Genomic DNA, 57501 nt, shown 5'->3' with positions numbered 1-57501 from the left:
GGGACGGTGAGAGGGAGGTCTCCAACCGTTACGGTTTTCCGGAAACCCGCTTAAACGGCGTGCGCAAAGCACCCCGGCCTGGGAGGAGAACTGCTTTTGGCATCGATGAATATCGTCAATGTCGGCAAGGCCTATGGTAGCCTGACGGTTATCCATGGCGTTTCCGTCGAGATCCCTGATGGTGAATTCGTGGTTCTTGTTGGCCCGTCGGGATGCGGCAAGTCCACTTTGCTGCGCATGGTTGCCGGGCTGGAGCCGATCACCTTTGGCGATGTCGTCATCGACGGAAAGGTCGTTAACGATCTGCCGCCAAAGGATCGCGATATCGCCATGGTGTTCCAAAGCTATGCGCTTTATCCGCATAAGACCGTAGCGGAGAATATGGGTTTTGCGCTGAAGATGCGCGGTGAAACCAAGACATTCATTGATGAGCGCGTTCGCAAGGCAGCGGAAATTCTCGATCTGGTCCCTTATCTGGCTCGCTATCCCCGGCAGCTGTCCGGCGGGCAGCGGCAGCGTGTGGCGATGGGCCGGGCGATTGTGCGCGACCCGAAGGTTTTCCTCTTCGATGAGCCTCTGTCCAATCTCGACGCCAAATTGCGGGTCCAGATGCGGGCAGAAATCAAGGAATTGCAACGCCGTCTGGCGACGACGATGATTTATGTGACCCATGATCAGGTCGAAGCCATGACCATGGCGGACCGTATCGTCGTGTTGCGGGATGGTCGTGTCGAGCAGATCGGCTCGCCGCTGGCGCTTTACGATGCGCCAGCCAACATGTTCGTGGCTGGTTTCATCGGTTCGCCGTCGATGAACCTGATCAAGGGCCATATCCGGGCCTCAACAACACCGCTTTTCGAGACCGAAGAGGGCATCCGTTTGCCCTTGAATTCAGCTCCTGCGGGGTCGGACGGACGAGTGGCTTTCTACGGCATTCGGCCTGAGCATTTTTTGCTTGGCGGCGATGTTACCGCCAACGTCACCGTGCTGGAATCGACCGGAACGGAAACTCAGGTCTTTGCCCGGCTTGGTCAGCAGAAGGTCATCGGTGTGTTCCGCGAGCGTTTGGCAGAGCCGCCCGGACAGCTGATTGCCATGACGCCGAACCCGGCCATGGTCCATCTGTTCGACGGCGAAACGGGGTTGCGGTTGGAATAGAGTTTGTCAGGGAAAAGCGAGGGTCTGCTTTCGCCCGTCCGCGGGAGGGGACATGTGAAAGCAGTTATTTGACAGAGGCGAACAAGGGAGGAGACAGACATGAAAGTCAGCGAATACGAGAGGATGATGGCGATTGGCCTGAGCCGTCGCGCCATCCTGAAGACCGGTGCAAGCCTTGGCGCTGTGGCGGCGGCCGGTGGGTTGCTGGGCAATGCCGCAACGGCACTTGCCGATGAGGCGTCCCTGCGCACCCAGATCCTGCAAATACCCGGCGTTGGAAAGGGCTCTCCCACCGATGCCGACTGGCAGAAGGTTGGCGAGATGTGCCTGGAGGCCACAAAGAAGACCGTCAAGAAGGGAGAATTCGCTGGCGTCGAACTGTCCTTCATGGGCCTGAACAATCAGAACCTGCACAATGTGCTGTTTCGCGGCTTCCTGAAGCCCTGGGAGGATTATACTGGCGCCAAGATCACCTGGATCGACCTGGCCCAGGCGGATTACAATCCCCGGCTTCAGCAGGCGATTGCCACCGGCACCGTGGATTTTGACCTTCTGGAAATGGGCGCACCGTTTGAGGGTGATGTCTGCGGCAAGGGCCTTGCCTCGGAAATGCCGGACTGGGTGAAGGCCCAGATCGACATGGATGATTACGTCGATTACCTGAAGGCCCCGGTCGGCACCTGGAATGGTAAAGTCTACCGCGTCTCGGTGGATGGCGATTGCCACAACTTCAACTACCGCAAAGATTATTTCACCGACGCCGATCTTGCCAAAGCCTGGAAAGCCGAAGGCCATGCGGGCGAATGGGGCGTGCCGAAAACCTGGCAGCAGGTGCAGGAGGCTACCAAGTTCCTCAAGGGCAAGAAAATCGGCGGTACCGATGCCATCGGCTATCTCGACGCGCCGAAAGCCTGGGGCGGCTTTGGGTTTTACTTCCTCGGCAGCCGCGCGACGGCCTATGCCAAGCACCCGGCTGACAAGGCCTGGCTGTTCGACATCGATACGATGAAGCCACGCATTAACAATCCTGCCTGGGTTCGCGCCATACAAGACGTCGTCGACGCCCTGCCGTCCGAAGCCGGTGACCAGCTGAACGCCGATCCGGGAACGACGGCATTCCAGCAGTTTCTGGCCGGAACCGGCTCCATGGTTTCCTGGTGGGGCGATGTCGGGCAGAGTGCCCAGACCAGCGACAGTTCGGTGGTCGGCGACACCATCGCCTTCGATATTCTTCCCGGCTCTGACGATGTCTATAATGCCAAGACCGGGAAATGGGAGACGCTGGCCAGCGGGCCGAACTATGCGCCCAACATGGCCTATCTAGGGTGGGGCGTTTACGTTATGGCCCGTGTCGATAAGGACGAGAAGAAAAAGAAGGCGGCCTGGAGTGCGGCGGCCCATCTCGGCGGCAAGGATCTCGCCTTGTGGACGGCAGCCTACCCCTCCGGCTTCCAGTGCTATCGCAAGAGCCAATTCGATATCAAGGAATGGGTGGCAGCGGGCTATGAGGAAGCGTTCATCAGCAATTATCTCGCCTCGCAGTCGAAGTCCTACAACCACCCGAACGCTGCCATCGAGCCGCGAATTCCCGGTATCTTCCAATATTACAGCGTGGCGGAAGACGAATTGGCGAAGGTGTTTGCGGGAAGGGTGAAGCCCCAGGAAGGCGCTGACGCCATTGCGGCGGCCTGGGAAAAACTCACCGATCAGCTTGGCCGCGACAAGCAGATATCACTCTACAAGGCCTCGCTCGGCGTTTGAGCCATGCCAGCGGCGGGAAACTGCCGCTGGTGTTCCCACACGTCCATTCATCAGCCTAAAGCCACTCTTGGCCTTCGGTTTCTGCTCGGGCGTTATGCCCAAGGGTTTGCTATGTCCGACACGACCATGCCTGTCATTCGCCCGACCGAAAGGGTATCGCTGCGGCAAACCGGCGCCCGGCGTGGCCGCCTGCTGCTGACGGTGGCCACTGTCCTATTGCTCTGCGTGCTCGTTCTGCAAATCCTCGATGCAGCCGGGGTGACCTCACTTGGTCTCGTCAGCTGGCGTCCCTTGCTCTATGCCTATATCGTCTGGGCTGTGGCTCTGTGTGCCGCACAAATCATGATCCGTGGTGAAGGCGGCCAGCGTGCCGTGTTCGTTTTACCGGCGGTGCTGTTTACGGTCGCCATGGTGGTGTTTCCCACGGTGTTCGGGCTCTACATTGCCTTCACCGACTGGAACCTCAGCGCTGCCGCAGGGCGGCGGTTCAACGGCATCGATAACCTGCACACGCTGTTTGCCGATTTTTATTTCTGGAATGCGCTGTTGAACATGGTCTATTATGTTCTGGCGGTTCTGGTGCAATATGCCATTGCCTTTGGCCTGGCGCTGCTTTTGAACGCCGAGATCAAGGCCCGGAAATTCTTTCGGGTTGCCTTCCTTCTGCCATTGATGCTGAGCCCGGTTGCCGTCAGCTGGATGATCGGCAAATCGCTGATGGAATATCGCTTCGGCCCGGCGGCAACCCTTGCCCGGCATCTGGGATGGGACAACCCCGCCTTTTTCTCGACCCCATGGCTCGCGCGCCTCTCGCTGATGGCCATGGATGCCTGGGTGTCGATCCCCTTCATGATGATCCTGCTTCTGGCCGGGCTTCAGGCCTTGCCAACGGAGATCAAGGAGGCCGCCAAAGTCGATGGCGCTTCCGGCTGGCAAAGTTTCAAGGAAATCACCTTTCCGCTGATGCTGCCGGTCAGCGTCACCGTGATTATCCTGCGGATCATTTTCCAATTGAAGCTTGCTGATATCGTCATCAATGTCACCGCAGGCGGACCGGGCGGCGCAACAGATACCGTCTCCAGCTTCATCTTCCGGGAATATCGAGACCGGTCGAATGTCGGCTACGGCACCATGCTGGCCGAGTTTTATCTCGTCATCATCATTATCTTCGTCTCGCTCATCCTCAAGGTGACGAGCCGCTGGCTTCAACGTTCCAACTGAGGGTTAGACCATGGCACGCAACCCCACTCGCCATAGCGGTCCCGAAACCAGGTTTCGCCGCCCTCGCTTCATGACAGGCAGCCTGCTGATCTACGCGGCGCTGGTGTTCTGGGCCTTCATCTCCCTATTCCCGATCTACTGGACCATGACCACCTCGTTCAAGACCGCCGTCAACGTCACCCAGGGCCACCTCATTCCCTTCGTGGATTTTACGCCGGATTGGAAGGGCTGGCGCTCGCTCGGCCTTTCGCCGGATACGATATTCGTGGCCTCCACAGTGCGCGACGAATTTATGCGGCGGTTCTTCAACAGCGTCGTCGCCTCGGCTGGAGCCTCTTTTCTGGCGGTGGTGATCGGATCGCTGGCAGCCTATGGCCTCAGTCGGTTTTCCTACAAATTCCTTTGGTTGCGCAATAAGGATATCTCGTTCTTCTTCCTATCCCAGTTGATCCTGCCGCCTGTCGTGCTCGCCATGCCGTTTCTGGTGCTCTATAAACACCTGATGCTGTTGGATTCGCTAACCGGTCTCGTCCTGGTCTACACGCTGATGGTGCTGCCCATCGTCATCTGGATCATGCGCGACCAGTTCGACACGATCCCCGTCGAACTCGAGCAGGCAGCCCTGGTTGACGGCTGCTCGATCTGGGGCGCGTTTATGCGGATCGTGTTGCCCATCGCCCTGCCGGGAATGGTGGCAGCCTTCATTCTTTCGGTCATTCTCTGCTGGAACGAATATTTCTTCGCAGCGCTGCTGACCAGTTCGAACGCCAAGACGCTGCCTGTCATGGTGGCCAGCCAGACCGGCTCGCAAGGCATCAATTGGTGGTCCATGGCCGCTATCGCCACCGCCGCTATCATGCCGCTCGTTCTGGTCGGTGTTTTCCTGGAGCGCTATATCGTCAAGGGCCTGACCGCCGGTGCGGTCAAATAGTCCAGTCATTGCAGTGTGCTAAGTTAAACAAGGAGTGTCCCATGCTGAAAAATCTTCATCCTGCCCTGAATGCCGACGTGCTGCATGCGCTGCGATCCATGGGGCATGGCGATACGCTTGTGATTTCCGACACCAATTTCCCCAGCGATAGTGTGGCACGTCAGACCGTGCTGGGCCGCCCGCTGTCGATGGCCAATCTGTCAGCCGCAGAAGCCGTGCGCGTCCTGCTGTCGGTTTTGCCCCTCGACACGCCCCTGCAAAATTCGGCGGGCCGTATGGAAGTCATGGGTGCGCCGGACGACATCCAACCGGTGCAACACGAGGTGCAAGCGGAAATCGACCACGCCGAGGGCAAGCCGTCGCCGATGTACGGCATTGAGCGGTTTGCGTTCTACGATCTTGCGAAGAAGGCCTATTGTGTGATTTCGACCGGGGAAACCCGTTTCTACGGCTGCTTCCTGTTCACCAAGGGCGTCATCCCACCCGCTGCGGTATAAGGAGACCAGCATGGGCAAGGGCATTTCGATACTCGGAATCTTCGTCGCCGATACCGCCTATCTTGCGGCACGGCTGCCGGTCGTGGGCGAGACGATCACCGGCAGCGGTTTTTCCGTCGGTCCGGGCGGCAAGGGCTCCAACCAGGCCGTGGCGGCAGCAAGAAGCTGGAGCAAGGACTGGGGAGGGCGCCAGCGTCTCCTTCATCTCGAAGATTGGCCTAGACACGTTCGGTGATCTGGCATTGAAGACCTATGCGGATGCGGGTGTCCTGCCGAAGCTGACCATTATGGACGATCAGCCCACCGGTGCCGCGTTCATCTATGTCAACGACAAGACGGGCGACAATGCCATCATCGTCTATCCCGGCGCTGCCGGAACCATTACCATCGAGGATGTTGAGGCGGCACGGCAAACCATCGAGACCAGCGCGATTTTCGTGACCCAACTGGAGCAGCCCGCCGAGGCAGCCCACCACGGGCTGATGATCGCCCGTGAGGCTGGCGTTACCACCATCTTCAACCCCGCCCCCGCCGAGCCGTTTCCAGAGGCGATCTATCCGCTGTGCGACTATATCATTCCCAACGAAACCGAAGCCGCTGCATTGGTTGGTTTTCCGCTCGATACGCTCGAAGATGCGAAGCGGGCGGGGGATGTGCTTCTGGAGCGCGGTGTCGGAACTGTTATCATCACGCTGGGTAGCAGAGGCGTATTGTTTCATAGCCACAATGCCTCGGTGGCGGTTCCGGCCATTGCCGCCGGGCCTGTCATTGATACGACAGGGGCAGGGGACGCCTTTGTCGGCGGTTTTGCGGCAGCCCTTGCCGAAGGACTTGCCCCGCTTGAGGCGGTCCGGTTCGGATGTGCGACGGCGGGCATCGCCGTGACCCGCCGGGGAACGGCGCCCGCCATGCCGGAGCGCAGCGACATCGAGGCACTGCTGCGTCGTTGAGGTCGGCTCCAGGCAATTCACTGGGGTTTGCGGCATTTTTTACTTTACAAATTATAATTATTTTGTGAAGTATGAAGTGTAGCGATCAAAGTGAGCCCGAGCCGTGACCCAGCTGAAATTTGCAACCCGCCTGAATTCCTTTGCCTCCTGCCCAAAGGCTGAATGGCCGGACCTGTCCGGCAAGCCGACCATGCTGCAAATGGCAAAGCGCGCCGCAAAAGTCGATGGGCTCACGGATCTCGACCTCAATTATCCCGATCATGTTGGCGAAGATCCTGCTGTTCTGGCCCGCCAGATCGGCGATATGGGGCTGGCGATCAATGGGTTCGCCATGCGCTATTATACCAATCCCGCCTTCAAGATCGGCGCATTCACCAATCCCGATCCGGCAGTCCGGCGGGAAGCCATCGATCTCACCAAGGCCGGGATTGATGCGGCCCGCGCCGCAGGAAGCCAATTGATGACGCTCTGGCTCGGCCAGGATGGGTTCGACTATGCCTTTCAGGCCGATTATCACACACTGTGGCAACACGAAATTGACGGAATTCGTGAAGTTTGCGCCCATGACCCGGATTGCCAGATCAGCATTGAGTACAAGCCGAACGAGCCTCGCTCCTACAGTCTGATGCCGGATGCAGCAACGACATTGCTAGCCATCAGGGATGTCGATATGCCCAATCTTGGCGTAACGCTGGACTTTGCCCACGTGCTCTACGCCGATGAACAGCCAGCCTTTGCCGCCGCCTTGATTGCCCGCCACAGCCGCGTTCTCGGTGTCCATCTCAACGATGGCTATGCAAAGCGCGACGATGGCCTGATGGTGGGCGCGGTCCACACCCAGCAGACCATCGAGCTTCTGCGCCAGATCCGCAAGGACGGCTATGACGGCGCTATCTACTTCGACACGTTCCCGGACATGACGGGTCTCGATCCCGTCCATGAATGTGAGGTCAATATCCAGACCGTCAAGCGCATGTTGCGGATTGTCGATCGCCTCGATCAGGATAATCGTCTTTCGGGCGCCATCGACCGTCAGGATGCCGTGTCCGCGCAGGCCATCGTTCAGGAACTGATGCTGGGTTAAGACCCGCCACTCCAAATACTCGAAGATTTCAAACCTTTGTAACCAAAGGCATGCCGGAGGCGTGCCTGATGATACCACCTGGGAGGAACCGATGAAGACCATGATGAAAATGACGCTTGCCACTGGCCTTGCTGCCAGCTTCCTGTTCAGCGCAGCCTTTGCGCAGCAGCTTGCCCCGCTCAATTCCGACACTGAAAAAGACCGTATGGACTGGTCGCAGCTGGAAGCAAAGTTCGGCCCCTTTCCGAAGCTTCCCGACGGCACCAAGGCGGGCGCAGTCTCAAAGACACTGACCAACGAATATTGGCGGTCGCTCGGTGAAGGCTATGCGGCGTTCGGCAAGGCGAAGAATATTCCGGTCGCCTATCAGGCGGCGCAAAGCGAAGGCGACCAACTCGGTCAGTTGACGATTGCCGAGGGGATGATCACCCAAGGCTATAACGTCCTGTTGGTGTCGCCACAGACGGATTCCAATCTTCAGCCGGTGATCGAACAGGCCAAGGCCGCCAATATTCCGGTCGTTGACGTCAATGATGCCGTGATCCCGCAGGCCGAGCACTATGTCGGCAATGTTCAGCGCGACAATGGCGTGCGCGTCGCCAAATGGTTCATCGCCAACCGTCCGCAGGGCGGCAAGGTGGCGATCATCGAGGGCCAGGCTGGCGTCTATGCCGCCGTGCAGCGCACCGACGGCTTCAAATCCACCATTGGTGAGAACAGCAAGTTCAGGGTCGTCGCCAGCGTTCCCGGCAATTGGGATCGCCAGACCTCCTACGATGCCGCGACCAATATCCTCAACCAACACCCCGATCTTATCGGCTTCTATGCCAACAATGACGGCATGGCGCTGGGCGTGGTCGAAGCCGTCAAGGCGGCAGGGCTTGCTGGCAAGGTCGCTGTTTTCGGCACCGATGGCATTTCGGATGCCTATGCCTCGATCAAGGCTGGTGAACTGACCGGCACCGTCGATAGCTTTCCGGTTCTAACAGGTGAAGTGGCCATGGAAACAGCCCTTCGGCTCGTTGCCGGCCAGAAACTGCCGCGCGTCGTCGCCACGCCCCAGGCGCTGATCACCGCCGACAACCTCGCCCGCTACCAGGGCAAGGGCGTCGATGTGCGCGCTGTGCTGATGGAAGACGCCAAGGCTGCCAAGTAATCGAGGTCAGAGCATCGGACCGAAAGTTAAGAACCGGTTCTCGGATAAATCCGATGCAAAACAAAAACTTAAAAGCGATGCCAGCTGTCATGGCCGGCATCGTGCGTCTTGCAGGAGGAGGGTGAGAGATGGTGCCAAGACTGGGATTTGAAACAATCTCCAAGAGCTTTCCCGGCGTCAACGCGCTGACGGAGGTCAGCTTTGACGTAGCGCCCGGAGAAATTCACGGACTGCTGGGTGAAAACGGCGCCGGAAAATCAACGCTTCTGCGCATTCTATCCGGCGTCTTCCGGCCAACCTCCGGCAGTGTTCTCGTCGATGGCAAAACTGTCGCATTTCGCAAGCCGCTTGATGCAAGACAGGCCGGCATTGCGATGATCCATCAGGAGCTTCAACAGGTGCCGCATCTGAGTGTTGCCCAGAACATGTTTCTCGGCCATTCGCTGCCCCATATGGGCGGGCTTTTCGTTGCGCGCCGGGAGCAGGAACAGCGGGCCGCCGAAGCACTGTCGATGATCGACAGCAGCATTGACGTCTCCGCGCCTATCTCCAGCCTGAAAGTCGCGCAGCGGCAGATTGTCGAGATCGGCCGCGCCCTGCTTGATAAGGCCAAGGTCATCGCCATGGACGAGCCGACCTCCAGCTTGACGCCGAGCGAGTTCGACCGGCTGGCTGAGGTGATTGCCGGTCTTTCGGCCCATGGCGTGTCGATCATCTATGTTTCCCATAAGATGGACGAGGTTTTCCGTATCTGCCAACGCGCCAGCGTCATGCGGGATGGCAAGCTCGTCGGCATCGTCGACATGAAAGCCACGTCGGAAAAACAGGTCATTGCCATGATGGTCGGGCGTGAACTGATGCAGGAAACCCATCATTCCTTCGTGACCGATCAGGTCAGGCTGCAAGCCAACAATCTGTCTTCAGCCACCAAGATCAAAAATGTCTCCTTCACCCTGAAAAGGGGGGAAGTGCTGGGCATTGCCGGGCTGGTCGGTTCGGGACGCACGGAATTGCTGCGGTTGATCGCCGGTGTCGATCGTTTGAGCGAGGGGTCGATGGCCATCGATGGCAAGGATCTGCGCCTGCGCAATCCTCGTGACGCGATTGCCGCAGGTATCGGCCTTGTGCCGGAAGAGCGCAAGCGCGAAGGCATCATCCCGTTGCGTCCGGTCAGTTTGAACATGGCACTCGCCTCACTTCCCAGCTTTTCATCTGCCGGTCTGATCCGCACCGGAAAACTGCGCGCCAGCGCGCAGGATTTGCTGAAGCGGGTCAACCTGCGGCCATTTCAGCTTGATCGCCCTATCCGCCTGTTCAGCGGCGGCAACCAGCAAAAGGCCATCATTGCCCGCTGGCTGGCGGCCAAATCACAGATCCTGCTGTTTGATGAACCGACACGCGGTATCGATGTCGGGGCAAAATCCGAGATCTACCAATTGATCGAAGCCCTGGCCCGCGAAGGCCATTCGATCATCGTCGTCTCCTCCGAGCTTCCCGAAGTCATCCGGCTCTCCGACCGGGTGCTGGTGATGCGAGAAGGCCAGATCGCCGCTGAGATCGCGCGCGACCAACTGACGGAAAGCGCCATTCTCGCCCACGCCATTCCAGGAGCGAGTGCCGGTGCTGCCGCCATCGCACATCCTGCATAAACAGAGAGGATCTTTCTCCATGACCGCCTCTTCATCCGCCGTCAGCCAATCCGTCCCGGCCACCCCGGCGTTTCGCCGCTTTTCCGTCTCGCTTCGTGATGCCGGAACGCTGATAGGCCTCATCGTCATTATGGCGGTATTTGCGACGCTCGTTCCCGGCTTCCTGTCGGAGCGCAACCTCACCAATATCCTCCAGCAATCCAGCATCAACGCCTGCCTGGCGCTGGGCATGACGCTGGTGATCATTTCAGGCGGCATCGATCTGTCGGTCGGGCCAACCGCCGCCATCGCCGCCGTGATGACCGCAACGCTGCTGCTGGGCGGCACGCCCATCCCTTTGGCGATCCTCGCCGGGCTTGGGGTCGGCGCGGTGTGCGGCTTCATCAATGGTGTGCTCGTCGCCTATATCGGCCTGCAACCCTTCATCGTTACGCTGGGAACACTTAGCACTTACCGCGCCATCGCGCTGATCTTCACCGGCGGCAATCCGGTGCTGGGCATTCCGCCCGGCTTTCGAGCGCTGTTCAATGGAACCCTGATGGGCCTGCCAATCCCGGTATTGATCGTTGCCGGCGTGTCGATCGCCGCCTGGGTGCTGCTCAAGAAGACGCCTGTTGGTGAATACCTGATGGCGGTTGGCGGCAATGAGGAAGCGGCTTACGTGGCAGGCGTTCCAATCGCCCGCACCAAGATTACCGCCTATGTGATTTCCGGCGGGCTCGCCGCACTCGCCTCTCTCATCCTGATTGGCCGCCTTGGGGCCGCCGAGCCCATTCTCGGCAATCTCTGGGAGCTGGATGCAATTGCGGCAGCGGCGATTGGCGGTGCATCGCTGATGGGCGGCAAGGGCAGTATTGTCGGCACCATTCTCGGCGCCATCATCCTCGGCGCCATGCGCAATGGTTTGACGCTGATGAATGTCCAGGCCTTCTATCAACTGCTCGCCACCGGCCTTATAATCCTCGTCGCAATGATGATTGATCGCGCGACAAGGGGACGGGAATGAACGCTGATGGCTTTGACATGAAGGCGGTGGGGCCGCGCATTCGCATGATGATGCCGATGCTGACGCCGCTGGAAGCAAAGGTCGTGGATACGGTCTTCGGCATGCGTGATTTCAGCGAAGAGACCTCGCTGAAGCAGATCGCCGAAAATGCCGGGGTTTCGGAAGCCATGGTGGTGAAGATCACCAAGAAGCTCGGCTTTTCAGGCTTTCGGGATTTCCGCTCTGCCGTCAGCCAGTATAACCGCCAGCCGACCACCGAAATGCATCAGGAATTATCGGTTGACGACACCTCGCTTGAAATCGTCCAGAAAGTCTTTCGCACCTCGATCCACGCCCTTGAGGAAACGCTTGCCATTCTGGACATGACAGCCTTCGACCAGGCGGCGGACATGCTCCATAAGGCTCGAAACCGGGATTTCTACGGCGTCGGCGGCTCGGCGCAGATCGCCCGGGACGTGGCCCACAAGTTTTTGAGAATTGGCGTGCGCGCCAGCGTCTTCGATGATTCACACATGATGCTGATGTCGGCGGCCCTTCTTGCCGATACCGATGTCGCCATTGGCTTTTCGCATTCGGGCAATACGATTGCCGTGATCGAGGCCTTGCAACTTGCCCGCAAGAACGGCGCCCGCACCATTGCCGTTACCAATTACGGTTCCTCCGCGCTCGCCCAGTCCGCCGAAGTGGTCTTGTGTTCCACCGCACAAGGCTCGCCTTTGATGGGGGAAAATGCCGCGGCGCGCATCGCGCAGCTCAATATTCTCGACGCCATTTTTGTCGCCGTCGCCCAGCGCGACTATCAGGCCGCCGAGCGCAATCTCGACCGCACCATGTCCGCCGTTACCTCCAAACGTAGAGATCGCCTTCCATGACATCCTCGCCTATCGTCACCGTTTTCGGCAGCCTGCATTATGATATCGCGGTCTTCGGTCCAGACCGGCCACGTCAGGGAGAAACGGTTGCGGGCACGTCCTGGCACCCCAAAAGCGGCGGCAAGGGTGGCAATCAGGCCGTCTCGGCAGCGCAGACCGGCGTCTCGACATTCATGATCGGCGCGGTTGCCGACGACGAATTTGGGCGGTTTCTGCTGGAAAATCTCAAACGCCGACAGGTTGATGATCGCTTCGTGCGGCGCGACGCAGCAGCGTCTACCGGCCACGCCACCGGCATGAGCGTGGCGATTTTCGATGCGCAGGGCGATTACGGTGCCGTTATTGTGTCCGGCGCCAACCTGACGCTTGGCGATCAGGATGTTGCCGCAGCAGCCGAACTGCTGGACCGGACAACGGTTCTGGTCTTGCAGAACGAGATCCCCGACGCAGCTAATGTCGCCGCAGCAAGGGCCGTCCGGCAGGCTGGGGGCCGCGTCCTGATCAATGCCGCACCAGCGCGAACCTTGTCAGCCGACCTTCAAAACCTGATCGACATCATCGTCGTCAACGCCATCGAGGCTGAAATGCTGGCGGGTGTCCCGGTTGTCGAAACGCTCGATGGCGCATTGGAAGCGGCAAGAAAACTATTAGTGAACTTCCCATCCGTTGTCGTCACCGCAGGCGGCGCGGGTGTCGCCTATGCAAGTCGAGGCGGAGACGAAATCGTCCTGCCTGCCGTGAAGGTGAAAGTGGAAAGCACGCATGGAGCCGGCGACATGTTCATCGGCGTGATGGCCGCAGCCCTCGCCACCGAAAAATCGATGCGCGACGCACTTTTACTGGCAAATATCGAGGCCGCAAAACTGGTTGCAACACCCGAGGTTGAGCGCCTTTAGGCTAAAGGTTTCACGCCCATAAACTGGGTTGGGGTCATGCTCGTGGCAAGATCGTCCATCGTCTCTCACCAAACCATGATGCTCTGGGCGGAGGGGCCGTCATCGATGCACAGGTCTTCTACCAATCAAAGCTGAAACCAGGCAGTTTTCAGGTCAACGTATTTATCCAGCGCATGCAATGACTTATCATGGCCATTGCCGGATTGTTTGACGCCTCCCAGCGGCACTGTGTTGTCGGCCCCGCCATAGGTGTTGACATGGACGACGCCAGCCTTGATGCCGCGCACCATTTTATGGGCGCGCGAGAGGTTGGATGTCCACACGGCAGAGGCAAGGCCGTAATCTGTTGCATTGGCGATGTGCAGCGCCTCTGCTTCGGTCTCAAACGGGATGATGGCCAGAAGCGGACCAAAAACCTCTTCTCGCGCAAGGGTCATGTCCGGCGTCACATCCAGCACGGTTGGCTGCATGTAAAAGCCGCCAGTTTCTTCCATAATCCGTGCGCCACCCGCTCTCAGTCGAGCGCCTTCGGCGAGGGCCTGTTTTGCAAAGCCGAGATCCTTCTCAAGCTGGATTTCGCTGGAGATCGCTCCAGATTCTGTGCTCAACAACAGGGGATCGCCCACTTTGATCGATGTGGCAATCCGGGCGAGTTTTTCCGCAAATTCCTCGTGAATGGATTTTTCCACCAAAAGGCGCGAACCCGCCACGCAGACCTGTCCCGAATTTCTGAAAATACCAAACGCAGATGTTTTGGCGGCCTTGTCGAGGTCCGGCGCATCGGCAAACACGATGTTGGGAGACTTGCCGCCAAGCTCAAGATAAACCCGTTTCAGGTTGGAGCGGGCCGAATATTCCAGAAGACGACGGCCCACACCGCCTGATCCGGTGAACACCAGCACGTCGATATCATGATGCATCCCGATGGCTTCACCGGTGATTGCTCCGCGTCCGGTCACGACATTCAGCACACCCTCCGGCAAGCCTGCTTCCGCGCAGAGGCTGGCGAGTTTCAGCAGGCTAAGCGATGCACCCTCCGCCGGTTTCAGCACCACGGAATTGCCCGCTGCCAAGGCAGGCGCGATCTTCCACGCACCGATCATCATCGGGAAATTCCACGGTACGATGGCGGCCACAACGCCAACAGGTTCGCGGTGAATCAGACCGAGCACACCCTCGGCTGTCGGGGCAATTTCACCGTATATTTTATCAATTGCTTCGGCATAGTAGCGGAAAGTGGCGCTGGCGCTGCCCGGTTCAGCTTTTAGCGCCATGCTGATTTCCGTGCCGTTGTCGCGCACGCCCAGCACCGCCAGTTCCAGCGCATCACGCTCGATCAGCTCGGCAATCCGCAGCAGCACTTTTTTGCGTTCCGCAGGTGCAGCTTTTGACCAATGGCCCTTGTCAAAGGCGGCGCGGGCTGCCTTGACTGCGCGATCAACGTCTTGTGCGCCCGCATCGGCAATGGTGGTCAGCCTGCTGCCGTCGATGGGTGAGATCACGTCCATCGAGGCATCACTCAGGGGAGCGTGCCAAGCACCATTGATAAACAGCGACTGAGGTGGAATTTGAAGCGTTCGAAGCTTATTGATTTTGTCCTGCATGTTCATTCCTCGCAAATCACTGTTTTGCAAACCCCAATGGCAGGCGTGGTGCCTGCCATTGGGTGCGTTTTAATCCGCTACACATCCTGTCCTGCACCCAAGCGCGCAAATCGGGCCGGGTCAGCCGATTTCAACCGTGCAGCGCAGATCAACCCAATGATGGCAGCGATCAGCACAAGGCCCGGCAGAAACACCGCCAGCACGCCGCTTGCACCGGCAATGCTGCCGAAATTGGCGGAAATGTAGAAGACCAGCCATGCCAGAATGACGCCGGTAACAATGGGCAGAACCTTGGTGACCAGCAGATTGTTTTCAAGCCCGGGATTGCGGCTGAAAAAGACGACAATCGAAAAAGCGGTGAAGGCCATCAGCAGAATAATGGCCAGCGTGCCAACATTGGTAAGCCATGAGAACATCGCCAGCACCGGGTCTTGCCCGGTGAGGGCAAACACGGCGACGACCAGCACGGTAATCACCGTCTGAATCACCGAGCCAACATGCGGGCTTTGGAAAATGGGGTGCGTGGTGCCGACGGATTTGGGCAACAGGCCTTCACGCCCGGCAACATACATGTAACGGGCAACGCCATTGTGGAATGCCAGAACGCCGGCAAACAGGCTGGTAACAAACAGGATTTGCATGACCAACGTGATCCATGTGCCAACATAGCGCTCGGCGAGAGCAAACAGGAAAGTGGTGGGATCGGCGAGGCCCTGTAGCTCCGGCACCAGCTTGTCTACGCCCGCACCATTGACCATCAACCATGAGGTCAGCATGTAGAAAAGGCCGATGATCAGCACCGAAATATAGGTTGCACGCGGAACGGTCTTGTGGGGTTCGCGCGCTTCTTCGCTGTAGATTGTGGTGGCCTCAAAACCGATGAAGGAGGCAAAACAAAACAGGATGCCGATGGCTGGCGAGCCGCTCATCAGGGCAGTGGGGGTAAACGGAACGGCAGACAGGCCACTGTCTCCACCCTTAATGAAAATCGCAGCATCAATGACCAGCACCACGAGATATTCAAGAATGACGAGAACCGTCAGCACTTTCGCCGAAAAATCCACCCGGCGATAGCCAAAAATCGCAACGATGGCCACGCCGAGATAGGTCCAGACCCACCATGGCAAGGTGAGGCCGAAACCTGCAAACAGGCCGGAGGTTGCGGCACCAAACATGCCGAAGATGCCGATTTGCATGGCATTGTAAGCCAGAATGGCGATGAGCGCCGCAGCTCCGCCCATCATGCCGCCAAGACCTTGCGCCGTATAGGCATAAAAGGCCCCGGCATTGCGGATGTGGCGTGCCATGGCAACATAGCCGACGGCAAACAGCACCAGAATGGCTGTGACCAGCAGAAATGTCAGCGGAATGCCAGCGCCATTGCCAAGCAACATGGACAGCGGAACACCGCCTGCCACCGCCGTCAGAGGTGCCGCTGCCGACACCACCAGAAAGGTCACGGCTCCGACGCCAAGACTGTTCTTGCGCAGCTGATTTTCCTCTGCACTTTTAGAGAGTTGATGATCCATTGTTTTAACGTTCCCCTTTTGGATTATCCGATTTTGCTCCGGACATTTTTGTCGCGGCGAGCAGCTTCCCAATGCGAATCCGGATCGAAGGGCGGGTGATTTTTATCTTGTTCTGCGCCAATCGGAGTATTGGTTCAAATAATGAACCGTAACTTCAAATATAGACTTGCAAATAACATCCATACCTGTCAACTTAATTCGCATGTTAAGTAGATTTGGCCCGCGAGGAGATTCCATCCGGGCCGCCATCGAAAGAATCTGCGGACGGAACGAGGGAGACAAACGCGTGAGCACCGTCGGAAAAGCCTTGTCACTGCTGGAGAGCCTGTCGCTGCTGAACAATGACGCGGGGCTTACGGATATTGCCCGCCTTTGCGAACTCGATAAGGCAACCACACGGCGTTTGCTTGTGGAGCTGGAAAAACACGGCTTTGTCGAGCAGGATCAGGAGAGCCGGAAATACCGGATTGGATCGGCACCCGTGCGGTTGGCCCGCATTCGCGAGGCGCGTTATCCATTTCTGCGCACGGCTATTCCCATTGTCAAAGAGCTTGCTGAAGCGTCGCAAGAGACAGTGCACCTGTCGGAATTCACGGGTGGTCGTGTGGCGACAATTCACGTTGAAGATTCGCCCCGTGCTCATCGCGTCATTGTCGAAATTGGCAGCTATCTGCCCTTTCATGCCACGGCTTCGGGCTTGGCCTATCTCGCCTTTTCCGGCCCGGAGCAGATTGATGCGGCTTTATCAAACCCGTTGGAATCCTTCACCGAGCATACGGTCACGGATGCGTCCGAGATTCGAAAAATGCTTGCCGAAACGGTTGAGCGCGGATTTTCGATCAGCAAACAGGGGCTTGAAAGCGGTGTGGTCAGCACCGGCGCGCCCATTCGTGCACCAAGCGGCCAGCCGGTTGGTACCATTGCCATCGCCGCACCCCTGGTGCGTGCCAATATCAACACGCTCAATGGTTTTGGAGCATCGGTGGCGGAAGCCGCCAAACGTATTTCAGAAAAATACTACGGGTCTTAACGACCTTGGGGAACAGCAAAATCAACAAAGGGAACAGCTTGAATGAGTCTTCGAGCACCATCAGCGATTGGGAAAAATCCAAACAGTCTCGTGCCAAACATTCTCGTGATTGGCACGGGTGATACCAAATCCGCCGAGCTTCAGTTTATGGCAGACATTATTCGCACTGCGGGCGGCGTACCTGTCATGGTCGATGTCAGTGTACTAATGGACCCGCCTTATCAGCCAGACTATTCCAGACACGACATCGCCGCAGCCGCAGGCGTGACTATTGAGGACATTATTGACAGCGGCGATGAACATTCGGCGATGGCATTGATGTCGGAAGGTGCTGTTGCGCTGACCCGCAACCTCTGCGCAACCGGCAAGGTGGACGGCATGATCGTTCTGGGTGGCTCCATGGGCACCGACCTTGCGCTTGATGTTGCGCTGGCAATGCCTCTGGGCCTGCCAAAATTTGTGGTGTCAACCATTGCCTATTCTCATCTTTTGCCGCCAGAGCGCATTGCGCCGGATTTGATGATGATTCTATGGGCCGGTGGTCTCTATGGATTGAACGGCATTTGCCGCGCTGTGTTGTCACAGGCTTGTGGTGCGGTTGTGGGGGCCGCGCGTGCAAGCGTGAAGCCTGCGGCAGACAAGCCGCTGATTGGCATCACCTCGCTTGGCTCGTCCTGCCTCAAATATATGAAGCATCTGCGCCCCGAGCTTGAAAAACGCGGCTATGACGTGGCTATCTTCCATGCAACCGGCATGGGTGGCCGTGCGTTTGAGGCGATTGCGGCGCAAAACGGCTTCTCTGCCGTTTTTGATTTCTGTGTTCAGGAGGTCGTCAATCACCAGAACGGCACGGTCGTCACGTCAGGCGCGGATCGCCTGGAAAACGCGGGCCGTTGCGGTATTCCGCAGCTGGTGGCTCCCGGCGCCATGGATATGGTTGATCTTCCGGCCTGGCAACCCGTGCCCGCCGCTTTGGCAGACCGCCCCTACCATGCGCACAACCGGTTGATCGGCTCTGTGACCACATCGCATCATGGGCGGCGGGAAACCGCGGCGTTGATCGGCGAAAAGCTTTCCCGCGCCAATGCGCCTGTTGCGTTTCTGCTGCCCTTGCACGGTGTGCAAGCCTGGGATGAACCGGGCGAGCCATTGCATGATCCGGGAGGACTTGAGGCCTTCACGCAGGCAATGCGCCGCGCCATCCCCGATTCTGTGACGCTTCACGAGGTTGAAGCCCACATCAATTCCCCCGCATTTTCCGCTCGCGCCCTTGCCGTCTTTGACGACTGGGTCGCGCAAGGCATTATTCCGGAAGGCAAACCATGACAGGCAATCGTGCACTGATCCTTGATTTCGGCGGGGTTGTGACCCGCACATTGTTCGAAACCCACGACATTACCGAGCGGGCTCTGGGGCTTGAACCCGGCACACTCACATGGCGCGGCCCGTTCGATGCCGACAATGATGCCCTTTGGACATCGATGCAAAAGCGCGAAATCACCGAGCGCGATTACTGGATGCAGCGGACCCGCGAAGTCGGCAAGCTTGTTGGCGAAGACTGGACCGACATGCAAACCTTCGTGCAGCGGGCGCGCGGAGCAGAAGCCGAATTGGTGCTGCGCCCGGAAGCGCGCGACGCCATCACCCGCGCCAAAGCGGCGGGACTGAAACTTGCCATTCTGTCAAACGAGCTTGATCTGTTTTACGGTGTCGAATTTCGCAAACGCTTCCCGCTGATTGATCTCTTCGATGTGATCGTGGATGCGACTTATACGAAGATCCTGAAGCCGGATTCGCGTGCCTATGAACAGGTGATCAGCGAGATCGGCCTGCCGCGCGAGTCCTGCGTCTTCGTTGACGATCAGTTGAAGAACATTGGGGGCGCGCAAGCGGTGAACCTGCCGAGCATTCATTTCGACGTCACACGCCCTGCGGACGGTTATGCCCGCGCCCTTTCCATGCTTGGACTTTGAGAAAAGAGGACATCGCCATGCGCGAGACAAATTTCCTGACTGAAAACAACGCCCGCCATGTCTGGCATCCGATGGCGCATCCGGCAGAAATGCTGGCAAACCCGCCGCGCATCATTGCATCGGCGTCCGGTGTTGAAATCACCGATATTGATGGCAAAACGGTGCTGGATGGGGTTGGCGGACTTTGGAATGTCAATCTTGGTTATTCCTGCGATCCGATCAAAAAGGCCATCAGCGAACAGCTGGATGTGCTGCCCTATTATTCCGCCTTTCGCGGCACGACCAATCCGCCATTGATCGAACTGTCCTTCGAGCTTGCAGAATGGTTCAAGGAAGATGGTCTCAGCCGGTCCTTCTTCACATCAGGCGGTTCGGATTCGGTGGAAACCTGCCTGCGGCTTGCCCGCCAATATCACAAGGTCAATGGCCAGCCGGAACGCACCAAGTTTTTCGCGCTGAAAAAAGGCTATCACGGCACCCATTTTGGCGGCGCTTCGGTGAACGGCAATAGCAATTTCCGCCGCAATTATGAACCGCTTCTGCCCGGTGTTTTCCATCTGGCGGCACCCTATGCCTATCGCAATCCGTTTGGGCTGAATGATCCGGCAGACATCGCCGCCGCCATTGCCCGTCAATTCGAAGATGAGATTGCCTTTCAGGGAGCCGACACCATCGCAGCCTTGATCATGGAGCCGGTGCTGGGGGCTGGCGGCATCATTGTGCCGCATGAAACCTTCATGCCGATGATGCGCGCCATCTGCGACAAGCATGGTATTTTGTTGATTGCCGATGAGGTGATTACCGCGTTTGGCCGAACCGGAGCATGGACCGGATCACGTTTGTGGGGCGTCAAACCGGATATGATGTCCACCGCCAAGGCCATTACCAATGGTTATTTCCCCTTCGGGGCGGTGATGATGTCCGACAAGATCGCGGAAGTGTTTGAATCCAACAAGAACAGCTTTGGCTCGATTGGCCACGGCTATACCTATTCCGGCCATCCCGTTGGCGCTGCCGCCGCATTGGCGACGCTGAAGGAAACCAGACGTCTGGACGTTGCAGCAAATGCCAGCGCGCGGGGCGATGAGCTTCTGGCTGGCCTCAAGGAATTGCAGACACGCCACGCATTGATTGGCGATGTGCGCGGCAAGGGATTGATGTGCGCGCTGGAACTGGTGAGCGACCGTGAGCTGAAAACCGGAGCGCCGAAGGATACCGTGCAAAAGGTGCAGGATGTCGCCTATGACGCAGGCGTGATGGTGCGCACCTCAGGCTCCAATGTCATCCTGTCTCCCTCGCTGGTGATCACCGCTGAAGATGTCAATCGCATCCTGACAGCGCTTGATGCGGGATTAAGTGCAGCGGGAGGGAAATGAGGTGACAGATACACTTGCATTGGCCCGTGACGCAGAGACCCTTTTGCCGTCATGACAAAAACGCAGAGCGTTTCCGTTTTGAACGGAAACGCTCTGCGATAGAATGTTTAGTAACCGACAGTAAATCTCTGCTTGATGTGCTTCGGCGTTTCAATTTCATCGACAAGCGCGATGGCATAGTCCTCGAAGGAAATCCGGCTGCCTTCGTCGTTGGCCAGCAATGTATCCTTGCCGAGACGGAAGGTGCCGGTGCGCTCGCCCGGCTCGAACATTGCCGATGGAGACAGGAAGGTCCAATCAAGATCGTCAATGGTCTTCAGCGTGTCGAGAAACTCGCCGCCCTTGGTTGCTTCTGGCTTGTAGGCCTCGGGGAATTGCGGCGTGCTCAACAGTGTCACGCCGGGAGCAACCTCCAGGCTGCCAGCGCCGCCGACCACCAGATACCGGCGAACGCCCGATGCCCGTACCGTCTCGATCAGCAGATCCGGGTCGCTGGCGGTGAAGTGTACGGAGCTGATGACGGCATCATGTCCCTTGAGGATGAGCGCAAGCCCGTCCTTGTCATAAACATCGCCCTTAACTGCCGTAACCGATGGCAAGGATGCAATCTTTTCAAGATTGCGGGCAATCGCTGTCACCGTGTGACCGCGATCAGCGAGTTCTTTCAAAATACGCGCTCCGGCATTGCCGGAGGCACCGATAAGAGCAATTTTCGCCATTAAATGATCCTCTTAATAGTTGGTATGCAACGCTTGCATCGTGCTTGGTGGAGACGTGGGTATCAACCCCACTTCATTTCACCTTTTGCCACCTTGGCACCCAGTTCAAGCGATGATGCGTCTGCCAGATTCGGATACCGCTTTGTCATGGTCGCGATCAGCTCGGCGCTGTCCTTGGTGCGCCCCATTTCTTCTTCGAAAGCAATCAGATAGTCGCGCGTAAACTTGACGGCGTCGAGACCTTGCGGCGCACCTTCAACCTGATGTCCGGGCACGACGATTTTGGGTGCGCGGGCAATGATGCCGTCAAGCGCCTTGATCCACGCCGCGCGCAGTGCAACGGTTGCCGTATCGGCAACCCAGACGTGGTTGCCGGAATCGACCAGAACACCACCGAATACGGCTTCAAGCGACGGCACATAGAGGTAGCGACGGTCATGCATATCCGGCACTTCAATGATGTCGATTGCATTGCCTTCGAGATCAAGCGAGGTGGCGTCGGATGCTTGCGGGATCACCACATCGGCCAGCGTTTGCGGGCCGTTCTCCCTGAGCTGCGGTCCCCACACCTTCAATTTTGCCTCGACATTGGCCTTGATGGCTTCAACAGTGGCCGGTTTGGCAATGACCTTCGCATCGGGAAAGGCTGTAACAATCGGACGCAGGCTGAAATAATAATCCGGATCATTGCAGCTGATATAGATCGTGGTCAGACGCTTGCCGGTTGCCTTGATGGCATCCGCAACCGTTTTGCCATCGGCAAGGGTAAAGCCGCCATCGACAAGGATTGCATCTTTCTTGCCCGTGAGCAGCACAGGTGTGCGGCGAAAGCCTGCTTCATTGGCCTGAAAGAATGTCCATGCCAGCGGGCTGCCAGCCGCACGGGCCATGGTCAGGGGCAGGGCTGCGGCAAGGCCAGCAGCGGCGGCAAGTTTGAAGGTTTCGCGGCGCGTGATCATTGGAAAGTCCCTCGATGGTGAATTACTTTGCATCACTATCTCAGGTCTTGAATCGTCAATAAATATCATTCAATCATACAGACTGTATGATTGAATGAGACAATGATGAGCGACCTGCTGAATCTTAATCGACTGATCTTCTTCACGGCTGTTGTTGAAGCCGGGTCTTTTACGGCGGCGGCGGATCGCATGGGCGTGGCCAAGGCCGTTGTCAGCCACCAGATCGCAAGGCTTGAAGAGGAACTGGGCGTGACGCTGCTGATGCGCACGACCCGCAGACTGCATGCCACAGAGGATGGCAAACTGTTCTATCAGCGCTGCGTGCTGATTTTGCGCGAGGCCGAAGCCGCCTATGGAGAAATGTCGCTACGCAGTGCAGAGCCATCGGGAACGCTGACGCTGACCGCGCCGCTCGACTATGGCGCAGCCGTTGTGGCTCCGACAATTGCCGAGTATCGAAAAGCCAATCCTCAAATGCATGTCGATGTCATCTTTGATGACAGCGTCAGTGATTTGATTGCCGAAAAAATCGATCTGTCCATCCGGGTCGGGTGGTTGTCAGATTCCAGCCATCAGGCACGGCGGCTTGGCACATTTGAACAAATTCTCGTTGCAACACCCGCCGTTGCCAGCGGCATTGCTGCGAATCTTGCGCCTACGGATGCAGCACTCCTGCCTTGGATTGCCAACAGGGCGTTGAAAAACGCCCTTCGCTGGACCTTCTCCCGTGGCAAGGCGGAGACCGTCACCATTGAAGCCCAACCCATCGTGACCACGGATAAAACACCGACGGCCTACGCCTGCATGGCGGCTGGTGTCGGCGTTGCTGTGTTTCCGGATTATATGGTGGAGGCTGATCTGCGGGCCGGGAAACTGGTGCGCCTCTTACCGGAATGGACGCTGCCGCAGGGGGGCATTTACGCCGTGTTTCCACCGGCCAGATTTCGACCCGCCAAGGTGAGATCCTTTATCGATATGCTGATGGTGGCCGAGCGCAAGCGCATGCGCAAAACTGCGATGCTTCCCACGGCTGCGACAGACTGACGATCAATCCTCTTGCGGTGATCCGCCAGCTTCGTTGCGATAAGAGGCGAGTTCGTCCAAAAGCTCCAGCAAAATCTCCATCCGCTCGCGGCTGAAGCGATTCTCGAGATCCTGATAGATCTTGCGGCTGTCGGGCATAACCTCGCGGATGATCATGTCTCCAGCAGGAGCGATTTTGAGCAGCACGCGGCGCCCGTCGGCGCTGTCCTTGTGCTTGGAAATAAAGCCGCGCTCTTCCAGCGAGCGGATCATTCGCGTCAGGCTCGGCGCAAGAATAAAGGCGCGCTCCGCCACTTCTGAAGCATCCAGCGTGCCAGCCTCGTGCAGAACACGGATGACCCGCCACTGCTGTTCGGTCACATCATGCTGCGCCAGCATGGGTCGAAAATGGCTCATCACCGCCTCACGGGCGCGCAACAGGGTAATGGGCAGGGAACGGCGCGTGGCGCGGGGTGCTGTCACACCTTCCAGCGCCTCTGCGTTTTCCTGCGGTTTCAGGGGTCCGTCAGCCATTCTCTTCCAGCTCTTATATTATCTTAACACGTTCATTGTTCCATTCTGGCCAAGATCGCAAGACTCTGTGGCCTCAGGCAGGTCGGTTTTTTTGTCCATTGCGCCATTCGCCCGGCGGCAAGCCGGTGCGATTGTTGAAAAAGCGGGAAAAATAGGCCGGATCGTGAAAGCCGATTTCATAGGCCACATCTTCCACGGAGCGCACGGTAAACAGAAGAAGCCGCTTTGCTTCCAGCAGGCGGCGTTCATCGATGAAAGCCTTGACCGAGAGACCATAGGCCTGCCGGCAGGATTTGCCGAGCAAATGCGGCGTGGTGCCAAGCGCTGAAACATAGTGTTCAACGGGCCAGTTTTCACGAAAATGCGCATCGACAAGGCGTCGAAAGGCCTGCGCCAGCCCATTGCCGCCTTTTGCCGGGGCATGGTCAAGGCTGGCGAGGTCATTGGTGGCTACGGCCACCAGCGCCGCAAGCGATGCCACATGGCCTTGCCGATAGTCATCATGCAGGCGCTGCATGATGGCGAGAAGCTTGGCCCAGGCCGGATGATCACTCTGTCCACGGGCCATGATGGGTTGATCGAAATTGAGCGATGAAAACGCTGCAATTTGGGGAAGGGCACTGTCAGCGATAGAGGCAACGATTGCATCGGCAACATCGGCGGCAACGGTAAATCCATGCACCACGCCGCTTGGTACAAAAGACACAGCCGGTGCAATAAAATCCAATTGCTGATCTTCGATGAAATAGCTGCCGTGACCGCTCGTCCAGAGGGTTATTTGCGCCATTCGGTCATGTTTATGGGCATCAACACGGCCATAATGCATGTGTCTGCGCTCCATCACGGTTTCGACATGCAGAAAGCCGATGTCCAATTGCCTGTCCGGCTCACCGTAAATGAAAAAGCTGGGAACAGTCATGAGAAGGCATCCGCCGAAAAAAGTACAATTGATTTTGCCATTCTGTCCATGGTTGACGTGAATGGCAAGGGCTACGGTTTGATCATCGTCAAGGGAGGAACTGAGATGAAAGCCGAAGATTTCCGCAGTGAAAAAACACGTCCATTCACCGGTGCTGAATATATCGCATCGCTACGCGATGGACGCGAAGTTTATATCAATGGTGAGCGGGTAGATGATGTTACCACCCACCCCTCCATGCGCAATTCCGTGCGCTCTCTGGCCCGGCTGTATGATGCCCTGCACGACCCGGCCAAGAAGGACATTCTGACCACGCCAACCGATACTGGCAATGGCGGCTATACCCACAAATTTTTCAAGCATGCCAGCTCTGTGGATGATCTGGTTGCCCAGCAGGGCGCGATTACCGAATGGGCGCGCATGACCTATGGCTGGATGGGCCGCACCGCCGATTATAAAGCGTCTTTGATGAATACGCTGAACGTCAACGCCGAATGGTATGGCGATTATGCCGGCAATGCCCGCGCATGGCACAAGCGCACACAGGAATCAGCGCTGTTTCTCAACCACGCCATTGTCAATCCACCGATCGATCGTCATAAGCCCGCCGAGCATGTGAAGGACGTTTTTGTCCATGTGACCAAGGAAACCGATGCGGGGGTTTATGTTTCCGGGGCCAAGGTTGTGGCCACCTCCTCGGCGCTGACCCATTACAATCTTCTGGCGCAGGCATCGGCCACGGTGACAGAAGACCCATCCCTGTCGCTCACATTCATTGCTCCGATGAATGCGCCAGGCGTCAAAATGTTCTGCCGTACCTCTTATGAGGAAGCCTCAAACCGCTTAGGTCAGCCGTTTGACTATCCACTGTCATCGCGGTTTGATGAAAATGATGCGATCCTCGTGCTCGATAACGTGTTCGTGCCGTGGGAAGATGTGCTGATCTACAAGGATGCCAAGCGTATTCTGTCGTTCACGGTCATGTCCGGCTTCATGCAGGGCTTCTGCTTTCAGGGTTGCGGTCGTTTTATCGTCAAGCTGGAGTTTCTGGCGGGTCTGCTGGCCAAGGCGTTGCGCGCCACTGGCGGCGATGCTTTCCGTGGCAATCAGGCCATGCTGGGTGAGGTGATTGCGCTGCGACACAAGTTCAAGGCGTTTTACGATGCCATGGCGCGCAATCCGCAGGAATGGGTGGGCGGTGCCAAATTGCCGAACCTCGAAGCGGCTCTTTGCTACCGCGCCTTCATGTCGGATGCCTATCCGCGCATTATCGACCTGATCCGCCGCTCTGTGGCTTCCGGCCTGATTTACCTGCCATCATCGGCCAAGGATTTCGCCAATCCCGAGATTGATCGCTATCTGGCGCAATATGTGCGTGGCTCCAACGATATGGGCCACAAGGAGCGCATCAAGATCATGAAATTGCTCTGGGATGCCACAGGCACGGAATTTGGCGGCCGCCATGCGCTCTATGAGTCTGAACTATGCCGGAACGCCGGAAGATGTGCGCCTTCAGGTGTTGAAGGGTGCCGAAAAGGGCAGGGTGCTGCGCGACATGGAAGCGTTGGTGGATACCTGCATGGGCGATTACGACGAGCACGGCTGGACCGGAGATACCTGGCTGCAACCGCTTGATGGCCGCGCGGATGCTCTGCGCGATGCCGCCGAATAAGGACGGCGGTCATGCTCCCTACACCTGTATCGCAAGCTGAATTTCGAGATGCCATGGCGCGGGTCTGCGCGCCAGTCAATGTCATCACCACCAATGGACCTGCCGGACGCGGCGGGTTCACCGCCACCGCCATGTGCTCGGTGACGGATGAGCCGCCAACCTTGCTGGTGTGCATGAACAGTCGCTCGGCCCAGACCGGACTTTTTATGGAGAACCGCCGTTTCTGCGTGAATGTCCTCACAGGCGATCACAAGGATTTGGCAGGCTTTTTTGCAGGCCGGGAGCAGGATATGGCGTCGCGCTTTGCCGCTGCGGAGTGGGTCGAGTTTGCCTCCGGCAATCATGCGCTGGCGGGAGCCATTGTGTCATTTGACTGCTACCTGAAAGAAGCCCGTCTGGTGGGCACGCACAATATCATGATCGGTGAGGTTGTTGACATTCGCACCCGCAGCGACGGGGAAGCGCTGCTGTATTTCGATCGGAGCTTTGTCAACATCGCCTCGCCAGCCATCACTCAGCAACGATAATTATGATCAGGACCGCTTGACACTGTCGCCAATATATTTAACATGATAACTATATTGGCGGGGGAGCCAAATGGTCAGCGGTGGAGGAACTATGCCGCATTTCAATATTGAATACTCATCCAACCTTGATGGCCGGGTTGATTTTGATGCTCTGTGCGGCCGAATTCTGGATGAGCTGCTGGCAACGGGATTGTTTGAAATTGGCGCGGTTCGGGTTCGTGCGTTTCGTGCAGAGGCTTATGCCATTGCCGACAGATTGCCAGAAAACGCCTTCATCGACATGTCGTTCCGGGTCGGTGTCGGGCGCAGTGCTGATGATAAAAAGCGGGTGGGTGAGCGCATTTTTGCCGTAGTGACGGAAGAACTCGCCACCCTCTTTGAGACGCCCCATTTTGCCCTGACGCTGGAGATCCGCGAGATCGATCCGGACCTGAGCTGGAAAAAGAACGCCATTCATCCCCGGCTGCGACAAAAGACCGGCTGACGGCTCACTTTCGGCCCCCAAATCCAACAGAGATTGATGCGCAACAGGGCCGCAGCACGTCTGCACGTCCGCTGCCTGAACGAGACGACGGAGAGACTATGTCCAAGCTTGAAGACAATATTCAAAAGGCGAAGAATTACCTTGCCCGCTTTGCGCAAGATGGCGTTCTGAACCACATCAACGGCGAGGCGGTTGCGGCCCTTGATGGCGCGACCTTTGAGACGATCTCTCCGGTTGATCTGAAGCCTTTGGGCCGCGTGGCCCACGGCAAGGCGGCTGATATTGATCTGGCCGCCAAGGCGGCCCGCGCTGCATTTCCAGCATGGGCAGCACTTGGTGGCGATGCGCGCAAAAAGCTGCTGCACAGAATCGCCAATGCCATTGAGGCTCGTGCCGAGGAAATCGCCTTTGTTGAGGCGATGGATACCGGACAATCGTTGAAATTCATGGCGAAAGCCGCGCTGCGTGGGGCAGAAAACTTCCGTTTCTTCGCTGATCGCGCCCCGGAAGCGCGGGACGGCAAAAGCATTCGCGCCCCCGGTCAGGTCAATGTCACCACCCGTACCCCGATTGGTCCGGTGGGCATTATCACGCCCTGGAACACGCCGTTCATGCTGTCCACGTGGAAGATCGCACCTGCCTTGGCCGCTGGGTGCACCATCGTTCACAAGCCAGCAGAATTTTCGCCGCTCACGGCTCGTCTTCTGGTGGAGATTGCCGAAGAGGCTGGCTTGCCAAAGGGTGTGTGGAACCTCGTCAATGGCTTGGGCGAAGATGCGGGCAAGGCGTTGACCGAGCATCCGCTGATCAAGGCCATCGGTTTTGTTGGCGAAAGCCGGACAGGCTCGATGATCATGAAACAGGGTGCCGATACGCTGAAGCGAGTGCATTTCGAACTGGGCGGCAAAAATCCGGTGATCGTGTTTGCCGATGCCGATCTGGAACGGGCAGCCGACGCGGCCGTGTTCATGATCTACTCGCTGAACGGCGAGCGCTGCACCTCATCCTCGCGCCTGCTGGTCGAGGCCAGTATCTATGACAGGTTTACCGCCATGGTGGCTGAAAAGGCGAAGCGCATCAAGGTTGGCCATCCGCTTGACCCTGAAACGGTGATCGGGCCGCTGGTTCACCCCGTGCATGAAAAGAAGGTTCTGGAATATATCGCCATCGGCAAATCCGAAGGTGCGACAGTGGCGGCGGGCGGTGCGAAATTCGACGGTCCCGGCGGTGGTTGCTATGTGTCGCCAACCCTGTTTACCGGTGCCAACAACCAGATGCGGATTGCGCAGGAGGAAATTTTTGGCCCGGTGCTGACCGCGATCCCGTTCACGGATGAAGCCGAAGCCCTTACGATTGCCAATGACGTTCAATACGGTCTGACGGGCTATCTTTGGACATCGGATGTGACCCGTGCCTTCCGCTTCACCGATCAGCTTGAGGCTGGAATGATCTGGGTGAATTCCGAAAATGTGCGCCACCTGCCAACGCCCTTCGGCGGCGTGAAAAATTCCGGCATTGGCCGTGACGGCGGCGACTGGTCGTTCGATTTCTATATGGAAACCAAGAATGTGGCCTTCGCCACCACGCCCCATGCCATCCAGAAGCTGGGCGGCTGATCACCAATCAAGAACAAACGTGAGTGTCTGTTTTAAACAACAGATGGACGGAGGAGAGTATCATGGCATTACCCACACCCAATCTTTACCCACCCTTCAACATCGTGCGTCTGAGCCATGTTGAGTTCGGCGTGAAAGATCTCGCGAAATCCCGGGCGTTTTATGTCGATACGCTCGGCTTGCAGGTGACGGATGAAACATCCGAAGTGATCTATCTGCGGGCAATGGAAGAGCGGGGGCACCATTGCATCGTGCTGCGCAAATCGGAGGTTTCCGAAGCGCGTGATCTTGGTTTCAAGGTGTACGACGACGAGGAGCTGGACAAGGCCGCGCATTTCTTCAAGGGCAAGGGCCTGCCGGTGGAATGGGTCGAGCGGCCCTATCAGGCCCGCACCTTCCGCACCCGTGATCCGCATGGGATTCCGCTGGAGTTTTACGCCCGCATGGATCGTTTGCCGCCGATCCACCAGCAATATGCCCTTTACCGGGGCGTGAAGCCGCTGCGGATTGACCACTTCAACTGCTTCTCATCCAATGTCGATGAATCCGTGGCCTTCTACAACGAGATTGGTTTCCGGGTTACAGAATATACGTCCGACGAGGAAACCGGTCGTCTCTGGGCGGCGTGGACCCACCGCAAAGGTGGCGTGCATGATATTGCCTTTACCAATGGCACTGGCCCGCGCCTGCATCACACCGCCTTCTGGGTGCCGACCCCGCTCAACATCATTGACCTGCTCGACCTGATGTCCACCACCGGCTGGGTCGGCAATATCGAGCGTGGCCCGGGCCGCCATGGCATTTCCAATGCCTTCTTCCTGTATATTCTCGACCCGGATGGTCATCGCATCGAGATCTATTGCTCCGATTATCAGACGGTTGATCCCGATCTGGAACCGATCAAATGGGATTTGAAGGACCCGCAACGCCAGACCCTGTGGGGGGCGCCTGCACCACGCTCCTGGTTTGAGCATGGCAGCGTGTTTGCTGGCACAGATATACGCGAATCCGACCTCAAGGCACAGCCTATCATCGCGCCCTGAGCGCTATAAGCCGCAATGCATAACGGGAGTTCAATCATGACCCATCACCCCAAATTTGCCAGTTTCACCGCCGGGCAGCGACAGGCTTACGGCCTGATTGTTGACGAGGGCGTGATTGATCTTTCCGCGCGTTTCGGCTCGCGCTACCCAACCCTCAAGGACGTGGTCGTGGCCAATGCGTTTCAGGAGTTGCTGGATGCCGTATCCGGTCAGAAACCTGATTTTCCGGTGAGCGACATCACTTACGATATTCCGATTGCCACCCCGGAAAAGCTGATCTGCGTTGGCGTGAACTTTCCGGATCGCAATGAGGAGTATAAGGATGGGCAGGCGGCTCCGACCAATCCGTCGCTGTTCATCCGCTTTCCGCGCTCGTTCACCGGCCATGACCAACCGCTGATCCGCCCGCCGGAAAGCCACCAGCTGGATTATGAAGGTGAAGTCACGATCGTTATCGGCAAGGGCGGTCGCCGCATTGCCGAAGCGGATGCCCTGTCGCACATTGCGGCGCTCACACTTTGCAATGAAGGCACATTGCGTGACTGGGTGCGCCACGCCAAGTTTAACGTCACTCAGGGCAAGAATTTCGATGCCTCCGGCTCCATCGGACCATGGCTGGTGCCGTTTACCGATGAAAGCCAATTGGCTGACATCAAGCTGGAAACCCGCGTGAATGGCGAGCTGCGCCAGAGCGACCGCACCAGCCGGATGATCTTTTCGTTCCGCAAGATCATCAATTACATCTCGACCTTCACCACGCTGGTTCCCGGCGACGTGATTGTCTGCGGCACGCCGACCGGGGCGGGGGCTCGTTTTGATCCGCCCATCTGGTTGAAGCCGGGTGATGTGGTTGAGGTGGAAGCCGAGGGCATTGGCCTGTTGCGCAACACCATTGCTGATGAGGTGCTCTAGGATGCTGACACGAGATCAAATCGAAGCCGCAGCCATAAGCCTTGATGAGGCCGAAAAAAGCCGCGTGCAGACAGGGCTTTTGTCCTTGAAGCATCCGGATATGGTGATGGATGACGCCTATGCCATTCAAGGCGCATGGGTGAAGCGGAAAATCGCCAGCGGGCGAAAGGTGATTGGCTGGAAGATCGGCCTCACCTCCAAAGCCATGCAATACGCGCTGAACATCAACATCCCGGATTCCGGCGTGTTGTTTGATGACATGGTGTTTGAGGATGGCGCAACGGTGCCCAAGGACCGCTTCATCCAGCCGCGCATTGAGGCTGAAATTGCTTTTGTGATGAAAGCCCCGCTGAAAGGTCCTGATGTGACAGTGTTCGACGTGCTGAACGCCACGGACTATGTGACGCCTGCGCTGGAAATTCTCGATACCCGCATTCTGCGGGTTGACCCGGAAACGAAGAAGACCCGCACTGTTTTCGACACCATTTCTGATAATGCTGCCAATGCGGGCATCGTCACCGGCGGGCGGGCCGTGCGTCCCGATCAGCTTGACATGCGATGGATGGGGGCGATCGTCTCGCGCAATGCAGAGGTTGAAGAAACCGGCTTGGGCGCTGGCGTCTTGAACCAGCCTGCGCGGGGCATTGCCTGGCTTGCCAATCGTCTGGCCCAGTATGGCGATGGGATCGAGGCCGGGCAGGTGGTTCTGGCAGGCTCATTCATCCGGCCTGTGGAGGCCAGACATGGCGATACCATCATCGGTGACTTCGGACCTTATGGCACAGTAAGCCTCTATTTCGAATAAGCGAGACGGATTTCATGCCCGCACCTAAAAACACCTTCAAGCAGGCCCTCAAGGATAAGCGCACCCAGATTGGCTTTTGGCAGGCGCTTGCCAACCCTTATACGGTCGAGATTTCGGCCGATGCGGGCTATGATTGGCTGCTGCTAGATGGCGAGCACGCCCCCAATGATGTGCCGCTGCTGATGGCGCAATTGCAGGCCATGAAAGGCTCATCCAGCCACGCGGTGATCCGTCCGCCGATTGGCGAAACATGGATGGTCAAGCAATTGCTCGACATCGGTGCCCAGACCCTGCTTATTCCCATGGTGGACAGCAAGGAACTGACTGAGGCCATGGTCAAAGCGGTGCGCTATCCACCCCATGGTGTGCGTGGGGTGGGTGCCGCGCTGGCGCGCGCATCGCGTTTCAACCGCATTCCCGATTACCTCCAGACCGCAAACGACGAGATCTGCCTGCTTTTGCAGATTGAAAGCCGTGCGGGTCTTGACGCGCTTGATGACATCGCTTCGGTAGACGGTGTTGACGGCATCTTCATCGGCCCGGCAGATTTGGCCGCCGACATGGGCCTCCTCGGCAAGCCCGGCGCACCGGAAGTACAGATTGAGGTTGAGAAGGCACTTTTGAGAATCCAGTCCCATGGCAAGGCCGCTGGCATCCTGATCGGTGATCTCGCCCTTGCGCGACGCTATGTCGATCTTGGGGCCAGTTTTGTTGCCATTGGCAACGATGTCACCCTGTTTGCCAATGCCACGAGCAAGTTGCTGGCAGATTTCAATGCGGCTCGCTCCTCCTCAGAGGTTACTGAGGCCAGAGTCTACTAGGTCCTGTTGACAAAGTATGGGCAACCATATCTTGGCGGCGGCCAAGGTGAGGAATGCTGCGAAGGATTTTCGGGTCTTGTCGTATCTGGTCGCAACGCGCCGAAACTGCTTGAGGCGGTTGAACATCCGCTCGATACGGTTTCGATCCTTGTAGGCTCTAAAGTCACATGTAGGCGGGTTCTTCCGGTTGGCCTTCGGCGGGATCACCGGCCTGATTCCGTGGATCAGCAGTTCCTCGCGCAGGAAATCACCATCATAGCCTTTGTCGGCAAGCAACAGCCTCGGTTTGCCGACCGGTGTTGCCAGCAGGGCAGGAACGGCGTTGTAATCCGAAGCTTCGCCGCCTGTCAGGACGAAGCCAAGAGGGCGTCCCTGACCGTCTGCGCGGGCGTGGATTTTCGTCGTAGAGCCGCCGCGTGATCGACCAAAAGCCTCCTGATAAGTCCCCTTTAGCGCCCGCAGCCTGAGAATGGCCGCGAACTGTGGTGCTGTCGATCATGTGCTGCCAGTCATCCGTCAGCCCCAGTTCAACCAGGGTCTCAAGGAGGGCGTCCCAAACGCCTTGCTCGGCCCAACGGCGGGAAACGCACATAGACCGAATTCCACTTTCCGTAGCGCTCATGCAGGTCGCGCCATGGACATCCGACCCGAAGAACATGCAACATGCCGTTGAGGTATCGTCGATTATCGTGCGAGGGCCGAGACTTCCTGCCACGTTCAGTGGGCAACAGCCCCTCGATGATCCGCCATTCCATATCCGTCAGGTCGCCGCGTGCCAAAACTGCCTCCTAAAAGGCAGTCTTGAATCATGCTGCTCTGATGTGCTCTGATCCCCCAAAACTGGACCGTTTATAAGTAGAGTTTTCCGCGGTAATTTCCCGGCTGGGACAAGGAGCGGCAAGTATGAAGGCATCGCAGTTTTCGGACGCCCAGAAGGCGTTTATTTTGAAGCAGGGCGACGATGGTGTGCCGGTGGCCGAGATCTGCCGGAAGGCGGGGATCAGCCAGGCGACGTATTTCAATTGGCGCAAGAAGTATGGAGGTCTGCTGCCCGACGAGATGCGCCGATTGAAGGCTCTGGAGGATGAGAATTCCAGGCTGAAGAAGATTGTCGCTGATCTGACGCTCGACCGGGAAATGCTCCAGGACGTCATCCGCCGAAAGCTCTGAGGCCTGCTCGGAAGCGCAAGCTGGTTGACGGGATGCTGGTGGATTGGGGCATATCGATCCGACGGGCCTGCAAGGCCCTGAGGTTCGATACGTCGACCTACCACTACAAGTCCCGCCGCACCGGACAGGCCCCACTCGAAAGACGCATCAAGGAGATTTGTGAGACACGCGTGCGTGTATGGCTACCGGCGTGTTCATGTTCACTTGCGCCGCGAAGGCTGGAAGATCAATATGAAGAAGACACGCAGGATTTACAGAGAGTTAGGCCTTCAACTGCGCAACAAGCATCCCAAGCGCCGGGTGAAGGCAAAGCTCAGAGATGATCGCCAGGAGGCTGTCGGGCCGAACGACGTCTGGGCGATGCCCTGCCCTGGCAGGCGTTTGCTGGCAAACGCCGAGATGGGGACTTCGTTCACGACCAGCTCGCGACCGGCAAGAAGCTGCGCATTCTGACCGTGGTCGATACCCACTCGCGCTACTGCCCGGCTGCCGACGCACGCTTCACTTACCGGGGCGAGGATGTCGTCCAGACCCTGGAAGTCATCTGCCGGAAGACGGGATATCCCAAGACGATCAGGGTGGACAATAGCAGCGAATTCATCTCCCGTGACCTCGACCTCTGGGCCTATGCGAACAACGTCACCCTGGACTTCTCGCGGCCAGGCAAGCCGACAGACAACGGCTTCATCGAGGCGTTCAACAGCAAGCTCAGGTCGGAATGCCTGAACGCCCACTGGTTCCTGACCCTTGGGGATTCCTGCGAAAAGTTGGAGACTTGGCGTCGATACTACAACGAGGAACGTCCTCACTCGGCGATCGGATATAACGTCCCGATTGCCCTGCATAATCCCGGTGGCGCAACCAGCCCGCCATCGTGATCAGAGCCGGAAAACTCTAATTCCCGGCGGTCCAAGGTTTGGTCCCAGAGCAGTCTCAGAGCACGTGCATCATTGTCTCCTACGAAACGATACGGCGATGGGGCCGCAAGTTCGGTGCTACCTATGTAAAGCAGTTGCGAAGAAAGAAGCCGTCGCGAAAGGACATCTGGTACCTAGTCGAGGTGATGATTTCTATAGGTGGCCAGAAGCACTGGCTTTGGCGAGCCGTCGACCAGGACGGATATGTTCTCGACGAGATCGTGCAAGTCCGTCGCGACACCAAGGCTGCCAAGCGATTGTTGATCAGACTGCTGAAGAAGCAAGGCCTCGCACCAAAGAGGATTGTCACCGATAAACTGCGTTCATACGGGGCGGCAAAGCGAGAACGAGTGATGCAGGGCTTCCGATCCGCTGGCGGATTGCAACGATTCATCGCGGTCTTTTCGGCAATCAGAAATCACTTCGTCCTGCCCCACCAGAAGCGCGCCGCCCTCGCCACCCACATTCATCCTATCCACGCAATGGCACAGCGGAAGGCTGTGACAGGTGCAGTTGCCTGAGTTCAACTGCGAGCCCTTCGCCGGCTTTAGTCAAACAACGTGACATAACCAAATGACATCTCAGCCTTTGAAATTTTCCATGCAACACGCCCCGGATGCAACGCCGTAGGTTTATGGTTGGGGCGGTGGTGATAGCCCAAGAGCGGTCCCCAGGTCGAAGACAATGGCTGCATAGATGGTCCAGCCGTTCTTCATCCTTGAGGTCGAATAGTCTGCAAGGTAGGTTGTGTTGGGGTCCTTGACGTAAGATGCACCAAATTCAAGAAATCCAGCGGGCCCTATTCCTGTCCGACCGTGCAGATCGAACTGGAAGGTATCTCGTGGTTGCGGGTCGTATATGCCTGTCAAAAACCGGCGCGCGTTGGTCTCATATTGGGCACGTTTTTCACTGAGGCCAATATAGTGAACCGTCGCGCCTATAGAGGTGAGGGGGTTAGCCTTCCAGAACCCGCCATATTCAATGCTGCCATAAGCTTCCCACGGATAGGCCTGACCATCTCCGAACGTGTGGAAGATGCCGCCTGAGATCGCGACGTTTTCGGGAAAGGGGCTTCCATCGGGATCACTCCAGATAACTTTGCGAACCTGAGCAAACAGCCCGTTTGATCCTCCGTCATGTTCGGTGACTGTCTGGTTCGCGCCAAAGGTTGGATTGCCCCAGCCTGTGCCGTAAAGCGCGTCCGTATAGGACGCAGAGCTCCGATAGCCACCAATCTCATAGATAAGCGGCTTCGATGTCTCTAGAAAGTTCTGCCGCTGTGCGAGGTGGACCACGGCGGTATAGCCTTTGGAATCGCCTCTCCCCCAGTTCCAGCCCGATCCTGTCTGCCAGTTTTCGGCATTGTCCTCTGTGAGGACGCCACCGAGGGAGAGATCCGGCGTTAAATTGTAGCCAACGCGGCCACCCCATTGCGCAACGGTGTTGCCGGGAGCACCTAACACCAACGCGCGGGTTTGCGAGATGCACCCCTTGCCCCCGCAGAACTCTGACCTGAAAAATTCAGGCCACATGTTGAGCCGCCCGCCCTCGACCTCCAGCTTTCCGTCAATAAAATCCCCCTGAAGAGTAAGGCGTGTGAGATCGGTTGAGCTATCGAGCGAAGGGTCGGTGGCATAAAAGGCATTCGAGACTTGAAACAGATATTGATTGGCATTGTATCTGGGAATGTTGACCGTTTCCTGCCAGTTGATCTTGAACATGTCTGATAGATGGTATGTCGTGTCGAACATCAGAAAGCCGAAGTTGCCAGAATGGCCCGGATCAAACCCGAAATTCGATGCATTTGCATAGAGATCGACGAAATTGATGCGGACATCAAAACCAGCGTCATGGAGCGTGTGTCCAAGGCCGCTCAATGGGCCGGGTGGAGGAGCCTGCGGGTCTGGAGCCTTTGCGATGGAAGGATCGGCAGGGGTATTGAAATCGGCTGCCATGGCCGGAAGTCCGCTTGCCAGCGCTCCGTATGCAGCACCTAAAATAACAAGTTTCTTGAGATGGGTTTTCATTTTTCTCCCCCAGAGACAAATGGATTTGGTGCGCCTCCGGTTAATTCCGGGGCGTTTCGACGCTGCTGCTTATGTAAAATTCGGGTCTGGAATCCGTCAGGATTCCCATGCGGGCTGTGCGGCCTAATGGTCGTGACGGGTCACAACGGCCAGTGGGTCGTTGGTGTGTGAGGGCAACAGGCGCATCAGCACCAGCATGAGCCCACCCACAACACAGGCGGCCACCAGAGCGGTCGCAACGCTGATGCCTTGATAGCCCATTGTCTGGACCAGTATGCCGCCGACCAGGGGGCCAAGCGCTCCGCCGCCCATGGTAATGGCCGGGTTGGCCGCCACAGCGCGGCCGGTTGGCTCCACTCGCGACAACAGCCCGAAGAGAAAGGTGTGCGAGAAGATCATGACAAAGGGAATGAAGATTGCCGAGGCGGCAAAGCCGGGAATGCTGAGCGCATGGGTCATGCCCAGAGAAAGGGCGGTTTGAAGCAGCACGCCGGCTACTCCCACGTAAACCGGATGAAACTTCTTCTCAAAAAGAACAGCCAGCGGGGCCGGAATGAGGCTGAGAAGGGCAACGCCCACAAGAATGCCGTTGATGGTGGATGCGGGCCAACCATGTCCATTGGCAATGCGCTCGACGAAGCTGAAATTCATTGCCTGATTGAAGTTCATGCCCAGCAGAGCGGCGATGAGAAACCAGACGACGGGCTCAAAACGTGGCACGCGACCGGATTTGGCTGATGGTGTTTTCTCCGTCTTCGGCATGATTGCGCTGTGGGGAAAAAGGAGCCAGTTGACTGCGGCAGCTATCGCCATAACCCCGGCAAAGATCAAAAACAGGTTGCGTGGCTGCGTGGCGGCAATCACCTGCGTCGCAAACACGATGAAGATGACACTAAATATACCGAAGCCAATGGTGGCGTAAGCGAATGTGCGATGAGGGTTGCTTGTCCGGCCGATGGTGCCATGGACCGCCGACAAAGCAGTGCCGATGCAAAGGCCGGCGCAGAGGTGAAGCGCGAGAAAGATTTCGAAACCCGATGCCATCCAGAGCGCCGCAAAGGACAAGGCTGCTCCGGTAAAACCCGCACCGGGCACCCAGCGCATGGAAAAACGATGAAAAAGCGGTGCAAGACCGCAACTGGCAACCACCACCCCCAGGAGAAACGTGGTGACAAGTCCTCCCGCTTGGGCAGATGAATACCCATAGCCCCCCATCAGTCCACCGACCCACATGGGAAGAGAGACCATATCGATCATGCCGGCCGAGTGGCCGACGATGAGGGCCGTGCGGGTGCCTTTTCTATCAAGATTGGTCATGAGGCCCTCCCGGTGGAGAGCTCACCAATCAACGGCTGAGCCGACACATGCGGCGGCGGACAGAGCACCGCTGCCCACCGCGTGCCAATCTTCAACAAAACAGGGCTCCAGGACAGATGGGCCGTGCGACAGATCAAAAGTCCGCTGCATAATTCCTTAAATCGGAATCGATTGAAGGTGGAAATCACACCGCAGATATAAAACGCTACAGCGAACCTTTGTGCGCCATATAGGGCGCACAGTGCCGCAGCGCCCGCGCCAAAGGGCGCGGCCTGACAACGTAGAAACACAGCCATTTTTTCTCCTCCCAGAGACACGGTTTTGGTGTGTTGCAAAAACGTGTCCCAGAGAAGATATCGCCATTTTGAAAATAGTCAATTAGATTGACTATGATAATTACTTTGCAAAAACAGTCTGTGCTGCTCCTACAGCGCCGTGCGTTTTATAAAGCGCACAAAGGACGCTGTAACACTTTAAATCTGCTGCATAATTTTCACCTTCAATCGATTCCGATTTAAGGAATTGTGCAGTAGAGTTATCCTTTCGGAGAAGCCGGCTTCCACTTTTGCCAGGCAAGCTTTAATCCAACGAAGACGGCTCGCGTCAATTTTTCTGGATCTTGTCTTCAGTTGCCCGGCTCTCGGTGGAACCAAGCGCGGGCGGCGCCCCCCAGTCCATCCCCAGGGCCGCCCGTAGGACGGACATTCTGTCCTGGCCTATAACGGTTGCCAGATGGTCTTCGACGTGCTCCAGAGCGGCGAATATGTTCGTCAGTTCAATATGCCCTAGAGGGCTGAATTCGATCACGGATGCGCGCGCATCTTCCGGGTCCGGCTTGATAAAGATGTAACCCGCTGCAGTAAGATCTGCCAGCATAAGGCTGACGGCTTGCTTGGTTACGCCCATCGTGCGCGCCAAGCGCGTCGGACGCCGCTCCCCAAGGGCAATATTGATCAAAAGCATGGCCTGCGCCCGTGTAACTGGTGTCTGTCCCTGCAACTCCTGTGAGGCTCTCAGCGCTTCGTCAAACCAGTAGATCGCTCGCAGAAAGCGCGGAAGTAAGGGAGGGGTTTTCGAATTCATTCGTACATTTGCCCTTTGTTTGCTTGTCATTGCTGTTGCTGTCGGACCCTTTTTCGAGGGGTTTATGCAGCTATCGTTGTGTGGCCCACTTGGAGGCCTCTTCTGCAGCCGTGCGCAGGTCTCGTTTATTTGCAAGATGTTAAGGTGGGCGGGGTCGTTATATAATGGATATGTTCTGCCATTTCTTTGTGAGGCTGACGGTCTCCCTGTTGCATTTTCTTTTTCATCTTTAGCGCTGGTGGTGGCAAGTCGCCACAAGTGGTTTGATAATTTTATAGTCAAGCTACTTGACGATATTTGAGGGGCGTGCCTATCATGAGGCAACAATTATAAAGAGTGGCCATAGGCTTGAAATGGGAGGTAAGTCATATGTGCAGCGACCCTTTATCGGGGGCGCTGGAGCCTGTCTGCGCGCGAAAAAATCAGCAGACCCAGCCCGGCGCGACACCCAGACTTTTTGCGGCGGTTGCCGTCACTCCCCGTTGCGGGGAAGACACCCACACCCCATCCAGAATATAAGGACATCACACCATGGCAGCAACTGCTAGCCTTGCCGCTGTGCGGCAGAAACTTATCCGGCGTTCCGAGGTGGAAAGCCTGCGTGCGATTGGGCTTGACGCCGAGGAGGCCAGCCTCGCACCGTATATGCCCGCAGATCCATCTGGCCGCGAGGCACCGCCGCTGGCGGTCGTGCGACCGCGCAGCACGGAGGATATCGTCGCCGTTATCGGCTGGGCGCGGAAAAATGGCACGGCCCTGACCACGTTCAGTTCCAGTAGCGGCCCGCGGCTGCGCGGCGCAACGGCAGAACGGCCCACCGTTTTTGTCGATCTGAGTGGCATGAATCATCTCTTGCAGATCGATCAGCAGGATGCGGTTGCGGTGATCGAGCCGGGTGTTACCTTCGGCAATATCGATGCGCTGCTTGCTCCTCAGGGGCTGCGCGCCTTCAAGCCGCTGTTGCCACGCGCGTCAAAATCCGTGCTGACAAGCTATCTGGATCGCGAACCCAACCTGCAATCGTCTGAGCAATGGGACGTGCTCGATCCCTTCGGCGGTGCGCAGCTGGTGTTTGGCACCGGCGATGTCTTTCGCACCGGCAGCGCGGCCATCAGCGGCACCCTTGATGAACACTGGAAGGCGGGCTTGCGCTATCTTACCGCCATGGGGCCAGCAGGCACGGATTTTCTGCGTGTTGTGCAAGGCTCGCAAGGCACGCTTGCCATTCTCAATTGGGCGGCCATTTTGTGTGAGCGCCTGCCAGTGCGCGAAGAGGCGCGCTTTGTGGGAGCCGATAGTATCGCTCCGTTGGCACGGCTCTCGGCAGAACTGCATCGGCGGCGTATCGGCATGGCAAGTTTCATTACCAGCAATCTGCACCTTGCCTCCGTGCTGGAGCGTGAGCCGAACCGCATTGCCAATCTTGCCGCACGCCTGCCAGCTTTCACGCTCTATATCCAGCTGACCGCGTCTTGCGATTTTCCCGATGACAAGATTGCCTATCAGCTGGCCGATGTCACCCAGCTCTGTGCGGATGCAGGACTGGTGGCAAGCCCGGATCTGGCCGGGCATTCCGCCAGCCGGATTGCGGAGCTACAAGCCAATCCACCTGCCAGCAACTACAAGGACCGCATCGCGGGTGGCCATCGCAGCGTGTTTTTTATCAGCCAAATGGACCGTGCAGAGCAGTTCATAGCGCTGGCACGGGAACGGGTGGGTGCAAATCTTGCGATTTACGTCCAGCCGCGCCTGCATGGCCGCAACTGTCATGTGGAATTTGTGCTGCCCTTTGATCCGGCATCAATAGAGCAGATATCGGCAGCCAATGCGCTTGCGGATGAGCTGGCCAAAGCCTGTAGCGCGGCTGGCGGCTTTTTCAGCCGGCCCTATGGAGCATGGGCCGAGATGGCCTTTGCCCGCAATCCCACCGTCAAGCCATTGCTGCGCGAAACGAAATCCATCTTCGATCCGGACCATATTCTCAATCCAGGGAGGCTTTGCTTCTAATGACCCCTATCAGCCCAACCCTCGAAAAGCTTCACGACAAACTTGGCACCTGCACGCGCTGCACGTTTTGCAAATGGGTGCCGGAAGTGCGCAGTCAGGATTTTGCAGAAATCTGTCCCAGCGTTCAGCACGGCAAATTCTTTTCGCACACGGCAGGCGGCAAGCTCATTGCGGCCTATGCACTGTTGCATAATCGTGTCGAATACACGCCGGACTTCATTCAGAATGTCTATTCCTGTTCCATGTGCGGTGGCTGCGATACCAGCTGCAAGACATTGTTTGCCGATTTCGTCGAGCCGCTCGATTCGCTCTATGCGCTGCGCCGGAAGGTGACGGCAGACGGGCATGCACCAGAGCCATTGCGCGAAATGCTCGCTCATCTGCGCGCACTGGGGAATGCAAGAGGGCTGCCCGCCTCAATGCGCGGTGAATGGGTCTCTGGCCTGAACCTGAAGCAGACCAAAACAGATCAGGCACCGGTTCTCTTCCATGTTGGCGATGCGGCTTTCGATCGCGACGAATGGCCTTTTATCCGCCATATGGCTTCCGAGCTTCAGCAGCGTGATGTGGATTTCGTCATTGGTGGTGTGGACGAGCCGGATAGTGGCGGTCTTGCCTATGATATCGGCGATCAGGATCTTGCTGCGGATCTGGCACAGCAAACCCTTGCCTGGCTCGGCAAGAGTGGGGCAGGCACACTCATCGTCTATAGCGATGACGCCTTTTCCGCTTTTCGCAATATCTACCCGCGCCTTGGTGTTTCACTTGGCAGCATCAAAGTCATTCATATCGCGCAGTGGCTGGCCGAAAATCCCGTCACCGTGGCCGCTGGTCAGAAGCGCGACACTGTCACCTATCACGATTCCTGTCGCCTTGGGCGGCTGGGCGAAGAGCGCCATCCGTGGGAGGGCGAAATAGTGATGGCCTATAATTCCATTCCGATGCGTGCGCCGGAAGGGGAGCTCTACCTTGGGGTCAATGGAGTTTATGAAGAGCCCCGGCAAGTGCTGCGGGCTGTGGATGCCGAGATTGTTGAAATGGAGCGCATTCGGGAATTCGCCTTCTGCTGCGGTGCAGGCGGTGGCGGCAAACAGGCAAGCCCCGATTTTGCCCGCGCGGCGGCCCGCAACCGGTTACAGGAAGCCGAGAGCACCGGGGCAGAGTTCCTCGTGACCAGTTGCACAGCGTGCAGCAGCCACATGAAAGAAGTGGCGCAGGAGGAAGGGTCTTCGATCCGGGTTTATGGATTGGTCGAATATCTCCATGCCCGACAGACCGCATCCGCCCCCGACGCATCCCATAAGGCTGGAGAGTGACCATGGCTCATGATCGCAACGAAGTTTTGCAAGCGCTTCAATCCATTGTTGGTGAAGCCAATGCCACCAATGATCCGAGCTTTATTGCCAGTTATGCCTGGAATGGTGGCGTCGGTTCGATGCCGGGGCCGAAATTTCTGAAAAATTGGCCGATTGCCGTGGTTATGCCGGGCTCGGCAGAAGATGTGGCCGCCATCATCAAATGCTGTCTCGCCCGCGGGCTGTCTTTTCGTCCGTTAAGTTCCGGCAATGGTGGAACCTATCTCAGCGCCAGCGAAAATGTGGTGGTGATGGACCTGTGCCGTATGAATCGTCTGATCAAGATGGATGCCGCAAACCAGATGGCGGTGATCGAGCCTTATGTCACAGCGGGCCGATTGCAAGCGGAGGCCATGAAAGTGGGGCTCAACTGCCATATTGTCGGGGCGGGGCCGTCGCATTCGCCGCTGGCCTCGGCCACGTCCTTTCTCGGGGTTGGCATTACCGGTGCCAGTACTGGTGCCAATTTCCGCAATATCCTGGGCATAGAATGGGTTACGCCACAGGGAGACATCGTTCGCATGGGCTCTCTTGGTGGCGATGATGACTGGTTCAGCGAGGAGGGACCGGGGCCGGGTTTGCGCGGCATGATCCGCGGTCTCATTGGCGCAAATGGTGGTCTCGGTGTGTTCACCCGTATTGGCTACAAGCTTTATCCGTGGGCCGGACCTAAGCATTTGACCCTGACAGGGCAAAGCCCAATGCGTGGTATGGCAATGGAGCCAAACATGCGCCTGTTCCTGCCCGTATGGGACACGATTGAGCAGATGCGCGACGCCAGCTTTCGCCTGAACCGCACAGGCGTTGCCTTCGCACTGCTCCGTATGCCGCCAAACCATATCGGCTGGACGCTGACGGCGACCAATGCCGAATATGCGCGCCGCCGCGAGGCGGGCGACTTGCCGGAATGCGCCCGTCCCGAAAACCGGTTTAGCTGGCAAATCCTGACCATCGGCCATTCCCCGGGGCACACGGCCTATCAGGAGAAAACGGTGCAGCATATCGTCGCGAGCACCGGCGGGCGGATGATTCCGATTGAGCAGAAGGATGCGGAAGTGTTGCTGCGCACGCTGGTGACGTCGCTTTACTCAGCCGCGTCTTCCGTGGTGCCGGTTCTGGCGGCACCAGCTTCGGCGTCATGGAGACCTTTAACCTGCTGCCGGACGTGATCAAGGCCAGCGAGGATATTATGGCAAAAGATCGCATGCCTGGCCGCAATTTCGCAGCCGACGGCAAGGAAGGCTGCTGGGTCTGGCCAACCGAGAGCCGGCAATTGTGGACGGAAAACATTCTTGCATCGCAGGCCGGTACAGTGAAAGGCATCGGAGCGGGTTGGAAAGGTTTCCTCAAACACCTTGATATGGTGGACCGCAACCCAAGGCTCGGACTGATGGGTTTTATGGCGGGACCATTGATTGAACTGTTCGGTCCGCGCTACAGCAACGTTACCGCATGGATGCGACAGATCAAGCGGCGCGTTGATCCGGCTGGGCTGGCGGACGCCACGGTGCATGTCAGCGCCAAACAGCTTCCGATTGCCAAGAAATGGCCGACACTCCAGAAAATCGCTTTCTCAAAAGCAGGCGCTCCGGCGCTCCATCTGGTCTGCCTGTTGCTGGGTGTGATCAGCAAAAAGGAAAAGCTGCCGGATCGAAGAGGGTAAACATGCCCGACAATCTTACAGCGTCGCGCGTTTTATAAAACGCACAAAGGACGCTGTAACACTTTAAATCTACTGCATAATCCCTTAAATCAATTCGGATTCAAGGGATTATGCAGGATCGGCACGGTCGTGTCGTCGCCATGTAGCCGATCAGCGGCCAGAACGTATGCCTTGATCAACGAATGGAGGGCTTCAACGCCGCGGCACAAGCACCAACCTTGTCGACCAACGTCGATAAGCTGAGGTCGATGCCCTCGCGGGCATAGTGTTCGATCTGGCGATTGAGCGGTTGGTCTTGAGCGAACTTCTCGAAGAGAATCATCGCCAGCAGGTTCGGTCCGGCAAAGCCGCGCGGCGTTACATGGGGTTGAAACAGGATTAGTGCGAAATCATACGTTTAGCCGGGTAAATGATGATAGCCCTCGATTTCCGTTCGCAAAACCGGGTCCATAATCGTTCTTCGCCCAGAACTTAATGTTCTTCAACCGACAAGCTGCGGAAATATGAGGGGATTCGGTTAGCCTACGATTTCCCCCTAGTCTTGTTCTGACCCTAGTCGCGGAGCTACACCACGTTCAGTGACATGCCCCTCCCTCGACATCAAACCCCAGTTACGTCGGTTGTTACCAAAAGCGATCTTCTGCGCCGTTCCGTTTGGCCATCTTGTCCACCGCGTTGCACGAAACCGACTCATATGAATGGACCAATGGATGCAAAATATTGTTCAGGTTGCCGGCATTATTGATGCCGAAGAGGCGAAGCTCTGCTTTGAAAAGGGCGCGGACTGGATCGGATTTCCTCTGCGCCTCCCGTCGGGGAAAGACGATATTTCTGAAGCTGACTCTACGACAATCATCAAAGGCCTCAAGACGCCGCAGCGCGCGGTTCTCATCAGCTACATGACGACCGCCGACGAGGTATCGCAATTTTGCGACCAGCTCGGTCTGGATGCGGTGCAGATTCATGGCGACATTCCGATGCCGGAGCTTGTCAAGCTGCGTTCCGATCGGCCGGATCTTTACCTACTCAAAAGTCTGGTTGTGTCTGCCGACAACCTGCCGGAACTGCGCAAATTGATCGACGATAGCGCTGAGTATGTCGATATGTATATCACCGACACGTTCGATCCGAAAACCGGTGCGAAGGGCGCGACCGGTCTGACTCATGACTGGAATGTGAGCGCGGAATTGGCCCGCTACTCCCCCAAGCCCTTGATGATGGCGGGCGGTCTATCGCCGGACAATGTGTATGACGCGATCCTTGCGGTGCGCCCAGCAGCAGTGGACGCGCATTCCTTGCTGGAAGGAGTGGACAAGCGCAAATGCGCGGAAAAGGTGCGGGCCTTCTGTGCCGAAGCCAAAAGGGCATTTTCCGAACTTTCGCTCCAGGTTACCCAGTAGAGCGCCGCCATGCCTTTGATCGAACTTCCCCAAACGCAGAGATTGCGGGCGCTTCATGCAGAGATGCGCCGCGCGACCGCGCCCCGCGAGACTTTCGTCGCCAACGCCAATTGCGTGATCCGCAATGTGCTCGAGCTTTGTCTTGACCAGTTGCCCTACTGTGATCGATCAGTGCAAACCCCTTTCGGGGCGACCTATCTGGGTACCGCGCTGGATGCGCCCCTTTGCGCCGTTTCGATTGTGCGCGCAGGAGAAAGCATGGAATTCGAATTGTCCAAGATGCTGCCCGCCATTCCTATCGGCAAGATCCTGATCCAGCGCGACAAGATCACCAAACAACCAAGACTATTTTACAGCGCGCTGCCCGAAGATATCGCACAGCGCCATGTGATTGTGATGGAGCCCATGCTGGCGACCGGTGGCTCAGCGCTGATGGCTATCTCGGAATTGCTGAAGAAGGGCGTGCAGGAACAGCATGTCGTCTTTGCCAATATTCTCGCCTCCCCTGAAGGGGTCAAGCGTGTCAGCGCGCGCTATCCGCATGTGACCATCGTGAGTTCATCGATCGAGCAGCAACTAAACCAGGAGGCGTTCATGATCCCAGGGATTGGAGATTTCGGGGATCGTTATTTCGGCACAATCAGTTCTGGAGGGCAAAATGGACAACAAGTCGAGGCAGCGGTTTGATCTGTTAATCACAGCGTTGGTTCCGCTCGTTTGGGGCAGCACCTATCTTGTGACAACCCAATTCCTGCCGCCCGGTATTCCGCTGACCGCGGCCGTTTTACGTGCTTTGCCCGCAGGGCTTATTCTGGTGTTGCTGCAAAGGAAAATGTTGCAGGGCCACTGGTGGTGGCGCGCGGCGCTTCTGGGGGTGCTGAATATTGGCGCTTTCTTTTACTTCTTGTTTCTGGCGGCTTATCATCTGCCCGGCGGGATTGCGGCGCTGCTGATGTCGATTCAGCCGGTTATCGTTCTCATTTACAGCGCGATTTTATTTCGCAACCCGGTGCGCGCGACGCAGATTCTGGCGTGCCTTTGCGCGGCGTTGGGGGTGGCGCTTGTCGCGCTGCGTTCCGATGTCATGCTCAATACCCAAGGAGTGACCGCGGGTCTGGCCGGGGCGTTCTCGATGGCGACGGGGATGGTATTGGCCAAGAAATTCGGTCGCCCCGACAATATGTCGCTGCTGGCGCTGACCGGCTGGCAGCTGACCTTTGGCGGCTTGGCTCTGGTGCCCTTCGCGTTGATGACTGAGTCCTTTCCCGAAACGCTCACGCTGCGGAATATCGGCGGACTCAGCTATCTCAGCCTGCTGGGCGCGCTCGTGACCTATGCGCTTTGGTTCCGGGATCGCGCGTCTGCCTGCCTTGACCGTGTCGTTTCTTTCGCTTCTCAGCCCGCTGACAGCGGCCATTTTGGGGGCGGTCTTTCTGGGACAGACACTGACTTGGATTCAGTTTGGCGGCGGCGTGCTGGTCCTGGTTTCGGTCTATCTGTCGCAGCCACAGGTGAGTTTCTTCGGCTTGGGCTCGGCATTTCGGAAGCAATTATCAAGCAAACCGGCCCAAGGAGGATAATGCAGATTAATACATCCATGTGGCGTACGTCTTTCGCTAGTAAATCTCCCACCAAGAAAAGCAATTTTGATATTAAGAAAATTAATTTTGATCATGAGGTGTAAAAATAGTTCCCCTTGTTGCAAAACGAAAGCTTTCGGGCGCTCAATAACTGGCATCGTAAAATTAATGGACGAAGGGGCCCGCGAAAGACGCTATCCGCGGATATCTTTCATGCTCGAGCAATTTTCGCCCACAGTCTCATCGCCTCTGCGCGCAGTTCTCGATGATGGTTGGAGGTGATGTCGTGGCGCGGGATGTGAAACAGGTTGGCGATCGGATCGTGGAAGGAGACGAAGCATTGTAGATGTCGCCGTGATTTGAAGCGCTTCATGATCCGCTCTCGCCGCCGGACTGGCTGGTGAGAATTCTCCGCCCGATTATTCAACCCTTTGTGGGAGCGATGCTCTACACCCGGCATGATCTCTCGCTTTGCTGCGCCATAGGACCGTAGCGTGTCGGTGATAATTACACGGGGCGACTGTCCCTGGCTCTTCAAGAGCTTGCGCACCAGTCGCTTGGCGGCCTTTGCATTTCGCTGACTTTGCACGAGCAACGTCCAACACAAAACCGTCCTGGTCAACTGAGTGCTACAGCCAATCCTTCTTGCCGCGGATTGAAACAACCTGACCTGAGCCACCGACCGATGAGTTTGAGGGGCTTTTGCCCTTATGCAACAAGCCTACCGATCTGGCTTATATCGTCTCGAAAGCGCGCGAGTTCTTCGTTTCTCTTGATCTCGTCTGGAATACGCAGCAGGTAGGACGGATGAACGGTGACGAATAGATGTCGCGTCTCGTCCATGACAATTGGCCGGCTGCGGACATCCTCCAAACGGTCCTTTCGATCGGTGAGCGAAAACAGCGCAATTGCGCCCATGGCGACAATCAGTTTCGGTTTCACCATATCGATCTCTTTGGTGAGCCACCACCTGCATTGCTGCACCTCTGCGATATTCGGGCGCTGATGGATACGGCGCTTTCCCCGTGGCTCATACTTGAAATGCTTCACCGCGTTGGTGACGTAGAGCGCCCGCCGGTCCAGGCCTGCCTGCGCCAGAGCCTCGTCGAACACGCGGCCCGCCGGTCCGACGAACGGCCTGCCTGCGAGATCCTCCTGGTCCCCCGGCTGCTCTCCAACGATCATGACCTTTGCATCGACAGGCCCTTCGCCGAACACGGTCTGTGTTGCCCGGCAGGAGAGATCACATCGATTGCAGCGTCGCGCTTCCTGGCGTAGCGCGTCTATCGTGTCCGCGTCGGCGGCTGGCGCTGCGGGCACACGCGCGGCGGCGTCCTGGAGGCGATGATGGAAAGGGAGCGGCTCGCTGGCTTGTCGGTGCGCCATATCGATCAGCTTGGCTTCCGCCCCGGCGATCAGGCCGGGAATAAGCTCTGCCTCCGGCAGGTTCTTCCAATATTTCTTCGGCATCTCCGTCATCATCATCTTCACCTTCAAGCGGGCGGGATTGAAGATGGATGCATAATATATGCGCCAGAGATCGTCGGTTTCATCGCGTATATCGGGCTTTACCGCCGGTTCGGTCGACGTCAGAAGTGTCTGGCCATCCCAGGACGCGGACCCGTGGGGCGTCAAAATAATCCAGTCCATGTCATTGAACCGACGTTGGAAAAACGGCGCGACACGCGCGACGATAAAGTGGTCAGGCTCAAACCAGGCGACAAAGCGCCGACGGCCTGCAACACCGACAGGCAGTGGCACTTCCTTGAAGCGCAGGAAGGCGGTCATCTTATGATAATCGCGCCCCACGGATTTCTGCATCCGGTACGCCAGCGCCACATCGGCATCTGTCTTCACCTCAAGAAGGTGCCTTTCCTGCCTCAACCGAAAGAGAAGGCGATACAGCAAGGCGAAGCGGCCGGGATCGGAATGACACACAACGGCTTCTCCAAGCTGAAGGAAGGCTGCCGGGACGGACATCTGCGCCGTTCCACCTGTGGGTTCTGCCGGGCTTGGCGTGCTGCCCTCTTTGGATTGGCTTGCATCAGCACCAAACAGCCCCTGTTCATCACCGATAAGCCGCCAGTCGATTGCCTTTGGTTCGATCCCGGCCTGTAGGCATCGTCGCGCCGCCTCGCGCCATTCAGACAGATCACCGCGACCTTCGAGAAAGCAGGTCTCAGTCATAATAACGATAATTGTTCGGGCTTCGGCATGAACATCGCCCGCAGGTCGGCGCGATCGATCAAGCGATGCGGCGTCCAGCCCTCAGCAATGATGAATGGCTGGACTTTTTTGAGGGACACGCCAAGACGCCCGATATCCTCGAGCCGCAGCCGCTTGAACCGCCGTGTTGAGAGAATGGATGTGACGGTCTTTGTGCCGAAGCCAGGCACACGCAGAAGCGCTTCCTTGTCGGCGAGATTGATGTCGACTGGAAATCGATCCCGATGGCCAAGCGCCCAGGCCAGTTTCGGATCGAGGTCGAGATCGAGCATGCCGTCTGGCCGTGCCGCCGTGATCTCTGCGATGTCGAACCCGTAGAAACGGTAGAGCCAGTCTGCCTGATACAGTCGATGCTCCCGCATCAGCGGCGGCTTGATCAGCGGAAGGTTTTTCGACGAATCCGGGATCGGGCTGAAGGCGGAATAGTAGACACGCTTCAAGCCATAGCTCCCATAGAGCCTCGCACTGGTGCCAAGGATGGTCGCATCGTCGGCAGCGTCGGCGCCGACGATCATCTGGGTGCTTTGCCCGGCGGGTGCGAACCTCTTTCGCCGCTTGGTCTGTAGGGTCGGGTCGGCCATTTCTTCGATCTTCAAGCGCAAATTGCCCATCGACTGGCGAATGTTGTCGGGCCGCTTTTCCGGGGCGAATTTCCCGATGCCCGCATCGGTCGGCAATTCGATATTGATCGAAAGGCGATCGGCGTAGAGCCCGGCCTCCTCAATCAGTTGCGGCGATGCCTCGGGAATGGATTTGAGATGAATATAGCCATGGAAATTATGTGTCGTGCGCAATTCGCGAGCGATGCGGACCATCTCTTCCATTGTGTAATCGGAAGAGCGGATGATACCAGAGGACAGAAAGAGACCCTCGATGTAATTGCGGCGATAGAATTCGAGTGTCAGCCAGATGACGTCCTCGACTGAAAACCGTGCTCGCTCAACATTGCTGGACGATCGGTTGATGCAATACGCACAGTCGTAAATACAGAAATTCGTCATCAGGATTTTAAGGAGAGAAATGCATCGCCCGTCCGGCGCATAGGCATGGCAGATCCCGGAGCCCTCCGTCGATCCCAGCCCGCCTGCGGCTGCCGCGTTCCGCTTTGTCGTTCCGCTGGAGGCGCAAGACGCATCGTATTTTGCGGCATCCGACAGAATGGCGAGGCGTTCTTTGAGTGACTTTTTCATACGATGTTCACTAAATGTTCTAATCGTATCTGTCAATATTTGCGCGGTCTACAGTTCGATCCTCTAGGTGTTTAGTCCCGGCATTTGATGGATCGGATCAATGATGAAACGATCCGGCACCAAAGTCCATCGTTTACAAATGAATTCGTAGGGCGTGAGGCCTTTTAGGGTCTTGAGCCTTCGCCCGAAATTATAGGCATCAATGAAGTCGGCGAGATGCCTTTTGAGTTGGTCGTGATTGTCGTAGTAGAAACGCTTGACGGTCGCTTCCTTGATCGTCCGGTTCATTCGCTCGACCTGCCCATTGGTCCAAGGATGCTTCACCTTTGTCAGCCGGTGTTCGATATTCTTCTCGTCACAGACCCGGTCGAAGATGTGATGGAAGGCGTAGAGATCGCAGGCCCGATTGGTGAACTGAATGCCGTTGTCCGTCAGAACCGTATGGATGGCATAGGGCACAGCCTTGACCAGATTGCGCAGGAATTGGGCTGCATTCATCTTTCCGGCTTTGGCGTAAAGCTCGACGAAGGCAAACTTGGACGTTCTATCAATGGCCACAAACAGATAGAGCTTGCCCTCAGCGGTCTGGACTTCAGCGATATCGATGTGAAAGTAGCCAATGGGGTAACTCTTGAACTTCTTTTTTGGCTCCTTGTCGCCCTCGACTTCCGGCAGTCGTGAAATGTCATGGCGCTGTAGGCATCGATGTAAGGACGAGCGCGTCAGATGCGGGATTGTTGGCTGAAGGGCATAAAGGCAATCATCCAAAGGTAGAAGCGTGTGCCTGCGGAAGGCGACAATCACGGCCTCCTCCTCAAGGCTCAAGACTGTCGAATGCGGTTCCTTCGGCCCGGTCGCCAAATCGGCAACCGATGTGCGCTTCTTCCACTTGGCAACGGTCTTCGGGTTGATCCCATACCGCTTTGAGAGCGCTCTCAGGCTCTCTTGACTATTTTGTATTGCTCGACGGATTGCCTCTGTCGTTGTGGCGCGACCGTGTAGAACCTGGCCCATAGTGCTTCCTTCCATTCGAGGGAAAATAATGCACCATTAAAGTCCGGGATCAAACACCAAGGGCTGAATGAAGGCGAGACCCCCGCTGCAACGATTGCCGAAATGGCGCGCGACGATATTGCCGAACTTCTGGCCCGCCACCCCGAGGGGCCGGTGACGCTGTGGGGATATTCCTTTGGCGCGCAAGTGGCGTTCGAGGCGGCACAGCAGGGGTTCGAAGTGGACCAACTGGTTCTAGTCTGCCCAGGCAATCCCTCGCTTCCGCCCGAGCTTGCCGCGCTCGATCCGACCAACAAGGCGCTCTCGCGCCCACGACAAGCGGCTTTGGGCGACGCAGCCTATATGGCGATCCTGCTCTCGGTATTTGCCGGTCAGATTGATATTGCACGAACCCGCCGTATCTGGCTATTGCAATAGCGAGCCGACCTTCCTTGACCGTCTTTGGGCGGAACAGCCCGAGATGCCGCGGGAAATGGCAGCGCGGATCATCGGGATCGTCCGCACGACCTACCAGTTCGAATATACATTTGCCGAACTGCTCGGACGCCGGATCAACGCCCCGATGACGGTCATCAAAGCGAAGGGGGATGACTATTCCTTCCTTGAGCAGGCCACCGGCGTTGCTGCCCGCCTCGTGACACTCTGACAATGCCACAGAACCATTATCAGGTGCTCCAGCGGCCCTACGCGGCCGATCTGGCACGGCTCATCCAACACGCGGCCAGCCAGCAGGCTGCTTCGATTACCTCAGCTTTTCAGGATTAGACCTTGCCACATATCGATCTCCCTTATTTCGACCGCCCCCTCAGCGACGCCCAGCGTGCGCGTCTCGATGCTGCTCTGACTCAAGCGCTATGCGACAGCCTCGACGTGCCGATTTCGGCCGTTTCCATCGCGCTGGAGCCTGTCGCGCCAGACGACTGGAACGCAAAGGTTGCCTTGCCGCGCATCGTGGCAAGCGCTGAAAGGTTACTGCGTCGTCCCTGCTACACCTTACCGGAGGTATGAATGAAACAGTTTTCCCTGGATCACGGGCTGACACTGAAGTTCCAGTCCGAAGTAGCGGACGCTTTGGCAGAGGGCCGCCCGGTCGGACCGGGCCTGACCAAATTCATCATGCGCGCGCTGGACACGGCCACTCACGGTAAGACCTCGCGCGCCAATGCCGCGGTGCTGGTGAGCACGGCACAAACCGCCGGAGATATCGCCGTAGCACTTGCGGAAATCGCGCCGCAGCGGAACGCGATCTTTCAATCAGTCAACTCATGAAAAAGATATATCAGATGATAACGGATCTTACTTTCCAATCTACAGCTTATGGCGCCATTCGCGTCGCCAACCGCCTTGTTATGGCTCCGATGTCACGAAATCGCGCTACGGCGCAAGGTCATGCGACCGCGCTAATGGCAAAATACTATGGCCAGCGGGCAAGTGCTGGTCTGATTGTCAGCGAAGGGATGCATCCCTGTCAGGTCGGGCAGGGGTTCGCAAATGCGCCCGGTCTTTTCACCAATGAACAAGCGGCAAGCTGGAAGCCTGCAACCAAAGCCGTGCATGATAAAGGAGGCAAGATCGTCGCCCAACTCATGCATGCGGGGCGAATCGGGCATCCCGACCTCTATCCGTCCGCGCATCGTTCGATTGCGCCTTCGGCGGTTGCTGCGGTCGGAGAGGCCTATACGCCGGGCGGGATGAAGCCTTACCCTCTGCCGCAAGAGATGACAGTGGCCGATATCGAACAGGCCATTGCCGATCACGTCAAACGCGGCCAGACTGGCGATTGAAGCGGGGTTCGACGGGATCGAGGTACACGCCGGCAACGGTTTTCTAATCCATCAGTTCCTGTCGCAAAACACCAACCATCGCATTGATCAGTTTGGCGGGCCTGTCGAAAATCGTATTCGTTTCGCCCAGCAGACAATTGCGGCCTGCGCCGAGGCCATCGGGGCAGGCCGCGTGGGGGTAAGAATATCGCCCGCAAACTCCTATAACGACATTGCCGAAGGCGATACGGATGCGATCTATCGCGCATTGGTCCCTAGTTTGTCGTGTGATCTAGCTTATCTTCACATGATGGAAGCCAATAACCGTGACATGACGCAGCAGATCCGCGCCTTGTGGCAGGGGGCGTTCATCCTGAATCCGCATAAGGATACGCGGTCCTGGCCTACCTCTACCGAGGTGATCTCTCCAATCTTGAAAGAGAACCTCGCTGATGGCGTTGCGCTCGGGGCATTGTTCCTTGCCAATCCCGATCTGGTTGCCCGTCTGAAAGTAGATGCTGTGCTCAATCTTCCCGACGAGGCGACCTTCTATGGCGGCGATAGCCGTGGCTACACCGACTACCCGACGCTCGATCAGGTTGTCTAGCATTTATGATCTTTGGGCTACGTCTCCCAGGTCGCTGACTACGGGAGGCCGAAGGAGCAGGGGGGGCGGTCTCGGTCGCCCCCCACTTAGTCTGGCCCACACGGGTCAGAGCGTGTTTTCATGTCCAAAACGTTGCCGAAAAGTATGAGATTATGAACCTACTAATTCTAGGCGCGACCGGTATGGTCGGACTCCATTAGGTGAACGAAGCACGTCACCGTGGCCATATGGAGACGGCTTGCACGCGTACCCTTCGCCGTCGCTGCCGGCATCGTCCGACCTGCGCTTCGAGGCTCTTGATATTCTGTCGCACCCCGGACGGCATCGTCAACTTAACGGAATCTGGAATTTAATGTGCGAATGACGGGCCATGACAGATCGTGATCCGCTCTATCGCCGACAACGCTTTCCCGCAGAAGCCATTGCCCAGGCCGTGTGGCTTTATTTTCGTTTCCCCTCTGAGCCTGCGAATAGTCGAGGACCTGCTGGCTGCCCGCGGGATCATTGTCTCGCATCAGACCGTCCGGCTGTGGGCGGTGAAATTCGGCCGCACCTTTGCCAACGAGATCCGTCGTCGCTCATCCGGTCGACTTGGGGACAAGTGGCATCTCGATGAAGCCGTTGTTTCAATCCGCAGCAAGAAGCATTCGCTGTGGCGCGCAGTTGACCAGGACGGTTTTGTGTTGGACGTTGCTCGTGCAAAGTCAGCGAAATGCAAAGGCCGCCAAGCGACTGGTGCGCAAGCTCTTGAAGAGCCAGGGACAGTCGCCCCGTGTAATTATCACCGACACGCTACGGTCCTATGGCGCAGCAAAGCGAGAGATCATGCCGGGTGTAGAGCATCGCTCCCACAAAGGGTTGAATAATCGGGCGGAGAATTCTCACCAGCCAGTCCGGCGGCGAGAGCGGATCATGAAGCGCTTCAAATCACGGCGACATCTACAATGCTTCGTCTCCTTCCACGATCCGATCGCCAACCTGTTTCACATCCCGCGCCACGACATCACCTCCAACCATCATCGAGAACTGCGCGCGGAGGCGATGAGCCTGTGGGCGAAAATTGCCCAGGTGAGCGACTGACATTTGATGCACCCAGATAGCCCTTCCTAATAGATAGAAACACCATACAAGGCGCACATTTTTGTGCGCATTCTCTTGTGCTCCGCACAAAAATGTGCGGAGACAGGATGAAACGAGATCAATTTCTCAGACAGCTTCGAAAAATCGCTAAATCAAACGGTTGGGAGTTTGAGATTTTCGAAGACAACGGGAAAGGCTCGCACTAACGGGTAACTCTCAACGGAAAGACCACCACCATCAAATCCGGCGAAATTACCCCATTATACGCAGGCCTCATCAAGAAACAGCTTGGCATCAAATGATGCCAGACCCTTGAGGGGGAAGGATTGTCACTTAACCGAGAAAGGCCTCCGCCTATGCAATTTACCTATAGAGCCTCTTTCAAGAGCGATCCAGACGGCGGTTTCGTCGTTACCTTTGCGGACGTGCCGGAAGCCATCACCGCCGGCGACGACATGAAGAAAGCCGCAGCCAACGCAAAGGAGGCCCTCGGGCTTGCCTTGCGCGGCATCATTCAGGAAGGGCGCCCCCTTCCCGCCCCCGTCGCCACCGAAGGCCACCCGATTGCCGTCGAGGCGGATGTAGCTGCCAAGCTTGCCCTTATCCAGGCATTCCGTGAGGCTGGAATATCAAAGACGGAGCTGGGGCGTCGGATCGGCAAATCCGAGAACGAAGCCCGGCGCCTCCTGGACCCCGACCACGCTTCCAAGATCGGCGTCATGGCCGACGCCCTTGCAGCCCTTGGACGCGAGATCGTGGTATCTGTCCGTGAGGCGGCATAATGCAAATTGTAGGCGCGCGCCCTAACCGCAGGCGCCATTGTATTGCGCTCCTTTAGGCCTTTATGTTCGTTCCGTTCGACGGCACCCTATTTTTCCGGCGGCTTGGTGATCATTTAATGCCGTAGTCGACCTTCACCACGATGAAGGAAGAGGATCGTTTCGGATTGAACGTTCAAGGTGATGACGGGCAGTGGCTTGCCGAAGCATCGTCAGATGCTCGACTTCAATCTGACATGTCCGGCGCGCAGAGCATGGTGCGGCAAGCGCGGAGGAGTTCGTCTTGAGATCGGAATACTGATCGTTACACCAACCGAGATTTTCTATTGAAGCTCATCTCACCGAGTTGGGAACATATTGACCTTACCGGCATCTATACCTGTGACGGAGAGCATCAGATGCCGAGCGGATTAAGATCGCTCCGCCTTCTTCCTGAGACATCAAGCATCTTATCTGCCGAGGTGGTCCCATATGAACGTCGAGAAAGTCATTTTCCAGCAAAGTGAATGGGTGCCGAACAATCAGCGGCTACCAGTCCTGATCTATCAAGCGGCTTTGACGGAGGCCGGGTCATCCGGGTTCGAGGCTGCGTTCTCCGGGAATGGCTGGACCGGAATTTGGCGAGACGGCGTTTTCGATTATCATCACTACCATACTGGTGCTCATGAGGTGCTTGGAGTGGGAAGCGGTAGCGCTACACTCCTTCTCGGTGGTCCCGATGGCCGAGAATTCAAAGTTTCCAAAGGGGATTGCCTCATCTTGCCGGCTGGAACAGGCCATCGAAACTTGGGGTCGTCGCCAGACTTCCAGGTCGTGGGCGCTTACCCGAAGGACCAGCACGCTGATATTCAGACGTTGGCGGCAACGGCAGAGATGCAAGAGAAAATCTCGTCACTGCCAGTGCCTGACATGGACGCTCTGTATGGCTCAACCGGCGGCTTGGTGGAAATATGGCGATGACAGCTGGTTTTTCCAACGGGCGAAGCGCAGATCAGCGTCGAGACATTGCCCTGAGACTTCGCCGGATAGAAATCATAGAAGGCCTCCTGGAATTCGACCTGGTCAGCTTGCAGCTCTACGCTGACTCCGTGGCCGACGAACGGCAGTTCCTTTCTCGGCTCTTGTCAGGGATGGCATCAAAGAATTGACGGCGCGGCTTCGGGAGCCATCTCGGGGTCTCCCTCACCAGAAGTCGTTATCTGAGCGGGTGTCGGAACCAAATATCCTTGATTTTGGTTAGTTGAGGCGACGGTTTGGAGGACGCAGAATGGTAGCACATCGCGCTCAATGGAAGGGTCATCTGAAGATCGGGGATCTCAGCTGTGCGGTTGGCCTTTACACCGCTGCTTCGACTTCCGACCGGATCAGCTTTCATATGATAAACGAGAGCACCGGAAACCGCTTAAAACGTGAATTTATCGACAACGAGACCGAAGAGATCGTGGAACGCGACCAACAGGTGAAGGGCTTCGAGACCGGCAACGGCGACTATATCATGATCGATCCCGAGGACATCGCGGCGGTCGTGCCTGACTCCGACAAGATGCTCGAAGCCGAAGCTTTTATTCCCTGCGGCAAGATCGATGACGTCTATTT

General features: G+C 57.2%; 51 protein-coding genes and 8 pseudogenes (1 of these 59 cut by a window edge). 44 read left to right on the top strand and 15 right to left on the bottom strand.

The window, feature by feature from the left end; translation table 11 throughout:
• Positions 1 to 96 precede the first annotated feature (96 nt).
• The 12 genes and pseudogenes from V6582_RS00600 to V6582_RS00545 all read left to right on the top strand — a co-directional run bounded on the left by V6582_RS00600 (position 97) and on the right by V6582_RS00545 (position 13181).
• Positions 97 to 1158 carry an ABC transporter ATP-binding protein gene (locus V6582_RS00600; protein ID WP_156633668.1) on the top strand — a complete coding sequence of 354 codons (1062 nt, stop codon included), beginning with the start codon at positions 97 to 99 and terminating at the stop codon, positions 1156 to 1158.
• A 99-nt stretch (positions 1159 to 1257) separates the two neighbouring features.
• Positions 1258 to 2919, top strand: a complete 1662-nt coding sequence (locus tag V6582_RS00595; protein ID WP_156633669.1) for an ABC transporter substrate-binding protein — start codon at positions 1258 to 1260, stop codon at positions 2917 to 2919.
• 111 nt (positions 2920 to 3030) lie between these two features.
• Positions 3031 to 4140, top strand: coding sequence for a carbohydrate ABC transporter permease (locus V6582_RS00590; protein ID WP_156633670.1), 1110 nt, complete (start codon positions 3031 to 3033; stop codon positions 4138 to 4140).
• Between the two features lie 70 nt (positions 4141 to 4210).
• Positions 4211 to 5071 (top strand): carbohydrate ABC transporter permease, encoded by an 861-nt coding sequence (locus V6582_RS00585; protein ID WP_234889810.1) that lies wholly within the window; start codon positions 4211 to 4213, stop codon positions 5069 to 5071.
• 41 nt (positions 5072 to 5112) lie between these two features.
• On the top strand, positions 5113 to 5568 hold the full coding sequence (locus V6582_RS00580) for an RbsD/FucU family protein (protein ID WP_156633672.1): 456 nt from the start codon (positions 5113 to 5115) through the stop codon (positions 5566 to 5568).
• 10 nt (positions 5569 to 5578) lie between these two features.
• A pseudogene (gene rbsK, locus V6582_RS00575) lies at positions 5579 to 6518 on the top strand (ribokinase).
• Positions 6519 to 6630: 112 nt separating this feature from the next.
• Complete coding sequence (locus V6582_RS00570; protein WP_156633700.1) at positions 6631 to 7602, top strand: sugar phosphate isomerase/epimerase family protein; 972 nt, start codon at positions 6631 to 6633, stop codon at positions 7600 to 7602.
• Positions 7603 to 7693: 91 nt separating this feature from the next.
• Positions 7694 to 8758, top strand: a complete 1065-nt coding sequence (locus tag V6582_RS00565) for a sugar ABC transporter substrate-binding protein (RefSeq protein WP_197434460.1) — start codon at positions 7694 to 7696, stop codon at positions 8756 to 8758.
• A 128-nt stretch (positions 8759 to 8886) separates the two neighbouring features.
• On the top strand, positions 8887 to 10407 hold the full coding sequence (locus tag V6582_RS00560; protein ID WP_156633674.1) for a sugar ABC transporter ATP-binding protein: 1521 nt from the start codon (positions 8887 to 8889) through the stop codon (positions 10405 to 10407).
• A 19-nt stretch (positions 10408 to 10426) separates the two neighbouring features.
• Entirely contained in the window at positions 10427 to 11413 is a 987-nt protein-coding gene (locus V6582_RS00555) for an ABC transporter permease (RefSeq protein WP_156633675.1), read from the top strand.
• Positions 11410 to 12285 carry a MurR/RpiR family transcriptional regulator gene (locus tag V6582_RS00550; RefSeq protein WP_156633676.1) on the top strand — a complete coding sequence of 292 codons (876 nt, stop codon included), beginning with the start codon at positions 11410 to 11412 and terminating at the stop codon, positions 12283 to 12285. Before V6582_RS00555 ends, V6582_RS00550 begins: the two co-directional genes overlap by 4 nt.
• Positions 12282 to 13181 (top strand): ribokinase, encoded by a 900-nt coding sequence (locus V6582_RS00545; RefSeq protein ID WP_156633677.1) that lies wholly within the window; start codon positions 12282 to 12284, stop codon positions 13179 to 13181. Before V6582_RS00550 ends, V6582_RS00545 begins: the two co-directional genes overlap by 4 nt.
• Positions 13182 to 13306: 125 nt before the next feature.
• Here V6582_RS00545 and V6582_RS00540 read toward each other — a convergent pair whose 3' ends face one another.
• Positions 13307 to 14785 (bottom strand): aldehyde dehydrogenase, encoded by a 1479-nt coding sequence (locus V6582_RS00540; RefSeq protein ID WP_156633678.1) that lies wholly within the window; start codon positions 14783 to 14785, stop codon positions 13307 to 13309.
• 77 nt (positions 14786 to 14862) lie between these two features.
• On the bottom strand, positions 14863 to 16314 hold the full coding sequence (locus V6582_RS00535) for an APC family permease (RefSeq protein WP_156633679.1): 1452 nt from the start codon (positions 16312 to 16314) through the stop codon (positions 14863 to 14865).
• 286 nt (positions 16315 to 16600) lie between these two features.
• Here V6582_RS00535 and V6582_RS00530 point away from each other — a divergent pair, with 286 nt between their 5' ends.
• The 4 genes from V6582_RS00530 to V6582_RS00515 are packed head-to-tail and all read left to right on the top strand — an operon-like array spanning position 16601 to position 20693.
• The gene (locus V6582_RS00530) at positions 16601 to 17344 is read left to right on the top strand and encodes an IclR family transcriptional regulator (RefSeq protein ID WP_337739363.1); all 744 of its coding nucleotides are present in this window, start codon (positions 16601 to 16603) and stop codon (positions 17342 to 17344) included.
• Positions 17345 to 17386: 42 nt separating this feature from the next.
• A complete protein-coding gene (locus tag V6582_RS00525) occupies positions 17387 to 18670 on the top strand; it encodes a Tm-1-like ATP-binding domain-containing protein (RefSeq protein WP_156633680.1) in 1284 nt (427 codons plus the stop codon).
• Entirely contained in the window at positions 18667 to 19317 is a 651-nt protein-coding gene (locus V6582_RS00520; RefSeq protein WP_156633681.1) for an HAD family hydrolase, read from the top strand. The genes V6582_RS00525 and V6582_RS00520 overlap by 4 nt, the downstream gene beginning before the upstream one ends.
• Positions 19318 to 19334: 17 nt before the next feature.
• Positions 19335 to 20693 carry an aspartate aminotransferase family protein gene (locus V6582_RS00515; protein WP_156633682.1) on the top strand — a complete coding sequence of 453 codons (1359 nt, stop codon included), beginning with the start codon at positions 19335 to 19337 and terminating at the stop codon, positions 20691 to 20693.
• A 107-nt stretch (positions 20694 to 20800) separates the two neighbouring features.
• Here V6582_RS00515 and V6582_RS00510 read toward each other — a convergent pair whose 3' ends face one another.
• Positions 20801 to 21412 (bottom strand): NAD(P)-dependent oxidoreductase, encoded by a 612-nt coding sequence (locus V6582_RS00510; protein WP_156633683.1) that lies wholly within the window; start codon positions 21410 to 21412, stop codon positions 20801 to 20803.
• Between the two features lie 62 nt (positions 21413 to 21474).
• The gene (locus V6582_RS00505; RefSeq protein ID WP_156633684.1) at positions 21475 to 22371 is read right to left on the bottom strand and encodes an MBL fold metallo-hydrolase; all 897 of its coding nucleotides are present in this window, start codon (positions 22369 to 22371) and stop codon (positions 21475 to 21477) included.
• A gap of 105 nt (positions 22372 to 22476) precedes the next feature.
• Here V6582_RS00505 and V6582_RS00500 point away from each other — a divergent pair, with 105 nt between their 5' ends.
• Positions 22477 to 23415 carry a LysR family transcriptional regulator gene (locus tag V6582_RS00500; RefSeq protein WP_156633685.1) on the top strand — a complete coding sequence of 313 codons (939 nt, stop codon included), beginning with the start codon at positions 22477 to 22479 and terminating at the stop codon, positions 23413 to 23415.
• 3 nt (positions 23416 to 23418) lie between these two features.
• On the opposite strand, the gene hpaR is transcribed toward V6582_RS00500, so the two are convergent.
• Positions 23419 to 23928 (bottom strand): homoprotocatechuate degradation operon regulator HpaR, encoded by a 510-nt coding sequence (hpaR, locus tag V6582_RS00495; RefSeq protein WP_156633686.1) that lies wholly within the window; start codon positions 23926 to 23928, stop codon positions 23419 to 23421.
• Positions 23929 to 24001: 73 nt separating this feature from the next.
• A complete protein-coding gene (locus V6582_RS00490; RefSeq protein ID WP_156633687.1) occupies positions 24002 to 24847 on the bottom strand; it encodes a helix-turn-helix domain-containing protein in 846 nt (281 codons plus the stop codon).
• A gap of 105 nt (positions 24848 to 24952) precedes the next feature.
• Between V6582_RS00490 and V6582_RS00485 the strand changes: the two are divergent.
• From V6582_RS00485 to hpaI, 8 genes and pseudogenes are all read left to right on the top strand, one after another.
• Positions 24953 to 26519 (top strand): annotated as a pseudogene (locus tag V6582_RS00485) (4-hydroxyphenylacetate 3-hydroxylase N-terminal domain-containing protein).
• 11 nt (positions 26520 to 26530) lie between these two features.
• Positions 26531 to 27046 (top strand): flavin reductase, encoded by a 516-nt coding sequence (locus V6582_RS00480; protein WP_156633689.1) that lies wholly within the window; start codon positions 26531 to 26533, stop codon positions 27044 to 27046.
• A gap of 91 nt (positions 27047 to 27137) precedes the next feature.
• Positions 27138 to 27530 (top strand): 5-carboxymethyl-2-hydroxymuconate Delta-isomerase, encoded by a 393-nt coding sequence (locus tag V6582_RS00475; RefSeq protein WP_156633690.1) that lies wholly within the window; start codon positions 27138 to 27140, stop codon positions 27528 to 27530.
• Positions 27531 to 27628: 98 nt separating this feature from the next.
• The gene (gene hpaE, locus V6582_RS00470; RefSeq protein WP_156633691.1) at positions 27629 to 29146 is read left to right on the top strand and encodes a 5-carboxymethyl-2-hydroxymuconate semialdehyde dehydrogenase; all 1518 of its coding nucleotides are present in this window, start codon (positions 27629 to 27631) and stop codon (positions 29144 to 29146) included.
• Positions 29147 to 29208: 62 nt separating this feature from the next.
• Positions 29209 to 30189, top strand: a complete 981-nt coding sequence (gene hpaD / locus V6582_RS00465) for a 3,4-dihydroxyphenylacetate 2,3-dioxygenase (protein ID WP_156633692.1) — start codon at positions 29209 to 29211, stop codon at positions 30187 to 30189.
• Between the two features lie 36 nt (positions 30190 to 30225).
• Positions 30226 to 31101: a fumarylacetoacetate hydrolase family protein gene (locus V6582_RS00460; protein ID WP_156633693.1), complete on the top strand. Its 876-nt coding sequence runs from the start codon at positions 30226 to 30228 to the stop codon at positions 31099 to 31101.
• 1 nt (position 31102) lies between these two features.
• The gene (hpaH, locus tag V6582_RS00455; RefSeq protein WP_156633694.1) at positions 31103 to 31906 is read left to right on the top strand and encodes a 2-oxo-hept-4-ene-1,7-dioate hydratase; all 804 of its coding nucleotides are present in this window, start codon (positions 31103 to 31105) and stop codon (positions 31904 to 31906) included.
• Positions 31907 to 31920: 14 nt separating this feature from the next.
• On the top strand, positions 31921 to 32727 hold the full coding sequence (hpaI, locus tag V6582_RS00450) for a 4-hydroxy-2-oxoheptanedioate aldolase (RefSeq protein ID WP_156633695.1): 807 nt from the start codon (positions 31921 to 31923) through the stop codon (positions 32725 to 32727).
• On the opposite strand, the pseudogene V6582_RS00445 reads toward hpaI, so the two are convergent.
• Positions 32724 to 33506, bottom strand: a pseudogene (locus tag V6582_RS00445) (IS5 family transposase). The gene hpaI and the pseudogene V6582_RS00445 overlap by 4 nt on opposite strands.
• Positions 33507 to 33630: 124 nt before the next feature.
• Here V6582_RS00445 and V6582_RS00440 point away from each other — a divergent pair.
• Together V6582_RS00440 and V6582_RS00435 are read left to right on the top strand one after the other, a co-directional pair.
• A pseudogene (locus V6582_RS00440) lies at positions 33631 to 34775 on the top strand (IS3 family transposase).
• Between the two features lie 20 nt (positions 34776 to 34795).
• A pseudogene (locus tag V6582_RS00435) lies at positions 34796 to 35335 on the top strand (IS6 family transposase); the annotation flags it as partial.
• A gap of 111 nt (positions 35336 to 35446) precedes the next feature.
• Here the strand turns inward: V6582_RS00435 and V6582_RS00430 are convergent.
• From V6582_RS00430 to V6582_RS00420, 3 genes are all read right to left on the bottom strand, one after another.
• Positions 35447 to 36841, bottom strand: coding sequence for a carbohydrate porin (locus V6582_RS00430; protein ID WP_156634822.1), 1395 nt, complete (start codon positions 36839 to 36841; stop codon positions 35447 to 35449).
• A 123-nt stretch (positions 36842 to 36964) separates the two neighbouring features.
• On the bottom strand, positions 36965 to 38158 hold the full coding sequence (locus tag V6582_RS00425; protein WP_156634821.1) for an MFS transporter: 1194 nt from the start codon (positions 38156 to 38158) through the stop codon (positions 36965 to 36967).
• Positions 38159 to 38761: 603 nt separating this feature from the next.
• Positions 38762 to 39241: a MarR family winged helix-turn-helix transcriptional regulator gene (locus V6582_RS00420; protein WP_156634820.1), complete on the bottom strand. Its 480-nt coding sequence runs from the start codon at positions 39239 to 39241 to the stop codon at positions 38762 to 38764.
• Between the two features lie 531 nt (positions 39242 to 39772).
• Here V6582_RS00420 and V6582_RS00415 point away from each other — a divergent pair.
• The 4 genes from V6582_RS00415 to V6582_RS00400 are packed head-to-tail and all read left to right on the top strand — an operon-like array spanning position 39773 to position 44266.
• Positions 39773 to 41248, top strand: coding sequence for an FAD-binding oxidoreductase (locus tag V6582_RS00415; RefSeq protein WP_156634819.1), 1476 nt, complete (start codon positions 39773 to 39775; stop codon positions 41246 to 41248).
• The gene (locus tag V6582_RS00410) at positions 41248 to 42564 is read left to right on the top strand and encodes a (Fe-S)-binding protein (protein ID WP_156634818.1); all 1317 of its coding nucleotides are present in this window, start codon (positions 41248 to 41250) and stop codon (positions 42562 to 42564) included. The genes V6582_RS00415 and V6582_RS00410 overlap by 1 nt, the downstream gene beginning before the upstream one ends.
• Positions 42565 to 42566: 2 nt before the next feature.
• Positions 42567 to 43772 (top strand): FAD-binding oxidoreductase, encoded by a 1206-nt coding sequence (locus V6582_RS00405; RefSeq protein WP_197434526.1) that lies wholly within the window; start codon positions 42567 to 42569, stop codon positions 43770 to 43772.
• Entirely contained in the window at positions 43742 to 44266 is a 525-nt protein-coding gene (locus tag V6582_RS00400; protein WP_197434525.1) for a hypothetical protein, read from the top strand. The genes V6582_RS00405 and V6582_RS00400 overlap by 31 nt, the downstream gene beginning before the upstream one ends.
• 113 nt (positions 44267 to 44379) lie before the next feature.
• Here the strand turns inward: V6582_RS00400 and V6582_RS00395 are convergent.
• A pseudogene (locus tag V6582_RS00395) lies at positions 44380 to 44630 on the bottom strand (IS66 family transposase); the annotation flags it as partial.
• A 346-nt stretch (positions 44631 to 44976) separates the two neighbouring features.
• Here V6582_RS00395 and V6582_RS00390 point away from each other — a divergent pair.
• The 3 genes from V6582_RS00390 to V6582_RS00380 are packed head-to-tail and all read left to right on the top strand — an operon-like array spanning position 44977 to position 47350.
• Positions 44977 to 45666: a phosphoribosylanthranilate isomerase gene (locus V6582_RS00390; protein WP_156634824.1), complete on the top strand. Its 690-nt coding sequence runs from the start codon at positions 44977 to 44979 to the stop codon at positions 45664 to 45666.
• A 9-nt stretch (positions 45667 to 45675) separates the two neighbouring features.
• On the top strand, positions 45676 to 46353 hold the full coding sequence (gene upp, locus V6582_RS00385) for a uracil phosphoribosyltransferase (protein WP_197434523.1): 678 nt from the start codon (positions 45676 to 45678) through the stop codon (positions 46351 to 46353).
• Positions 46325 to 47350: an EamA family transporter gene (locus V6582_RS00380; protein WP_349508862.1), complete on the top strand. Its 1026-nt coding sequence runs from the start codon at positions 46325 to 46327 to the stop codon at positions 47348 to 47350. The genes upp and V6582_RS00380 overlap by 29 nt, the downstream gene beginning before the upstream one ends.
• Before the next feature lie 107 nt (positions 47351 to 47457).
• Here the strand turns inward: V6582_RS00380 and V6582_RS00375 are convergent.
• The 4 genes and pseudogenes from V6582_RS00375 to V6582_RS00360 form a co-directional block, all read right to left on the bottom strand.
• Positions 47458 to 47911: pseudogene (locus V6582_RS00375) on the bottom strand (IS6 family transposase); the annotation flags it as partial.
• Between the two features lie 43 nt (positions 47912 to 47954).
• A complete protein-coding gene (locus V6582_RS00370; RefSeq protein WP_156634817.1) occupies positions 47955 to 49433 on the bottom strand; it encodes a UdgX family uracil-DNA binding protein in 1479 nt (492 codons plus the stop codon).
• A complete protein-coding gene (locus V6582_RS00365; RefSeq protein WP_156634816.1) occupies positions 49430 to 50662 on the bottom strand; it encodes a putative DNA modification/repair radical SAM protein in 1233 nt (410 codons plus the stop codon). Before V6582_RS00365 ends, V6582_RS00370 begins: the two co-directional genes overlap by 4 nt.
• A 63-nt stretch (positions 50663 to 50725) precedes the next feature.
• The gene (locus V6582_RS00360; protein WP_349508861.1) at positions 50726 to 51676 is read right to left on the bottom strand and encodes an IS481 family transposase; all 951 of its coding nucleotides are present in this window, start codon (positions 51674 to 51676) and stop codon (positions 50726 to 50728) included.
• Between V6582_RS00360 and V6582_RS00355 the strand changes: the two genes are divergently transcribed.
• The 10 genes and pseudogenes from V6582_RS00355 to V6582_RS00310 form a co-directional block, all read left to right on the top strand.
• Entirely contained in the window at positions 51668 to 52093 is a 426-nt protein-coding gene (locus V6582_RS00355; protein ID WP_156634451.1) for an alpha/beta fold hydrolase, read from the top strand. The two genes, V6582_RS00360 and V6582_RS00355, sit on opposite strands and share 9 nt — an antisense overlap.
• A gap of 43 nt (positions 52094 to 52136) precedes the next feature.
• A complete protein-coding gene (locus V6582_RS00350; protein WP_156634452.1) occupies positions 52137 to 52322 on the top strand; it encodes a hypothetical protein in 186 nt (61 codons plus the stop codon).
• Between the two features lie 122 nt (positions 52323 to 52444).
• Positions 52445 to 52684, top strand: coding sequence for a tautomerase family protein (locus tag V6582_RS00345; RefSeq protein WP_156634453.1), 240 nt, complete (start codon positions 52445 to 52447; stop codon positions 52682 to 52684).
• Positions 52685 to 52945: a hypothetical protein gene (locus tag V6582_RS00340; protein ID WP_156634454.1), complete on the top strand. Its 261-nt coding sequence runs from the start codon at positions 52685 to 52687 to the stop codon at positions 52943 to 52945. It begins immediately after the preceding gene.
• A 14-nt stretch (positions 52946 to 52959) separates the two neighbouring features.
• Complete coding sequence (locus tag V6582_RS00335) at positions 52960 to 53460, top strand: hypothetical protein (RefSeq protein WP_234889847.1); 501 nt, start codon at positions 52960 to 52962, stop codon at positions 53458 to 53460.
• Positions 53423 to 54046, top strand: a complete 624-nt coding sequence (locus V6582_RS00330) for a hypothetical protein (protein WP_234889848.1) — start codon at positions 53423 to 53425, stop codon at positions 54044 to 54046. Before V6582_RS00335 ends, V6582_RS00330 begins: the two co-directional genes overlap by 38 nt.
• 370 nt (positions 54047 to 54416) lie before the next feature.
• Positions 54417 to 55126, top strand: a pseudogene (locus V6582_RS00325) (IS6 family transposase).
• 356 nt (positions 55127 to 55482) lie between these two features.
• Positions 55483 to 55908 (top strand): type II toxin-antitoxin system HicB family antitoxin, encoded by a 426-nt coding sequence (locus V6582_RS00320; protein ID WP_156634455.1) that lies wholly within the window; start codon positions 55483 to 55485, stop codon positions 55906 to 55908.
• 468 nt (positions 55909 to 56376) lie between these two features.
• The gene (locus tag V6582_RS00315; RefSeq protein ID WP_156634456.1) at positions 56377 to 56865 is read left to right on the top strand and encodes a cupin domain-containing protein; all 489 of its coding nucleotides are present in this window, start codon (positions 56377 to 56379) and stop codon (positions 56863 to 56865) included.
• Positions 56866 to 57172: 307 nt separating this feature from the next.
• A protein-coding gene (locus V6582_RS00310; protein WP_156634457.1) for a Ku protein crosses the window boundary here: on the top strand, positions 57173 to 57501 show its beginning. It continues 559 nt past the right edge of the window; 329 of the gene's 888 nt are visible here — the first part of the coding sequence; it begins with the start codon at positions 57173 to 57175; its stop codon lies off the right edge, out of view.

This window comes from Agrobacterium vitis (genome assembly GCF_037039395.1).
GTDB classification, from domain to species: Bacteria; Pseudomonadota; Alphaproteobacteria; order Rhizobiales; family Rhizobiaceae; genus Allorhizobium; species Allorhizobium vitis_E.
This window is presented reverse-complemented; position numbering and strand designations above follow the sequence as displayed.

Bases quoted from the DNA above. Each gene is read 5' to 3' on its own strand.
- V6582_RS00595 (WP_156633669.1), top strand. From the start codon at position 1,258: ATGAAAGTCAGCGAATACGAGAGGATGATGGCGATTGGCCTGAGCCGT.
- V6582_RS00590 (WP_156633670.1), top strand. From the start codon at position 3,031: ATGTCCGACACGACCATGCCTGTCATTCGCCCGACCGAAAGGGTATCG.
- V6582_RS00585 (WP_234889810.1), top strand. From the start codon at position 4,211: ATGACAGGCAGCCTGCTGATCTACGCGGCGCTGGTGTTCTGGGCCTTC.
- V6582_RS00580 (WP_156633672.1), top strand. From the start codon at position 5,113: ATGCTGAAAAATCTTCATCCTGCCCTGAATGCCGACGTGCTGCATGCG.
- V6582_RS00565 (WP_197434460.1), top strand. From the start codon at position 7,694: ATGAAGACCATGATGAAAATGACGCTTGCCACTGGCCTTGCTGCCAGC.
- V6582_RS00560 (WP_156633674.1), top strand. From the start codon at position 8,887: ATGGTGCCAAGACTGGGATTTGAAACAATCTCCAAGAGCTTTCCCGGC.
- V6582_RS00555 (WP_156633675.1), top strand. From the start codon at position 10,427: ATGACCGCCTCTTCATCCGCCGTCAGCCAATCCGTCCCGGCCACCCCG.
- V6582_RS00550 (WP_156633676.1), top strand. From the start codon at position 11,410: ATGAACGCTGATGGCTTTGACATGAAGGCGGTGGGGCCGCGCATTCGC.
- V6582_RS00545 (WP_156633677.1), top strand. From the start codon at position 12,282: ATGACATCCTCGCCTATCGTCACCGTTTTCGGCAGCCTGCATTATGAT.
- V6582_RS00540 (WP_156633678.1), bottom strand. From the start codon at position 14,785: ATGCAGGACAAAATCAATAAGCTTCGAACGCTTCAAATTCCACCTCAG.
- V6582_RS00535 (WP_156633679.1), bottom strand. From the start codon at position 16,314: ATGGATCATCAACTCTCTAAAAGTGCAGAGGAAAATCAGCTGCGCAAG.
- V6582_RS00525 (WP_156633680.1), top strand. From the start codon at position 17,387: ATGAGTCTTCGAGCACCATCAGCGATTGGGAAAAATCCAAACAGTCTC.
- V6582_RS00520 (WP_156633681.1), top strand. From the start codon at position 18,667: ATGACAGGCAATCGTGCACTGATCCTTGATTTCGGCGGGGTTGTGACC.
- V6582_RS00515 (WP_156633682.1), top strand. From the start codon at position 19,335: ATGCGCGAGACAAATTTCCTGACTGAAAACAACGCCCGCCATGTCTGG.
- V6582_RS00510 (WP_156633683.1), bottom strand. From the start codon at position 21,412: ATGGCGAAAATTGCTCTTATCGGTGCCTCCGGCAATGCCGGAGCGCGT.
- V6582_RS00505 (WP_156633684.1), bottom strand. From the start codon at position 22,371: ATGATCACGCGCCGCGAAACCTTCAAACTTGCCGCCGCTGCTGGCCTT.
- V6582_RS00500 (WP_156633685.1), top strand. From the start codon at position 22,477: ATGAGCGACCTGCTGAATCTTAATCGACTGATCTTCTTCACGGCTGTT.
- hpaR (WP_156633686.1), bottom strand. From the start codon at position 23,928: ATGGCTGACGGACCCCTGAAACCGCAGGAAAACGCAGAGGCGCTGGAA.
- V6582_RS00490 (WP_156633687.1), bottom strand. From the start codon at position 24,847: ATGACTGTTCCCAGCTTTTTCATTTACGGTGAGCCGGACAGGCAATTG.
- V6582_RS00480 (WP_156633689.1), top strand. From the start codon at position 26,531: ATGCTCCCTACACCTGTATCGCAAGCTGAATTTCGAGATGCCATGGCG.
- V6582_RS00475 (WP_156633690.1), top strand. From the start codon at position 27,138: ATGCCGCATTTCAATATTGAATACTCATCCAACCTTGATGGCCGGGTT.
- hpaE (WP_156633691.1), top strand. From the start codon at position 27,629: ATGTCCAAGCTTGAAGACAATATTCAAAAGGCGAAGAATTACCTTGCC.
- hpaD (WP_156633692.1), top strand. From the start codon at position 29,209: ATGGCATTACCCACACCCAATCTTTACCCACCCTTCAACATCGTGCGT.
- V6582_RS00460 (WP_156633693.1), top strand. From the start codon at position 30,226: ATGACCCATCACCCCAAATTTGCCAGTTTCACCGCCGGGCAGCGACAG.
- hpaH (WP_156633694.1), top strand. From the start codon at position 31,103: ATGCTGACACGAGATCAAATCGAAGCCGCAGCCATAAGCCTTGATGAG.
- hpaI (WP_156633695.1), top strand. From the start codon at position 31,921: ATGCCCGCACCTAAAAACACCTTCAAGCAGGCCCTCAAGGATAAGCGC.
- V6582_RS00430 (WP_156634822.1), bottom strand. From the start codon at position 36,841: ATGAAAACCCATCTCAAGAAACTTGTTATTTTAGGTGCTGCATACGGA.
- V6582_RS00425 (WP_156634821.1), bottom strand. From the start codon at position 38,158: ATGACCAATCTTGATAGAAAAGGCACCCGCACGGCCCTCATCGTCGGC.
- V6582_RS00420 (WP_156634820.1), bottom strand. From the start codon at position 39,241: ATGAATTCGAAAACCCCTCCCTTACTTCCGCGCTTTCTGCGAGCGATC.
- V6582_RS00415 (WP_156634819.1), top strand. From the start codon at position 39,773: ATGGCAGCAACTGCTAGCCTTGCCGCTGTGCGGCAGAAACTTATCCGG.
- V6582_RS00410 (WP_156634818.1), top strand. From the start codon at position 41,248: ATGACCCCTATCAGCCCAACCCTCGAAAAGCTTCACGACAAACTTGGC.
- V6582_RS00405 (WP_197434526.1), top strand. From the start codon at position 42,567: ATGGCTCATGATCGCAACGAAGTTTTGCAAGCGCTTCAATCCATTGTT.
- V6582_RS00400 (WP_197434525.1), top strand. From the start codon at position 43,742: ATGGAGACCTTTAACCTGCTGCCGGACGTGATCAAGGCCAGCGAGGAT.
- V6582_RS00390 (WP_156634824.1), top strand. From the start codon at position 44,977: ATGCAAAATATTGTTCAGGTTGCCGGCATTATTGATGCCGAAGAGGCG.
- upp (WP_197434523.1), top strand. From the start codon at position 45,676: ATGCCTTTGATCGAACTTCCCCAAACGCAGAGATTGCGGGCGCTTCAT.
- V6582_RS00380 (WP_349508862.1), top strand. From the start codon at position 46,325: ATGGACAACAAGTCGAGGCAGCGGTTTGATCTGTTAATCACAGCGTTG.
- V6582_RS00370 (WP_156634817.1), bottom strand. From the start codon at position 49,433: ATGACTGAGACCTGCTTTCTCGAAGGTCGCGGTGATCTGTCTGAATGG.
- V6582_RS00365 (WP_156634816.1), bottom strand. From the start codon at position 50,662: ATGAAAAAGTCACTCAAAGAACGCCTCGCCATTCTGTCGGATGCCGCA.
- V6582_RS00360 (WP_349508861.1), bottom strand. From the start codon at position 51,676: ATGGGCCAGGTTCTACACGGTCGCGCCACAACGACAGAGGCAATCCGT.
- V6582_RS00350 (WP_156634452.1), top strand. From the start codon at position 52,137: ATGCCGCGGGAAATGGCAGCGCGGATCATCGGGATCGTCCGCACGACC.
- V6582_RS00340 (WP_156634454.1), top strand. From the start codon at position 52,685: ATGAAACAGTTTTCCCTGGATCACGGGCTGACACTGAAGTTCCAGTCC.
- V6582_RS00335 (WP_234889847.1), top strand. From the start codon at position 52,960: ATGATAACGGATCTTACTTTCCAATCTACAGCTTATGGCGCCATTCGC.
- V6582_RS00320 (WP_156634455.1), top strand. From the start codon at position 55,483: ATGCAATTTACCTATAGAGCCTCTTTCAAGAGCGATCCAGACGGCGGT.
- V6582_RS00315 (WP_156634456.1), top strand. From the start codon at position 56,377: ATGAACGTCGAGAAAGTCATTTTCCAGCAAAGTGAATGGGTGCCGAAC.